The following is a 49,446-nucleotide window of genomic DNA, read 5'->3' as shown; positions in this document are numbered from 1 at the left end:
CTCACCCCCCCCCGTTCTCCATGTTCCTTCACGGCCACCTTGAGGGAATCTGATTCCCTCAAGGAGCCCTTCACGGACCTTCGCGGGTCACTCCTGGTCGGCGTCGGGGAACGCGGGCGGCGCCTGCAGGTCGTGGGCGCGGAACAGGACCGCGTGCTCGACGCCCATGTCCTTGCCGCTCATCGCCGCGAACTGCGGGATGAAGTCGCGCGGCGCGGGGTGATCCGGCAGCGCGGCCAGGTACGCGGCATGGGCTTCAAGCGAGGCGATGCCGCGCCGCAGCGGCTCGCCCGTGACGTCGACGCCGTGGGTCGCGCCGGAGCCGGCGAGCCCGGGGACGAGGTACCAGCGCGCTGAATGCGGTGCCAGGTCCTCGTCGTCGATCTGCTCCGGGAAGACCCACCGGTTGCCCGCGTCGCGGATCGCGTCGAGCGTTGCGAGCCCGGCGGCGCGGTGGTCGGCCTGGTCGAAGCCGTAGGGCGTCTCGACGTCAAACCCGCAGCCGAGCACGACGTCGGGCTTGAACCGGCGAATCTCGCGGCAGATGTCGCGGCGCAGGTCGAGACCGTAGACGAGCACGCCGTCCGGATGTTCGAGGACGGTCATCCGCTCGACGCCGACGGCCGCGCAGGCGTTGCGCTGCTCGGCGACGCGCAGCCGGGCCGTCTCCTCGGGCGGGTTCGGCATGCCTGCCTCGCCGCGGGTGAGCAGGAGGTACCCGACCTCGATGCCGCGCGCGGTCCAGCGGGCGACGGCCGCGGACGTGCCGTACTCCATGTCGTCGGGGTGCGCGACGACGCAGAGCACGCGCTGGAAGGACTCCTCGGGCAAGGCAGGCAGGCTCATACCGGACATCTTCGCGCGCGAATGACGCGCTGTCTGGCGTTATCCGGCCTCATTCCGGTCAAGTCCGGCGACCGGGCCGAACACAATCACGGCGGGCGGGCGCACGCCCGCGGCCGCCGCTTCGTCGGCCACCGTGGCCAGCGTCGAGCGCAGCACGCGCTGGGTCCGCATCGTCCCGTCCTCGATCACCGCGACCGGCGTGTCGCCCGGACGGCCGCCTTCAAGCAGGGCGGCGGCGAACTTCGGCAGCCGTTCGACGCCCATCATCAGCACGATCGTGCCGCGCATCCGGGCGAGCAGCGACCAGTCCACCAGCGACCGCTCGTCGCCCGGCGCGACGTGCCCGGACACGACGACCACCTCGTGCGCGACGCCGCGGTGCGTCACCGGGACGTCCGCCACCGCGGGCACCGCGAACGCCGAGGTGATGCCCGGAACCATGGTCACCGGAACGCCCGCTTCGGCGCACGCTTGGACCTCTTCGAACCCGCGCCCGAACAGGTACGGGTCGCCGCCCTTGAGCCGGACGACGAACTTGCCTTCCTTGGCTTTCTCGATGAGCGTCCGGTTGATCACGTCCTGGCTCGCCGCGCGGCCGTACGGGATCTTCGCCGCGTCGACGACCTCGACCTCCGGCGCGAGCTCGTCCAGCAGATCGCGCGGGCCGAGCCGGTCGACCACCACGACGTCGGCGCGCGACAGCAGCCGCCGGGCGCGCACGGTGATCAGGTCCGGGTCGCCGGGCCCGCCGCCGACCAGCGCGACGCCGGGCAGCGTGCCTTCCGGATGCGGCTGACGGCCGTCCTCGATCGTGCCCGCGTGCAGGCCGTCCAGCATCGAATCGCGGACCGCGGCCGAACGGAGCGGCTCGCCGCCGGACAGGACGCCGAACAGGAGGCCGCCGTGCCGTCCGGTCGCCGGGGTCACCGCCGAACCGGACTCGCCCTCGTCGGCGCGGACGCAGAAGACGCGTTCCCGCTCCGCCTCGGCGCAGATCTCGGCGTTGGTCTCCGGGCTGTTCGTGCAAGCCAGCGCGTACCAGGCGTCCCGCAGGTCGCCCTCGGTGTAGCGGCGCCGGTGCCAGACCAGCTCCCCCGCGTCCGCCATCCCCTGCACCGACGGCGTCGTGTGCGGCGACACCAGTTCGACGCGGGCGCCCGCGCTGATCAGCCGGGGCAGCCGGCGCTGGGCAACAGAACCGCCGCCGAAGACCACGACGCGGCGGCCGGTCAGGTTCAGGCCGGAAAGGTAGTGCGGGTCGTCCATGCGCGGAAGCATATGGGCGGGGGGCGGTCTCGCACGCCGGGCGTGGGTCATGCCACGCCGCTAGGCCGCCAGGGTTAACACGACGGCAAAAGTACGTCGGCTGTCCGCAGGCAAATCCGGCGCCACGGGAGTAATTCCGCGCGCGGGTCGTACCACTGCCGCGTCGGGAAACGACTGCTTGTCGCACAGTGCCAGATCAAACACTGCCGGATCGAACACCGCCGGATCAGATGGGGAGTCATGATGACCAGGAATGGTGCGACCAGACGAAGACGCGCGTGCTCGCTCGCCGCCGCCCTGCTCGTGTTCGCGGGCGCGACGACCGGGACCGCGCAGGCCGACCCCCTCGCGCCGACGGATCTCGCTCCGCTGCCCGGGGACGACCAGAGCTTGGCGCTGGCGGTCAACGAGGCGGGGACGGCGGTCGGCACCTCGTCGGCGGGCCGCGACCCGCGCGTCGACCACCCGGTCCGCTGGGACACCGCCGGGCACCCGACCGCGTTGCCGACGCCCGGTGCCGCCCAGGGGCAGGCGCGCGCCATCAACAGCCAGGGCGTCGCCGCCGGGTACGTGCTGACGCCGACCATCGCCATCCCCGCGCGCTGGGACGCCGCGGGCCAGGCGACCTTGATGTCGCTTCCGCCCGGCTACCACAACGCGATGGGCGAGAAGATCAGCGACACCGGTGTGGTCGTCGGGGAATGGCAGACGCCGGACGGCCTGCAGCACCCGTTCCGCTGGGACCCGGACGGCCAGGTCACCGACCTCGGCACGCTGCCCGGCGACACGTGGGCCATCGCCACCGGCATCTCTGCCGACGGCACCATCGTCTCGGGCCAGGACTCCAATCCGACGAAGGCGCACTCCGTGCGGTGGGTGAACGGCGGTCCGATCACGGACCTCGCGCCGACGGCGTGGTCCAGCGCGAACAACGTCATGAACCGGAACGGGACGATCGCCGGGCACCTGACCGACGTCGAGCACGGCAACTCCGCACCGGTGGCCTGGGACCGCGACGGGGTCGTGCGGCGCCTGCAATGGCCGAGCCCGCATCCGGTCTGGCTCAATCAGGTCAGCCCCACCGGGTACGTGACCGGCAGCGGCTATCTCTACCCGCCGGACCGGGATTCGGTGCTGTGGGATCCGGACGGAAACGTGTATCTCATCGACGGGGACGTCGCCGGGGTCGACTCGAACGGGAACGCGGTGGGGGCTTCGCAGAACCGCGCGACTGTTTGGTACGACAACGGGAACATCGTGCGGTTCGGGCTCCTGCCGGGCGGCAGCTACAGCAAGGGCGAGTGGATCACCGACAGCGGGTATGTGGTCGGGAATGCGGACACCACTGGCTACAAGATGCACGCGGTGGCTTGGAAACTCGGGTAGCGGCTGGTGGTTCCCAGCGGCGCGGGTGCATTATCGCGCCGCTGGGAACGGCCGGTTTCTTTGGACCGAGAAGACGGTTACACCGAACGCCGAACGGTCACCGTGTCGTCGTTCACCACGATCGCGTCCGCCCGACCGTCGCCGGTCACATCGGCGAAGAACGTGCCCCGCGAGCCGTAATAGGGGCCGCCGGTCCAATCCTCGTTGGGACTGAACGACGAACCCGTCGAGCGCCGCACCGTGACTGTGTCGTCATTCACCACGATCGCGTCCGCCCGGCCGTCACCGGTGACGTCGGCGAAGAACGTGCCTCGCGAGCCGTAGTATGCGCCGAAGGTCCAGTCTTCGTTGGGGCCGAACGAAGAGCCATTCGAACGGCGGACTGTCACGGTGTCGTCATTCACCACGATCGCGTCCGCCCGGCCATCGCCGGTGACGTCCGCGAAGAACGTGCCCCGCGAGCCGTAATAGGGGCCGCCGGTCCAATCTTCGTTCGGGCCGAACGAAGAGCCATTCGAGCGGCGCACCGTGACCCTGTCGTCGTTCACTACGATCGCGTCTGCTCGGCCATCGCCAGTTACGTCGGCGAAGAACGTGCCGCGAGAACCGTAATAAGCACCGCCGGTCCAATCTTCATTCGGCGTAAATGCCGAACCGTTCGAGCGGCGGACCGTGACTGTGTCATCGTTGACCACGATCGCATCCGCCCGGCCGTCACCCGTCACATCCGCGAAGAACGTGCCGCGAGAACCATAATAAGGTCCGCCGGTCCAATCCTCGTTGGGGCTGAACGACGAACCCGTCGAACGCCGGACCGTGAGCGTGTCGAAGTTGACGACAATCGCGTCCGCCCGGCCGTCGCCGGTCACGTCGGCGAAAAACGTGCCCAGCGAACCGTAATACGCACCGGACGTCCAATCCTCGTTCGGACCGAATCGTCCGGCGCCGATTCTTCGCGGGGCGGCCTGCGCAACCACCGTGCCCACCATTTCGGCGCTCACTGCCAGCAAGCCCGCCCCGGCCGCCGTGCGCAGAAAACGGCGGCGGGACACAGAATTCATCAAGGGTACGTTTTTCCCGTTGAGCGGCATTTCCACTCCCTTGCCTCGAAATCGCCGAGGAGATCGTCATGGGACACAGGGACGTGCACCGAACCGGAGAACTGCCTGCGAAGGCCTGGATCCATCCTCGACCCGCCGCACTCGCGCACGCAAGCGGCCACCTCACGCAGTGGCTTCAGCCGTTAGCGCGCAAGGCTTTTCATTCCACCCGGAAGACCGGACCGCGCGGCACGAACGGCAGCCGGGCGCCGCGCGGGACCAGGTACGCGTGCTCGCGAAGCGGGCGGACGTGGTCGCACTGCGCGTCGGTGATGATCAGGACCGGGCCGTCCGCCGGGAAATCCGGGGCGCGGCGCAGCAGGTCGACGCCGGGCTGCAGCCGCGTGCCCCCGCGGCCGCGGACCTTCACCCGGCCCGCGATGTCTTCCACCGCGAGGTATCCGGCGTCGTAGGCCGCCGCGTCGCAGAACACCACCCGGGCGGCCGGGACGTCGCGGGCCAGCGCGTACGACGCGATCGCGCCGAGCGCTTTCCCGAGCAGTTCCGCGTTCATCGAGCCGGACGTGTCCAGCACGACGCCGAAGGTCGCGCGGCGTTCGAGCTGCTCCGGAAAGACCCGGCCCGGGCGCGGGATGTCCGGCGTCGCCGATTGCCGGCGCGACGCCCGCACGTAGCTCCGCACCGGCTGCTCCGCCTGGACGTGCTCGTCGAACCACCGGGCGAGCTGCGCGTCCCAGGGCAGCGGCGGATGGTCCAGCGCGCGGATCTCCTGTTCCAGCCCGAGCGGCAGCAGACCGCGGCCCTGCGCGTGGTGGTAGACCAGCCCCTGGCTGAGCGCGCGGCGATAGAACTCGTCCAGATCGACGCCGCCGACCCGGTCGCCCTCGCGCCACGGCAGCGGCTTCGGTTCCGCCCGGCGCGAGGAGCGGCGGGCGGCGGCGTCCGGCTCGGACAGCCAGTCGCCCAGGACGTCGCCTGCCTCGCGACCGCCCAGCGTGCGCAGTTTGCGGGCGCGGCGAAGATCGGTGGTCAGCGTGTCGTACACCGATTCCGCGGACAGCGCGGCGAGCTGCGGATCGTGCAGGCCGTCGCTGGGCAGCTCGCCGACGCCGAGGGCGACCAGCCAGCCGTTGATCACGTAGTCGCACGCGACGTTCCACAGATACGGGTCGCGGCCGAGCGCGCGTCGGTCGTGCCGGAGCGCGGCGTGCAGCATCTCGTGGGCGAGCACGAACCGCCATTCCTCGGCGGTCAGCGAGGCGTTCGGGTTGACGTAGATCTCGCCGTGCTCGGCGTCGACCGCCGCGACCGAGATGTCCCAGGCGCGGACCACTTCGGGATCGACGACCAGGGTGAAACCGGCGGCCACCGCACCGAGCAGCGGGAACGACGACGCGAACCAGCCCAGCGCGCGGTCCCACTCCCCCGGGCTCCGATGGTGCCGGGTCTGGCCGCGCGCGTCGGCGGCCTGCTCCATCGCCTCGGCGGCCGACGCGATCAGGCCGCGCGCGAACCGCTCGGTCCACGGCTCGGATTTGCCGTAGTACTGCACGTCCCACCGGCTCGGCGGATCGGCGAGCGCCAGGCACGGCCGGTCGCCGCCGGTGCCCAGCGCACGGAAGACCTCCGGCACACCGGTTTCGCGCCACGCGCGGGCAAGGGAAAGCTCGTCGGTGCCCGGGAGTTCGGGCAGCAGCATCAGTGGAGCGCCGACCCGCACCGCCTCCGCGAACCGGTGCACCGCAACGCAACACGCCGCGCCGTAACTCGCCTCCACGCCCCGGTCGGCGGTGATCGCGTCCGCTTCGGCGAGCTGTTCCTCGTCCAGATGGCCGAGACCGAGATGCAGCAGCAGATGCGCGAATACCCACGCCCACTCGGCGGGTTCGGCGTCACGGGCGCGGTTCGCGGTGATCAGGCCGTTGTCGGCGACGACTGCCCAGGCCTCGGAGCCGGTCAGGCTGGTGCGGTCCAGGCCCGCGCCCTCCGCGAGCCGCTTCAGGACGGTGTTCGCGCGGACCAGCGCCCAGCCGGCGTCGATGGCCTTGTTCCGGCGTTCGCGAAGGCGCGCGTCGGTACGTGCCCCACTCATGCGCGAGCCGCCACAAGACGCGGCAGGTCACGCGCCGCCTCGACCAGGAACCAGGACGGCAGGCGCGGGTTGCCCGCCTCGTCGTCCGCGATCACTAGCTGCGCCATCTCCAGCGAGATCTCCGCCAGTTCGACCAGCAGGCTCTTCGCGCGGAAAGCGAACTGCCGCACCGCCGCCGACGCGTGCCGTTTGTCCGCGGGCAGGTCGCGGGCCAGCCGGACGCGGAACGTCTCGGCGAGGAAGTAGAGCAGGTCGCGTTCGTCCGGCTCGGCGGGCCAGCGCGCGTCGCCCTTGAGGATCGCTTCCAGGTCGAACGCGTGCCGGGCGACCTTCAGGTACGACCGGAACGCGCCGGCGTGCTGCGGGGTGAGCGTGGCGTACGCGAGCAGCCCGACGGTCTCGTCGTCGAGCGGATCGCCCGCCGAGTGCAGCAGGTCGGACAGCATGTGCCAGGACCGCGGCGTGGAGAACGGCTCCTCGGTCTTCGGCGGCTGGCTCCACAGGTGGTCCGGGCGCTGGGCCAGGTACTCGACCACCGCCGGGTGGATGCCGTTGCCCGCCGCCCAGGCGAGCCAGTCGCCCGCCGACGCGCGCAGGTGCAGGTGGACCAGGCGGTTCACCAGCGCCGAGGCCATCGGCCGGGCGAGCGCCTGGTCGGTGGCGCGGTTGCCGGCGCCGATCACCACCGAACCGGGCGGCAGCTCGTACGAGCCGATCCGGCGGTCGAGGATCAGCGAATAGAACGCCTTCTGCACGTCCGGCGACGCGGCGTTCAGTTCGTCCAGGAACAGGCAGTACGGCTCGTCTCGGGCGATCTGCTCGGGCGGGCAGAACCGGCTGCGGCCGTCGGCGATCTGCGGAACGCCGATGAGGTCCTCCGGCGCGAGCTGGGTGCCGAGCAGCGAGACGCACTCCAGGCCGAGCGCCGCCGCGAATTCCCGGACCAGCGAAGACTTCCCGATTCCGGGCGCGCCCCAGAGGAAGACCGGCCGGACGACGGCGGTCGTGAGCAGGATGTCGGGCAGCTGGGCAGGCGTGACAGTGAGCTGGGCGTGCAAGGCGTGGACCCCTCCGGTGCCGGGACATCCTGGTGCGACGCCCGTTTCGTACCGCTATGGTCGCGTGCCGTGCCCGCTGCCCGCATCCGGTTTTTCAGCTCCGCGCCGCCGCCGGGTACGGCAGCAGCGCCATCTCCCGCGCGTTCTTGATCGCGGTCGCCACCTGTTTCTGTTGCTGCGGCGTCAATCCGGTGACCCGGCGGGCCCGGATCTTGCCGCGGTCGGAGATGAATTTCCGCAGCAGGTCGACGTCCTTCCAGTCCACCCTGGTGATTCCGGCCGCGTGGATGGGGTTCGGGCGGCGGCGCGGCGTCCGGTCCGGTTTAGGCATGGCGCTCACCAGCTCGACTTCGAGACGCCGGGCAGCTCCCCGTTGTGCGCCATTTGCCGCATGCGCACCCGGGACAGGCCGAACTTCCGCAGGTATCCGCGCGGACGGCCGTCGGCGGCGTCGCGGTTGCGGATGCGCGTGCGGCTGGCATCGCGCGGCATGCGTTGCAGCGCAACGACTGCGTCGGCCTTCTCCTCCGAAGATGCCGACGGCGACGCGATCACCGCCTTGAGCGCGCGCCGGCGTTCGACATACCGCGCGGCGATCACCTTCCGCTGCTCGTTCTTCGCGATTTTCGACTTCTTCGCCATCAGCGCTCTTCCTTGAATTCGACGTGCTTGCGCGCCACCGGGTCGTATTTGCGCAGTACCATCCGGTCCGGATTGTTGCGGCGGTTCTTCTTCGTCACGTACGTGTAGCCGGTCCCCGCGGTCGACCGCAGCTTGATGATCGGCCGGATGTCAGTGCTTTTCGCCATTTAGAGCTTCACTCCCTTCGCCACGAGGTCGGCGACGACGGCGTCGATGCCGCGTTTGTCGATCGTCTTCATGCCCTTCGCCGACACCTTGAGCCGCACCGCGCGGCCGAGGCTCGGCACGTAGTAGCGGCGCGTCTGCAGGTTCGGCTCCCAGCGCCGCGAGGTGCGGCGGTGCGAATGCGAGACCTGCTTGCCGTAGCCCGGCTTGCGGCCGGTGACCTGGCACACGGCTGACACGGACCCTCCTAAGTTGATAGTGACATTCATGTTCAACTACGCTCGTCACCGTACCCCGCCCCGTCGTCTGGAGATCCAGTGCCCCCACGTCCGCGTGTCCCGCTCGTGCTCTGCAGCGGGATCGCCCGCACCGGCGACCTCGCCGCGCTCCTGCTCCGCGCCAGCCCCGGCACCGCCGTCGTCCACCACGACCTGCGCGACATCGGTTCCGGTGTCGTCCGCCGCCGGATCCGCCTGCGCGGCCGCGACGAGCTGACGCCGCTCGAACTCGCGCACGGCTGCGTCAACTGCACCCTGCGCGAGGACCTGCTTCCGCTGCTGCGCCGGCTGGCCCGGATGCCTCAGGTCGACCGCATCGTCGTGCGGCTCGACGAGGCGATGGAGCCGGAACCGGTGAGCTGGGCGATCCGCAACGTCCTGGTCGGCGACCGCCCGGTGAGCGACGACGTCGAACTCGAAGCGGTCTTCACCGTGCTCGACTGCGCGACCTGGCTCGCCGACGTCACCGGCGACGACCTGCTCGCCGAACGCGGCCTGCAGGGCAGCCCGGAAGACGAGCGGACAGTCGCGCAGGTCGCACTGTCCCAAGTGGAATCGGCGGACGTGCTCGTGCTCGCCGGAGCCGCGCCGGACGCCTGGTGCGCGGCCAAATCCTCAGCGGTGCTGGACCGGGTCGCGCCGTCCGTGCCCCGCGTCGAGCTGGCCCGCAGCGACGCCGCCGGGCTGTTCGCCGCGATCCCCGCCGACGCGCGCCGCGGCGAGGTCACCGACCTGCACGGCGCGTTGCTGCGCGGCGCCCCGCCGCTGCACCCGGACTGCGGCATCGAGTTGCTGCGGTTCACCGCGCAGCGCCCGTTCCATCCGGAACGGCTGCACGAGGCGATCGACCTGCTGCTCGACGGCGTGGTCCGCACCCGAGGCCGGGCCTGGGTCGCGAGCCAGCCGGACGTCGCGTTCTGGATCGAATCGGCGGGCGGCGGGCTCGGCATCGGGCACGCCGGGCCGTGGCTCGCCTCGCCGGACGGACCGGACTGGGCCGACGTCTCCCCCGAACGCCGCACGCTCGCCTCGCTGCGCTGGGACCCGGTGCACGGCGACCGCGCACAGGAACTGGTGATCGTCACCGATCAGGCCGCTCCGGCGGAGATCGAGAGCGCGTTGCAGGCAGCTCTGCTCACCGACGCCGAACTGGCCGAGGGCGAAGCGGCCTGGCGCGCGTACCCCGACCCGTTCGGGGACTGGCACGAAGACCCCTGCGAAGAAACCGAAGAACCCGACCGGCACGCGAACGCCGCCAACCAGAAGGACGAAACCCTGTGAAACCCGGCATCCACCCCGACTACCATCCGGTGGTCTTCAAGGACTCGTCGACCGGCGACGCGTTCCTGACCCGCTCCACCGCCATCTCGGACCGCACGATCGACTGGTCCGACGGGAACACCTACCCGCTCGTGGTGGTGGACATCAGCGCGTGGTCGCATCCGTTCTGGACCGGCACCCAGCGGATCCTCGATTCGGCCGGCCAAGTCGAGAAGTTCCACCGCCGCTACGGGCAGCGCCGGAGCGGGGGTGCGCGCTGATGGCCGTGCCGAAGCGGAAAATGTCGCGCAGCAACACCCGGTCCCGGCGCTCGCAGTGGAAGGCGGCGGCGCCGGACCTGGTGCCGATCGTCGTGGACGGCGAGCGGAAGCTGGTGCCGCGCAAGCTGATCAAGCACTTCCAGCGGTTTGAGCGGTGAGCGTCCCGGTCACTGTCCTTTCCGGATTCCTCGGCGCCGGGAAAACCACGCTGCTCAACCAGATCCTGGCCAACCGCGAGGGCCTGCGCGTCGCGGTGATCGTGAACGACATGAGCGAGGTCAACATCGACGCCGCGCTCGTGCGGGACAGCGTGTCGCGGACCGACGAGCGGCTGGTCGAGATGACCAACGGGTGCATTTGCTGCACCCTGCGCGAGGATCTGCTCGAGGAGGTCGCGCGGCTGTGCGGTGACGGGCGGTTCGACCATCTGCTCATCGAGTCCAGCGGGATCTCCGAGCCGATGCCGGTGGCCGCGACGTTCTCCTTCCCCGCCGACGACGGCACTCCGGTGCTGTCGTCGGCGCGGCTGGACACGATGGTCACCGTGGTGGACGCGGCGAACTTCGCCCGCGAACTGGCCCGCGGCGACAGCCTGGTCGAGCGCGGGCTGGACCAGTACGACGGCGACGAGCGGACGGTCAGCGACCTGCTGATGGACCAGGTCGAGTTCGCGGATGTGCTGCTGCTGAACAAGGTCGACCTGGTCACACCGTCCGAAAAGGACCGCCTGCTCGCGTCCCTGCGCCGCCTCAACCCGGCTGCCGACGTCGTGTCCGCGGAGTTCGGCCGGGTGCCGCTGACGCGGGTCTTCGGCACCGGCCGGTACGACGCCGAACGCGCGCAGCAAGCGCCGGGCTGGGTGGCCGAACTGAACGGCGACCACGTGCCGGAGACCGAGGAGTACGGCATCTCCAGCGCCGTGTTCCGCTCCGCGCGGGCATTCGATCCGGTGCGGTTGTGGGAGTTCGTCACCTCGCGGCTTGACTCCGGCGAGTTCGGCACGGTGCTGCGGTCGAAGGGGTTCTTCAGCCTCAGCACCCGGCCGGGCACACTCGGGTTGTGGTCACAAGCGGGCAGCGTCGCACGATTCGAACCGCAAGGAGTCGCCGACGAACCACGGCAGGAACTGGTGTTCATCGGCGTCGGACTTCAGCACGCCGCGCTGCTCGACGCGCTCGAAACCTGTCTGTCCGACGCCGCCGCGGCCGCGGACCCGTTTCCCGCGTGGGAACCGGTCCACGTCCACTGAGGACAGTTCCGGCTCACGGCCGCAACACCGTGAGCCGGAACCGCCCGCCCGTCTCAGCCGCGTGCGTCACCGCCTCCCCTACCGCGGACAACGCGAACTCGTCCACCTCGAACTGCGTCAAATCCAGCAGCCCGCACCGCGCCAGCGCGATCAGTTTCGGCACCGCGTCGCGCGGGTACATCCATCGCCCGCTCACTGTCACGCTGTTCAGCATCAGCCACGGATACGGCAACGCCACGTCGTCCCCGATCCCGCCCATCAGCACCACGCGGCCGAACTCCCGCACCGTCATCGCCGCTGCGCGCGCCGCAGTGACCGGAGCGGACGGTGGCAGCAGGTCCAGCACGAGGTCCACCGGTCCCGCCGCGGCTGAGTGCATTGCCGCGCGGTCCTCGTCTTCGTTGCCGGACAACCTAACAGTCCGGACCCGGTGGCCGAAGCGTCGTGCCAGATCGGCGAGCGCCGCTCGGTTCCGGCCCGGCGCGATCACCCGGCCCGCGCCCATCGCGATCGCCACGGCGACCGCCGCGCCGCCGTACGTGCCGGTCGCGCCGCTGATCAGCACCGTCTCCCCTGGCTGCAGTCCGCCGTCGAGGAGACCGCCGTAGGGCACCAGGCAAATCCCGAGCGCCGCCCACTGACCGGCGTCGGCCTCGTCAAGGGAGCCCAGCGGGGCCGCATTCTCCGTCGGCACCATGATCTGCTCGGCGAACCCGCCGTGCCGGAAATGGCGCTGCAATGCCAACCCACCGTCGCCGCGTGCCGTCAGGCCCTGCAGGACGACGTCGGGCGTCACCGCGTCGTCGCGGGAGCGGACGGTCGGGTCGCAGCGAACCCAGTCGCCGGGCCGGAGTTTCGTCGCGTCCGGACCGACCGAGCGCACGCGGCCGACCGCGCCGGTCCCCAGAATCGCGGGCAGGTCGAGCAGATACCGCCGCGCACCGCTGACCACTTCGGCGGTGTAATGCAGCACGGGAGCCGCGACGACGTCCACCACCACTTCCCCGGTGCCGGGCACCGGATCCGCGACCTCCTCGACCGACAACGAGCTCCCGAATTCCCTGAGCACAGCAGCTTTCACCGAGTTCTCCTTCGTCCGCCCCCGATCCTCGGCGAAGCGGACGAACGCAACCAGGAGCCTGTCGCTACCAGGATGGTTCGTCCGGGATACCCGTTTCGCACCAGTTGAACAGGCTAGGTTTATCAGTCTAGGCTGTCGATCGTGGCGGACCGGACGAGCGCAACCCAGACGCGGCACAGCGGGCGGTACAAGTGGGTAGCGCTCTCCAACACCACGCTCGGCGTGCTGATGTCGGCGCTCGACGGCTCGATCGTGATCATCTCGCTGCCCGCGATCTTCCGCGGCATCGGCCTGGACCCGCTGGCCCCGGCCAACATCGGCTATCTGCTGTGGATGATCCTCGGCTACCTGCTGGTGTCCGCGGTCTTGGTGGTGACGCTCGGGCGGCTCGGCGACATGTTCGGCCGGGTCCGGATGTACAACGTCGGGTTCGTGATCTTCAGCGTCGCCTCGGTGGCGCTGTCGTTCGACCCGTTCCACGCTGGCGGCGGCGCGCTGTGGCTGATCGGCTGGCGGGTGGTGCAGGCCGTCGGCGGCGCGATGCTCACCGCGAACTCCGCGGCGATCCTCACCGACGCGTTCCCGCGCGAACAGCGGGGAATGGCGTTGGGCGTCAACCAGATCACCGCGCTGGCCGGCCAGTTCCTCGGCCTCGTCGCGGGCGGGCTGCTGGCCGAACTCGACTGGCGCGCGGTGTTCTGGGTGAGCGTGCCGTTCGGCATTTTCGGCACCGTCTGGTCGCTCCGCAGCCTCCGCGAGATCAGCCGTCCGCAACGATCGAGGATTGACTGGGGCGGCAACGTCACCTTCGCGCTCGGCACCGCGATCGTCCTCGCCTCGATCACCTACGGCATCCAGCCCTACGGCGGCGCGGCAACCGGCTGGGGCAACCCGTGGGTGCTCGGCGGGCTCGGTGCCGGGATCGCGCTGCTCGCGGCGTTCTGCGTGATCGAGACCAGGGTGCCGTCGCCGATGTTCCAGCTGTCGCTGTTCCGCATCCGCGCCTTCACCGCAGGGAACCTCGCCGCGCTGCTCACCGCGATCGCGCGCGGCGGAATGCAATTCATGCTGATCATCTGGCTGCAGGGAATCTGGCTTCCCTTGCACGGCTACGACTACGAGCAAACCCCGCTATGGGCCGGGATCTACCTGCTGCCGCTCACCGCCGGGTTCCTGATCGCCGGTCCGGTCTCCGGCTTCCTCTCCGACCGCTTCGGCGCGCGGCTCTTCTCGACCGGCGGCCTGTTGCTGGTCGCCGGGTCTTTCCTCGGGCTGCTCGCCCTGCCGGTGGATTTCAGCTACCCGGCGTTCGCGGCGCTGCTCGTGCTGAGCGGAATCGGGCAGGGCATGTTCTCCGCGCCCAACACCTCCGCGATCATGAGCAGCGTGCCGGACCACCAGCGCGGCGTCGCGTCCGGGATGCGCTCGACGTTCCAGAATTCCGGGACGTCGCTGTCCATCGGCGTGTTCTTCTCGCTGATGATCGCCGGTCTGGCCGGCTCGCTGCCGTCGACGCTCACCGGCGGGCTGCAGGCGCACGGCGTCCCGGCGGACGTCGCCGCGAACATCGCCCAGCTGCCGCCGGTGAGCACCCTCTTCGCCGCGTTCCTGGGCAGCAACCCGGTGGCGCACCTGGTCGGGCCCGGGGTGCTCGGCCGGCTCTCCCCCGCCGATTCCGCCGCGCTGACCGGCAAAGAGTTCTTCCCGACCCTCATTTCCGGGCCGTTCCACGACGGACTGGTCACGGTGTTCGTCGCGGCCGCGGCGATGGCTCTGGTCGCCGCGCTGGCGTCGGCGTCGCGGGGGAAGCGGTACTTCCACCAGGACTAGGTCAGTCCATCGTGAGCGCGATCTTGCCGTGGATGTTGCCTGCCTGATAGGTCCGCATCGCCTCGGCGGCTTCGGCGAGCGGGAAGGTCGCCATGATGCGGTGCGTCAGCTCGCCTTTCGCGTACAGCCCCGCCAGCCGGGCGAGGCGAGCCGCCGAGCGGTCGTTCACCGTGAGCCGGATGCCCAGCTCGCCGGCGCGGTCATGCTCGACCAGAGTAAGAATCCGGGACCGGTCTTTGATCAGCTCCAGCGTGTACTCCAGTGCGGCACCGCCGACCCCGTCGATGGCCGCCGTGACGCCGTGCGGAGCCACCCGTTCGACGAAATCCTCGCTGTAGACAAGGGGAATCGCGCCGAGCGCCCGTACCTGCTCGTGCCACTGGGGACGCGCCACGCCGAGCGCCTTCGCACCGCGCAGCTGCGACAGCTGCACCGCCATCGCCCCCACGGAACCCGCCGCACCGTGCACGAGCACCGTGTCGCCGGGGCCGACGTCGATCACCTCGACCGCGATGTCCGCGGTCTGCGCCGCCGCGGTGAACGCGCCCGCGACCTCCCACGGCATCTCCGGCGGCTTGGGCACAACCTGGTCCTGCCCGGCGACGACAAGTTCCTGATACGCGCCCAACCGGCCGAAGCCGAGCACCTCGTCGCCCGCCGCGAACCCTTCGACGCCTTCCCCGATTTCGTCGATCACCCCGGCGAACTCGTTGCCCGGCACGGTGAACGCGCCCGGTTCCGGCACCGGGATGAGCCCCGCAAGCACCGCGACGTCGAACGCCTGCAGCCCCGCGGCCTTCATCCGGATCCGCACCTCCCCCGGTCCGGCCTGTGGCTCCGGCACCTCCTCCAGCCGCAGCACTTCCGGCCCGCCCAGCTCGCGGAACCCCATCGCCTTGCTCATGCCTGCCTCCAGCGTTCGTGTCGATCACCACCAGTGTTCGACATCAAGCGGACTTGACGTCAAGCCGCGGCTCGACCAGTGCGGCCCGATGGGATACGTTGATCAGCGATGACTACCGGGACGGCTTCGCGCCACTCACGGATCGGCTACCCGGCGCTCTTCTGAGCGCCGCGCGGGCCCCGCCTCCTTCGTCGTGACCACATGCACCTCAACGACGACAGGAGACCTTCATGCCCGGCAAAACTCTGCGGATCCCCACCCCTGACGGCCAAGCCGACGCCTTCGCCGCGTTCCCCGACGACGGCGAGCGGCGCCCAGGCGTGCTCATGTACGCCGACGGTTTCGGCCTCCGGCCCGTACTGCGCGACCTGGCCCTCGAACTGGCTTCGCACGGGTACTACGTGCTCGTGCCCAACTACTTCTACCGGCACGGCCCCGCGCCGGTCCTCGAACTTCCGGAGTTCATCGGCGAAAACGAGCGACCCGCGGTCTTCGCTCAGGTGATGCCGTTGATCGAAGCGCACACCCCCGAACTGGTGCTGCGCGACGCCAGCGCATACCTCGAATTCCTGACCGCGCAGCCGGAAGTCAGCGCCGGACCGATCGGGGTCACCGGCTATTGCATCGGCGGGCTCCACGCAGTCCGCACCGCCGCAGCCCATCCGGATCGAGTGGCGGCGGTCGCCGGATTCCACGCGCCGGTGGGTGCGGCCGGGCCCGAGAATTTCGCTCAGCTCACCGCGCAGGCGCACTTCGGACACGCCGCTTCCGACCTGACGTCGGAAACTCTCGGCGAACTCAACCAAGCCCTTGATGCGGCAGGGGTGAGCTACACATCCGAGATCTACCCCGGCACGATCCACGGATTCACCATGGCCGACACGGATTCCTTCAACCCCGCCGGCTTGCGACGGCATTGGGAACGGCTGCTGCCGCTCCTCGGCCGGGCACTCTGAGGTCTGGGCCGTTTCGCAGCCAGTCCGATTGCGAAACGGCTACTCGACCCACCACCAGCCGTCGCCCAGTTCGACCGTCGGGCGGACGGCACAGCCCAGGCCGTCGAGGTAGTCGTACTGGTCGACGGGACGGCCGGGAAGGTACTTCTCCGGGGAACCGCTGAAGTGGGCGAACCCGGCGGCGCAGTCGGGAATCCCTGCCCAGGCGCGGACGAACCACACCGGCCGGTCCGGGTCGTTGTTGATCCGCGAAATCGCCGGCGGCGGCTTTTCGCCCTTCTTGAGCTCGCTCAGGGAGCGCAGCACGTCGGCATAGTCCGCTCGGTGCATCGAGTACCAGGTAGCGGCGTAGAAGTGCACCCAGTTGGTGCTGGCCATCAGCACCGCGCACGCCGCGGCGAGCACCGCGTATCCGGCGAGGCCCGGCCAGCGCAGCCCCCGCCACACCAGCCACGCGCTGATGCCCGTCGCCGTCGCCGCGGTCAGCCACGCTCCCGCAGTCAGCACGATGACCGGCACCGGGATCACGCCGCTGATCGGCACGACGAAGTAGCTCACGGCGGCGGCCAACAGCCAGCCGAGCAGGAACACGACTGCGGCCAGCACCAAACCCGGTCTTCGAGTTTTCTCGGAACTCCCCATGATCACTAGACGGGCGACCCGCCGGTCGGTTGCGCTAGTCCCGCGACGGCGTGTACAGCGCGCCCAGAAACTCCACCAGCAGCCGCTCCCGCAACGGTTCCGGCGCGACCGCCAGCAACGCGTTGACCGGGGCCATCCGTTCCGGCAGCCCGCCGGCGCCGGTCAGGCCCGCCGCGGCGAGGAGTCCGCCGAACTGTTCGGACGTCAGCGTCGCCGGGTCCAGCGCGGCCACGAACGCGGCCACGTCCGGATCGACCCGCACCGGGCCTTCCGTGCGCGCCGCCTCGACCGAAGCGGCCAGATCAGCCAGGAATTCCGGCTCGCTGCCGTGATTGGCCGCGGTGACGGTGAGGTGCAGATTCAGCGGAGAAGTCCCGTGCGCGAACTGCGGCTGGACATACCAGCCACGAGCCTTCATCTCGTCGGCGACGGTGAACAGGTCGAAGCCGTCCGACCCGGCGAACGCGACCAGCGTCGACACCGGGTCGCCCAGCACGCGCAAGCCCGGAATCGATGCCACGCCGGCGCGAATCCGGTCCACCGCTTCCCGGGTGCGCGAGGCCAGCTTCAGGTAGCCGTCCTCGCCGAGGTGGTGCACGACGGCCCACGCGGCGGCGAGCGGGCCGCCGGAGCGGGTGCTCTGCAGCGTCGGGTTGAGCATCGTGTAGCCGGGCCAGGCAGCGCTCGCGAAGAAATGCGGCCGGCGGAGTTCCGCGGAAGCGTGCAGCAGCACCGAGACGCCCTTGGCGCAGTAGGCGTATTTGTGCAGGTCCACCGAAATGCTGGTGACGCCCGGGACGCGGAAGTCGAACGGCGGCAGGTCCGCGCCGAGCTTCGCGAAGTACGGCAGCACCCAGCCGCCGATGCACGCGTCGACGTGCATGCGGACCCCGTGCGCCGAAGCCGCCGCCGCGATGTCCGTGATCGGGTCGACGACGCCGTGTGCGTACGAAGGCGCGCTCGCCACGACGAGCACGGTGGAGTCGTCGATCGCCGCCGTCATCGCCGCCGGGTCCGCGCGGAACGTCTCCGGATCGACCGACACCACGACCTTACGCACGCCGAACAGGTGCGCGGCCTTGTGGAACGCGGCGTGCGCGGTTTCCGGCAGGACGATCGAGGGCGCCTCGATGTCCGGCCGGGAGTCGCGGGCGGCGAGGACCGCCAGCAGGCACGATTCGGTGCCGCCGGACGTCACCGAGCCGACCGTGTCCGGCGTGCCGCCGAGCAGCCCGGCCGCGCGGGCGACCAGGTCGTTCTCCATCCGCAGCAGGCTGGGGAACGCGGTCGGGTCGAGTCCGTTGGCGGAACTGGCCAGCGCGTGCGCGGCGGCGGCGATTTCGTCCACTTCGGACAGTCCGCTGTCGTAGACGTAGGCCAGCGTGCGGCCGCCGTGCGTCGGCAGGTCGCCGGAGCGGAGTTCGCACAGCCGCGCGAGGACGTCGTTCACGGCTGTTTCTCCAGCACCGAACGGCGCAGCAGCGGGATGCCGAGCGCGATCAGCACCGCGGGCAGCACCGACGCGCCGATCACGATCGCGGTGATCGCCGACGGCGGCTGCGGGACGGCGGTCGCGCCGGTGCTCGACACGTAGCTCCCGGCCTGCAGCACGATGCCGAACAGTCCCGGCCCGAGCGCGAGCCCGAGCGTCTCGGACGCGGTCCACACGCCGGCCGTGACGCCCGCCCGGGTCTCGCCGGTCCTCTCCTCCTCGGCGCTGATCAGGTCCGGCAGGATCGCCAGCGGGAACACCGAAATGCCCGCGTAGCCGACGCCGGCCAGCGCGACGAACACCAGCGTCGCGGCGAACGGGAGCTTGTCGGCGAAGTACATCGCCACCAGGCCGACGAAGAACGACGTGGTGGCGATCCGGAATCCGGCGAGCTTGCCCCAGCGCGCGCCGAGGCGCGGCCACACCGGCATGGTGACGAGCGCGGGCCCGACGAAGCCGACGAACAGGTAGGTGCGGTAGCTCGGGTCGCCGAGCACGTGCTGCGCGAAGTACGGGATCGCGGCCAGCACGGTGCCGATGCCTAGCGCCTGGATGAAGTAGACGCCCAGCAGCCACCGGAACGAACGCCACTGCGCGATGGTGCGCGCCAATTCCTTGAGCCGCACCGTGTTGGGCCGCAGCGAGCCGACCGGCGCGCCCTTCAGGCCGAAGTAGACGCCGAGCGTGGCGGCCAGGATGATCACCGCCATCACCAGGCCCATCACCCGGTAGCCCGCCACGCCGGGCAGCAGGTCGGTGATCGCCGGGGCGCCGCCGCCGGACACCAGCACCGCGACCGCCAGCACGCCGATCCGGACGCTGGTGAGTTTCGTGCGTTCCTCGGCGGAATCGGTCAGCTCGGCCGGAAGCGCGTTGAACGGCACCTGGAAGAACGCGTACGCGGTGGCGCACAGGAAGAACATCGCCACGACGTACGCCGCGTCCCACACCGGCGTGCCGAAGCCGGGATGCGCGAACAGCGCGGCGAACAGGATCGCGACGCCGATCCCGCCGCGCAGCAGGAACCGCCGCCTGCTGCCGGTGCGCGCGAGGTCGGCGTCCGACAGCCGTCCGGCGACCGGGTTGAAGACCACGTCCCACGCCTTGGGCACGAACACGATCACCCCGGCCGCCGCCGCGGGCACGGCCATCGTGTCGGTGAGGTACGGCAGCAGGAGCAGCCCCGGCACCGTGCCGAACCCGCCGGTGACGAAGGAGCCGAGCGAGTAGCGGAATCTCGTGCGGCGGGACAGCGACGCCAAAGGTCCTCCTCGAAGGCGGAACGACGAACGCATGCCTAATGGATCTTCGCCGGTCCCCGGTAGTGGTCGGGAGGAATCGTGCCACCGTCGTGATGCACCGGCCGTACCGGGCCGATTACCGCCTTGCTTTCCGGACAGGCCTTTCACGGGTGCAGCTCAGGGTGTCCGGCGAGGAAGGCCCGGTAGCTGTCGAGCGTTCCGGTCCCGGAGTAGCCGAGGTCCTCCGGCGTGACCGCGGCGCCGCTCGACGCCGAGACGACCTGGATGCCGAGACTGACCTCGGGGTCCCCGTCGGCGGCCTTGACGATCGCCGGGAACGCCGCCGCGAGCACGGTCCTCCGCACCGCCTCGTCATCGGTGTCGGCATCGATCACCACGTTGCCGGTCCGGCCCATCCCGACATTCGTCCGGTAGTTGCTCTCGACACTGACCACGTGCGGCAGCGTCGCGACCGCCGCCTTGTACTTCGCCGCCCGCGCAGCGTCGACGGCTTCCACGCCTGCCGCGCAGCAAGCGGCCAGCAACGCGACGACCCCGGCGAGGAACAGAGCAGAGAGCTTGCGCATGGCCGCTTTGACGCACGCCGGGGGCTCGCGGTGCCGACGAAATACGCGGGGCCGCCCCGAGGGGTCGAGGGGTCAGGACAGCGCTTTCGCCGCCCTGGCCAACGACCCCGCGTCCCCGCGCAGCAGCAACGTCGTCACCACCGTCGACTCCCACGCGGACAATTCCTCCCGGATCTTCTCCGCGGGCCCGATCAGCGAAGTGTCCTCGACCAGCGAAGTCGGGATCGCCTTCACCGCCTCTTCCTTGCGCCCGGAGAGGTAAAGCTCCTGCACCTTGTCCGCCACATCCGCATACCCGAGCCGGGCGAAGACGTCGTGGTGGAAGTTCACGCTCTTCGCGCCCATCCCGCCGATGTACAACGCCAGCGCCGGTTTGATGAAGCTCGCCGCCTCCTCGACGTCGTCGTGCACGATCACCGGCACCGACGCGGCCACCTCGAAACCGTCCAGGCCGCTCCGCCGCGCGCCCGGGCGGGCGAAACCCTCCTCCAGCGCGGCCCGGTAGAAGCCGTCGGACTTGGGCGAGAAGAACAGCGGCAGCCAGCCGTCGCAGATTTCCGCGGCCAGCGCGACGTTCTTCGGGCCTTCGGCGGCGAGGTAGATCGGCAGGTCCGCGCGCAGCGGGTGTACGGTCGGCTTGAGCGGTTTGCCCAGTCCCGTCCCGCCTTTGAGCGGCAACTGGAAGAACTGCCCGTCGATGGTCACCGGTTCCTCGCGGGCCAGCACCTTGCGCACGATCTCGACGTATTCGCGCGTGCGCGCCAGCGGCTTCGGATACGGCTGGCCGTACCAGCCCTCCACCACCTGCGGCCCGGACGCGCCCAGCCCGAGCACGAACCGGCCGCCGGAGAGGTGGTCCATGGTCAGCGCGCTCATCGCGGTGGCGGTCGGGGTGCGCGCGGACATCTGCACGATGTTGGTGCCGAGCTTGATCCGGCTGGTCGCCGCGCCGACCCAGGCGAGCGGCGTGAACGCGTCCGACCCGTACGCCTCGGCCGACCACACCGAGTCGAACCCGAGCCGTTCGGCTTCGAGCACGGTCTCCTGCGCGCCCGGGATCGGCCCGCTCCCCCAGTACCCGAGGTGAAAGCCCAGCTTCATCAGCCCTCCTGATCTCGAAGGTCCGTGAAGGACTCCTTGAGGGAATCTGATTCCCTCAAGGAGTCCTTCACGGCACGTCCGGCGAGTAGTGCTCCGGTTTCCCGCGCTCGGCGAGCGGGGGAAGATTGCGGCGCGGGGTTTCGACCGGCGGCGTCCCCGGGGCCAGTGCGCCGCGGGCGCGCCGCCAGCCCGCCCGTGCCCGCGGATGGTAGCGGCGATCGTGCGGAAGCAGCGTGAACGCCGCGTTGATCAGCTTGCCCACGCGCCGATGCCGCCGGGCATCCCGCGCGGTCCAGCGAAAGCCGAGCAGGTCGCGCACTTCCGGGTCGTACAGGCCGACGGTCAGCCACACGAACTGTTTGGCGATGATCTTCGAGACCGGTGTCCACAGTGGATCCGGCAGCCACGGCAGGAACGGCGGCTTGGCGATCCCACGAAGGTCGAGGACGTCGCGCGTGGCTTTGTTGTCTTCCAGCACCTCGGCGCACATGTGCTTCCAGTACCGCTGGAAGTCCTCCCACGACTCCGGTACCGGCCGCATCGTCATGTCGTACATCCGCCACCAGCGCACGTGTTCGTCGAACAGCGTGCGTTTCTCCTCTTCGCCGATGCCGCCCATGAAATTGTCGGCGATCAGGATGGTGCTGACGAAGAACGTCGAATGCGCCCAGTAGTACGTGTCGGGGTCGAGCGCGTGATAGCGCCGGCCCTGCTTGTCCACGCCCTTGATCCGGTCGTGGTAGCCGCGCACTTCCAGCGCCGTGCGGTGCGCGAGCGGACCGTCGTAGACCACGCCGCCGATCGGGTACAGCGAACGGAAGAGCCGCTGCCACCGCTCCTCGAAAAACCGCGAATGCTCCTCGACGCCCGCGCCGAGCCCCGGGTGCATGTTCTGCATCGACCCGGCCCACAGCGCGATCAGCAGCCCGCGCCAGTCGCCGAAGTACTTCCAGGTCAGCGAGTCCGGTCCCAGCGGCTCGGGGGCTTCCCTGCTCATCGCGGCTCCTCGGCGGGTCGGCGAAGTGACTACAGCTGTTGTCAGGTTAGGATGTGACAACATCTGTGGTCAACTCGGGACGGGAGCGGGTATGCCGGGCCGCACGTGGGCGGGCACGACGCTGGACGACCGCAAGGCCCAGCGCCGCGCGCAGCTGCTGGCCGCCGGGCTCGACCTGCTCGGCGCGCACGGCAGCGCGGCGGTGAGCGTGCGCGCGGTGTGCCGGTCCGCGAAGCTGACCGAGCGGTACTTCTACGAAAGCTTCGCCGACCGGGAAAGCCTGGTCGCCGCTGTCTACGAGGACGTCGGAGACCAAGCCCGGCAGGCACTCGCCAACGCGGTGTCCGGCGAAGCCGATCCGAGCCGCCGTGCCGAACGCGCGGTCACGGCGTTCGTGGAGCTCGTGCTGGACGATCCGCGCAAGGGCCGCGTGCTGCTGCTCGCGCCGCTGACCGATCCCGCGCTGACCAGCCGCGGCCTGCACCTCCTCCCGGCGTTCACCACGCTCGTCGGGGAACAGCTGTCGCGCGGCGACGAGACCGGCCGCCAGCTCGTGGCGATCGGTCTCGTCGGCGCGCTCAGCAACGTGTTCATCGCCTACCTCGACGGCACGCTGAAGGTGAGCCGCGAGCGTCTCGTCGAGCACTGCGTGAAGCTCGTGCTCGGCGCGGACGCTTTCGACCCGGGGGCTCACTGAGCGGCTGCCCGCTCGTCGCGCAGCCGCAGCGCGATGTCGATGATCATGTCCTCCTGGCCGCCGACGTAGCGTTCTTCGCCGACCTTGTACAGGATTTCGTGTGCCGGGACGCCGTAGCGCTCGGCCGCGCGTTCGGCGTGCAGCAGGAAGCTGGAGTACACGCCGGCGTAGCCCTGGATGATCGACGACCGGTCCATCACCGGCAGCCGGGTCAGGTACTTCTTCACGACGTTCTCCGCGGCCTCCATCAGAACGTCTTTGTCCACCCCGGTTTTGATGCCGAGCCGCTCGAACGTCGCCGCCAGAACCTCAGTCGGCGAGTTGCCCGCGCCCGCGCCGAGCGCGGCGAGCGAACCGTCGATCTGCCGGGCTCCGGCACGGTAAGCGAGCACCGAGTTGGCGACGCCGAAGCTCAGGTTCTGGTGTCCGTGGTAGCCGACCTGGGCTTCGTCGCCGAGTTCCGCGACGAGAGCGGCGACGCGTTCGGAGGCGTCGTCCAGGATCAGCGCGCCCGCGGAGTCCACGACGTACACGCACTGACAGCCCGCGTCGACCATGATCCGGGCCTGCTTCGCCAGGTCCTCGGGCGTCGACATGTGCGACAGCATCAGGAATCCGACGGTTTCGAGGCCGAGATCGCGGGCCGCGCCGAAGTGCTGGATGGACACGTCGGCCTCGGTGCAGTGCGTCGCGATCCGCACCGCGCCGGCGCCGAGATCGGCCGCCGCACGCAGGTCGGTGACCGTGCCGAGACCGGGCAGCAGGAGCACGGCGATCTTCGCCTGCTTCGCCTCGTCGACCGCGGCGGCGATGAGCTTTCGCTCGTCCACCAAGGAAAAACCGTAGTTGAACGTGGAGCCGCCGAGGCCGTCGCCGTGGGTCACCTCGATCAGCGAGACGCCCGCGTCGTCGAGCGCGCGGACGGTATCGCGGACCTGCTTTTCGGTGAACTGGTGCGCCATGGCGTGGCTGCCGTCGCGCAGAGTGGTGTCGACCAGCCGGACGTCGGTGTTGTTCACGCGGCCACCTCCTGAGCGGCGAAGAGATCGCCGACGCGCGCGGCGGCGGCGGTCATGATGTCGAGGTTGCCCGCGTACTTGGGCAGGTAGTCGCCGTTGCCCGCGACCTCCAGGAAGACGCCCACGCGGGCCTTGCCGCTCCAGTCCGGGCGAGGCGGGTCGAACTGCGGGTCGGCCTTGAGCGTGTAGCCCGGCACGTACTGCTGGACGTCTTTCACCATGCGGTGCACGGATTCGCTGATCGCGTCGAAGTCGGCGTCCGGGTCGACCGCGCAGAACACCGTGTCGCGCATGATCATCGGCGGGTCCATCGGGTTGATGATGATGATCGCGCGGCCCTTCTCCGCGCCGCCGACCTTCTCGATCGCGTGCGAAGTGGTCTCGGTGAACTCGTCGATGTTCGCGCGCGTGCCGGGTCCCGCGGACCGCGAAGACACCGACGCGACGATCTCCGCGTACGACACCGGCGTCACCCGCGAAACCGCGTGCACGATCGGGATGGTCGCCTGGCCGCCGCAGGTGATCATGTTGACGTTGCGGTCGGTCAGCTGGTCGGGCGGGTTCACCGCCGGGCACGTCAGCGGGCCGATCGCGGCGGGCGTCAGGTCGATCGCGCGGATGCCGGCCTCGGCGTACCGCGGTGCGTTCGCTTTGTGGGCCTTCGCCGACGTCGACTCGAACACCAGCTGCGGCAGTTCCGCGCGCGCCAGCAGCCAGTCGACGCCCTCGGCGGACGTCTCGAGGCCGAGCTTCGCGGCGCGGGCGAGCCCGTCCGACGCCGGGTCGACGCCCACCATGTAGCGCACTTCCACGTGCTCGCTGCGCTGGAGTTTTGCCAGCAAATCCGTACCGATGTTGCCCGGGCCGACGATCGCGGCCGTCACCTTGCGTTCCGCCATGTCTGCACGGTGCTCGCCGGGATGGGGCACACTCAACCCATGCGTACCACTGGACGGAACGGCGACGGGCTCGTGACCGCGCGCGTCGCCGCCGTGCTGGAGGCCTTCCGCCCCGGCGACGACGCGCTGGGCGTCTCGGAACTGGCACGCCGGACCGGCCTCGCGAAGACGACCGTGCACCGGCTGGCCGGACACCTGGCCGACACCGGCCTGCTGGAACGCGACGGCACCTCGGTCCGGCTCGGGCTGCGGCTGTTCGAGATCGGTCAGCTCGCGGTGCGCCGCCGCGGCCTGGTGGAGGCGGCGCGGCCGTACCTGGCGGATCTGCGGGAGGCCACGCGGAACACGGTCCACCTCGCGGTGCTGGAGGGCACCGAGGTGGTCTACCTGGACGTGCTGCGCGGCCCGGACGCGCCGGATCTGCCTTCGCGGACCGGCGGGCGCTTTCCGGCGCACGCGACCGGGGTCGGGAAGGCGATCCTGTCCTGCTCCCCCGACGACGTCGTGACGCGCGTGATCGAGGCCGGACTCCCCCGGGTCAGCCCGCGGACGATCACCGCGCCCGGGTTGCTGCGGCGTCAGCTGGCGCGGATCCGGGAAGACGGGATTGCGTTCGAGCGCGAGGAATCCGGCGTAGGCGTGGTGTGTGCGGCGAGCCCGCTCGTCGACGCGAACGGACTCGCCGTGGCCGCGGTGTCGATCTCCGGATGGGCGACCCGGATGCGGACCGAACGGGTCGCGCCCGCGGTCCGGACAGTGGCGCTGGCGTTGTCCCGGACTGTCTCCGAAACCTGATCAAGGCTTCCCTTTGCCTATCCGCAGGATCAGCGCAAGGGCCTCCTCCGAGTAAGCCCCTGGAGTCAAGACCTCCTGCAAGAGCAGGCCGCGCATCGCGGCGACGGTTACAGCGGCCCTGGTCAGCGCTTCCTCGGCGGCGAGCCCTTCGCGTTGCGCGAGCGAGGCCAGCATCTTGGTCAGGTCGTCGAGCGAATCGATGAACTCGCGAAAGTCCTCCGGCCGGTACGCGGCCAGCCCGGTGACGTGAAAGAACCCGCGAACGCGCGACAGCTGCTCCGGGCGCGTGTAGGTCCGCCAGATCGCCACGACGAGATCGGCGAAAGTGCCCTGCCGGGCAGTCTTGAAAAGCTCCTCGTTGTCCCGGGATCGCTGCTCCCCGAGCATGGCCGCCAAGACGCCCGGGAGCGACCCGAAGTGGTAGCGGAGCAGGGCGTGGCTGGTCTCGGCCCTGGCGGCAACCTCCCGAAGCGACACCTCCGGCGACGGAAGCGTCCCGTCGAAGGCGTCGAGAAGCCGGGTCAGGAGACGCCCGCGGGCATCGCCTTTGCCTTCCGTGCTTGACAGGCTCACTCGCACAGTTTATCCATTGGAAAAGAACGCGGCAACGGCGAAGGGAACGGCTCGTGGGACGTCTGCAGATAGTCGGCGCGACAGTCCTCGACGGATCGGGCCGCGATCCCGCAGACGGCACCGTCGCCGTCGAGGACGGGCGGATCACCCAGCCTGACGGCTCCGGCGAACGCCTCGACGCGACCGGGCTGACCATGACGCCCGGCCTGATCGACGCCCACGTCCACCTGGGCCTCTCCAGCCCGATCCAGTCGCAGTTCTCGTATCAGCTGAGCGCCGCCGAGATCGCGGCGGACATCTTCGCCACCGCCAGCGCCACCCTCGACGCGGGCTTCACGACCGTCCGCGACACCGGCGGGATCGACGGCGGCGTCGTCACCACGATCGCCAAGGGCAAGGTCCGGGGACCGCGCGTGCTGTCGTGCGGACCGGTCCAGTGCCAGACCGGCGGGCACGGCTACTACGGAGCCGAATGGGAGCCCACCGAGCTGTGGAGCGGCCATCACATTCCCGGCCTGGCCGCCCTGTCGATGATGTCGGGCAACGCGAACGAGCTGCGCAGCAACGTCCGCGAGGCCTTCCGTCGCGGAGCCTCCTTCCTGAAGCTCTGCGTGACCGGCGGCGTGGTCAGCGCGCACGACAAGCTGACCGACACCCAGTTCACCGTGGAAGAAATCGCCGTCGCCGTCCAAGAAGCCGCGGCACGAGGCACTTACGTGACGGTGCACGCGCACAACAACGAAGGCATCCGGAACGCGGTCGAGGCCGGGGTGCGCTGTGTCGAGCACGGTACCGATATCGACGAGTCCACGGCCGCTCTGATGGCCGCGCACGACGTCGCCCTCGTGCCGACGTTCGCTGTCGTCGAGCACCTGCTGCGCGACACCGCCGAAGCCGGCCTGGGCGCGTCGATCCGCGATCGGGCGCTTGGTGTTCGCGAGCGGATGGCCGAGGCGCTCGCCGCGGCCAAGGAAGCCGAGGTGCGGATCGGGCTCGGATCTGATCTCATCGGTCCCGCTCAGGACCGCCGAGGAGAAGAGCTCGCATTGCGCGCAGACCTGGAGACGCCGATGGAAGCTCTCGTCGCGGCCACGAAGACCAACGCCGAGATCCTGGGCCTGTCCGGCGAGGTGGGGGTCATCGCGCCGGGCTTGCAGGCGGATCTCGTGCTGTGGAACGGAAATCCGCTCGAAAATCCGAACCTGTTCGCCGACCCCGCGAACGCCGTTGTCGTCGTCCAAGCCGGACGCGTCGTAAAGGACCTCCGATGAGCACTCTGTGGCAAGGCTGCCTCGCCGGCACCGACTACTTCGAAATGCGGTCCCGCAGCGGGCACACCTACGGCATCTGGGTCACCACGCCGCCGGGCTACGACCACACCAAGACGCGGGCGCCGGTCGTGTACGTGCTCGACGGCAACTGGGCCGTGGGCCTGACGGCTCCGCTCATCGTCACTCAGGCGGATCCGATGCAGCCGATCCAGCCTTATCTCCAGGTCAGCGTCGGTTACGCGGGCGAGGAAGCGCAGGATTGGGCGCGGCTGCGCAACCGGGATCTCGTGCCGCCCGGCGAGCCGATCGCCCAGGAGTTCGTCGATGCCGTGGAGATGGGAATCGAAACGGGCAGGATGACGCGCGAGGAGGCCGACGCCTACCTCGCCGAACTGCGCGACAGCCGCGCCGACGCGTTCCTGGCCTTCCTCGCCGAGGAACTGCACCCGCGGATCGAACGCGCCTACCACGCGGCCCCGAGCGGGCACGGTCTCTTCGGCTACTCCTACGGCGGGCTTTTCAGTCTCTACGCCTGGCTCAGCGGCTGCCCGCTCTTCGAAAGCATCGGAGCGGGCAGCCCTGGCGTCATCGGCGAGGACAGTCAGGTTTTCGCCCAGCTTGCCGAGCTCGGCGACAATTTGCCTGCCGCCAAGCTGCACGTGACGGTCAACGACCAGGAGCTGTTCGGAGATCTGGCCGTCTACCAAAGCCTCGCGAAGCACACGGCGACCTTCCTGCACCGCCTCAAGGCTCACGGCGGAAACGTCACCACCGCAGTCCTGCGCGAAACGCATGTGACTGGCCTGCAGTCGTCGTTCCTCAGCTACCTCCGGACCTGCCGGGCACAGTGAGTCACCCGGCGGCGTGCACCGAGGGCCGCCGGTCCGCCCACGGCATCGCCTCTTCCAGGAACGCCGCGACCCGCAGCAGCAACGACTCCGAACAGACCGGGCCGCCCAACTGAACCCCGATCGGCAAGCCCTGCGAGGACTGCCCGAGCGGAAGGCTGATCGCGGGCGCACCGGTCTGGTTGAACAACGGCGTGAACGTGCAGGCGTCGAAAAGCTGTCGGGTCCAGTCTGCCGCGGCCAGATCGGCGTTCGCGTCCAGGCGGCCCAGCGGCAGGGCCGGGGTGTTCATCGTCGGGGTCAGCAGCAGGTCGTATCCGGTGAAGAACCGGCCTGCCGCACGGGAAACGACGTTCATCGCACCCAAAGCCGCGGTCAGTTCCATCCCGCTGACCGAGCGGCCGTATTCGACGCACGCCCACGACGTGCGTTCGAGGTTCTCCGGGCCGGCCGCGACCCCGGTTATCTCTTCGATCCCGGCGACCGCACCGGCCAGGAATCCGCACCAGAGCACGTGATTCGCGTCCAGGAACGGCTCCCACTCAAAGACCGGCGTCGCGCGTTCGACGTGATGGCCCGCCGCTTCGAGCACCTCAGCGGTCGCCTCGACGGCGCGCGCCACCTCCGGGTCGACGTAGCTGCCCGCCCAGGATTCGGTGTGCACCGCGATCCTGAGCCGCCCCAGATCGGCACCGACTTCGTCCAGCCACGGGCGCGCGGGCGGCGCGAGGACGTACGGGTCGCCCGGATAGCTCACCGCCACCTCGTCCAGCAGCGCGGCGGTGTCCCGGACCGTCCGCGACACCGCGAGTTCGACGCCCATTCCGTACAGCGGATCGGCGAAGTCCGGCCCGGCGGGCACCCGGCCGCGCGTTGGCTTCAGCCCGACGAGGCCGTTGCAGGCGGCGGGCACCCGGATCGAGCCGCCGCCGTCGTTGGCGTGCGCGATCGGGAGCGCGCCGGCCGCGACTAGCGCCGCCGAACCGCCGCTGGATCCGCCGGCGCTGTGCCCGGTGTTCCACGGATTGCGGGTCGAACCGTAGGCCGGCGCTTCGGAGTTGCCGTTGAACCCCAGCTCCGGCGTGGTCGTGACGGCCAGCGTCGCCAGACCCGCCGCGCGGAACCGCTCCATCAGATGGGTGTCCTCCGGCGGCACGACGCCCTTGCCGAGCAGCCGCGTGCCCATCCGGGTCGGCACTCCGGCGGCGTGCAGGACGAGGTCCTTGATCGCGAACGGAACCCCGGCGAACCGGCCGTCGGGCGCGTAGTCCAGCGGGCGCTCGAACGGGCCGTCGGCGACCGCGTTCAGCTCCGGGTTCACCTTGCCGATGGCCTCGACCGCCAGCGCGGCGACCTCCTCGGCGGCGACCTCGCCGGAGGCGATGACCGCGGCGAGCGCGGTCGCGTCGAGGGCGGCGTATTCGTCGATGTTCATCGAATCTCCTTCAGCCGGGGATCCGGAACGCTACGAGCGGGTGCCTGCGGTCGCATCGGCCGAAAAGCCGTTCCGCCCGCGCCTCCGATGTGCGCCCCGTTGACATTCCGGACGGCGGGCGTTCATGCTCCGTCCGGCAGCGGAGGTTCGGAACATGGCCGCGGATGTGCAGTGGTGGGCTCGGCTCGCTCAGGAGGTGCGCGCGGCGGGCCGCGGCGAACTGCCTGTCGAAACTCCGCTCCGCGCGGTGCGGGACAAGCTCGGTTTCGCCTGCGTCGCGTTGGTGAGCGGCACCAAACAACGCACCGCGACGGTCAACCTCGGTTATCCGGCGGACATGCTCGGCTACATGACCACGACCTACCGGTGGAAATGCCCGATCCACTCGCGCGCGGCCCGGTTGGGTCTGCCGCTGCGTTTCGTTGACATCCCGGAGGTCCACGAGACAAGGACGTACCGAGAGGGCATTCAGCCCTACGGTTTCCGCGAGGGCGTCACGCTGCCGCTCGCGCCGGGTACTGGTCCGGAGCGGAGTTTCGTAGCGCTGAGTTCGACGCACGACCGCCCGCTGGACGACGGATCCGTCCTCGCGCTCACGATGTTGTCGCACGATTTCGCCGCGCTGGCCGACCCCGGCGCCGAACCGGGCGATTCCGCCGCCGACGCCGTACTGCTCGTCTCGCGGACTCAGATCGAAGTGCGCGCTGCCGCTGTGGATCAGCTGCCGCTCAGTGAGCGCGAGCTCCGGCTCGCCGCGCAGGGTGCGCTGACCGAGCGGACCGGATTCCACCACCGGGACGCGGACGGCGTCTGGTGGCGGGTGCTGGCGCGGGTGCGCCCTCCGGACGGCGTGCTGCTGCGGATTTCCCGCGTACCTGAGCCCGGGCCGTTGACCGGCCGGGAGCTGGACGTCGTCGGTCTCGTGGCCCGTGGTTGGTCGAACGAGCGGATCTCGGCCGCGCTCGGGATTGCCATCAGGACGGTGCGCAGCCACGTCGAATCGTCGCTGGTGAAGCTCGACTGCCCGAACCGGACCGCGCTGGCCCGGCACGCGCTCGAGCACGATCTCGACACTCTCGGCGCGTTGGAGGCCGCTCACCGCTGAGCAGATTGTGTCACAATCCTTGCGATCAAGCCGGAACCGTGCTTGACTCGCCCTGCCCATAAGTTCCGAAAATGGCGGCGCAGCAAGTCTTTTTCGGCTCGCACATTGTGTACCGATTTCCTCGGCGGCCAGGAGGCAGCGGATGACCACGTTCGAACCCGAGCACCTGCCCCGGCGGACGATCAAGCGGCGGCTGCCCCGGCCGTCGGAGATCCGGCCGCTGCTCAAGTTCCGGCAGCCGAGGTTCGACGTCCGCGAGCGCCGTCTCGCCGCCGCGCACACCATCGACGACCTGCGCACCATCGCGCGCCGCCGCACTCCCCGGCCCGTTTTCGACTACGTCGACGGCGCTGCCGAGCAGGAGATCAGCATCGGCCGGGCACGGCAGGCCTTCGAAAACGTCGAACTGCATCCGCGCGTGCTGCAGGACGTCACCGACGTAGACCCGTCGACGTCCGTCCTCGGTGGACAGTCGGCCTTGCCGCTCGTGCTCGCACCCACCGGTTTCACGCGCATGATGCACCACGAGGGCGAGATCGCCGTCGCCCGCGCGGCCGCTCGCGCCCGGATCCCGTACGTGCTCTCGACAATGGGCACCACCGATCTCGAAGACGTCCGGGCGTGTGCGCCATCCGCGCGGCAGTGGTTCCAGCTCTACCTCTGGAAAGACCGCGCCGCGAGCGAAGCGCTGGTCGAACGCGCGGCGCGAGCTGGGTACGAAGCGCTGGTCCTGACCGTCGACACCCCGATCGGCGGGGCGCGGATGCGCGACGTCCGGAATGGACTGACCATCCCGCCCACGCTGACCGTCCGCACGCTCGCCGGGATCGCCGTGCGGCCGTCCTGGTGGATGAACCTGCTGACCACCGAACCGCTGCAGTTCGCCGCGTTGAACAACTTCGACGGCACGGTCGAAGAGCTGATCGGCACGATGTTCGACCCGTCCCTGACCATCGAAGACCTGCGGTGGCTGCGCGAATTGTGGCCGGGAAAGCTGATCGTCAAAGGGATCCAGAGCGTCACGGACGCCGAGGTGATGGCCGGTTCCGGCGTCGACGCGCTCGTGCTCTCGAACCACGGCGGCCGCCAGCTCGACCGCGCGCCGACCCCGCTCGAACTGCTGCCGCGCGTCGTCGACGCGGTCGGAGACGACTGCGAGATCATCCTCGACACCGGCGTCCGGACCGGCGCCGACCTGGTCGCCGCTCGGGCACTGGGCGCGTCGGCGGCGATGGTGGGCCGGGCTTACCTGTACGGCCTGATGGCGGCCGGAGAGCAGGGCGTCGACCGCGCGATCGAGATCCTCCGCGCCGAGTACACGCGCACGTTGCGGCTTCTCGGCGTCGTGCGCACCGCCGAGATCAGCTCGGAACACGCCACCCTTCGGCTGCCCGCCCGAGGTTGACGGTGGGCTCGGCTAAGATCGGCAGTGGCTGTGGGAAGTTCTGCTGAAACGAGTGGCGAAGTGCGCGATCAGGCGGGTAGTACGCCGGGCGGCATCGCGCAAGCCCTCCGCGACGATCTCCTCGACGGCGTCCTCGAACCCGGAACGCGGCTCACCGAGGAGTCGCTGAGCGCGAGGTTCGGCGCCGGACGGCATTCGGTGCGGTCCGGGCTGCAGACGCTGGTGTCCGAGGGGCTTCTCGAACACCAGCGCAACAAGGGAATCGTCGTGCCCGCGGTGACCTCGGACCGCATCGACGCGATGTGCTCGTACCGGTCGATCCTGGAACTGGGCGCGCTGCGCCTGGCACTGCTCCAAGGCGCGGACTTCGACGCCGTCGACGAGGCGGTGCGGTGTTTGGAGGCGATGACCGCCGAAACCCCGTGGCGGCACGTGATCGAGGCGCACAGCGCGGTGCACGCGGAAATCGTGGCCGCCAGCGGAAACCCTCGTGTCGTCGCCGCGCACCGGGCCTGCGCGAACGAACTCAACTGCATGCTCGCGACGATCCGGGCCGAGTCCTCGGCGCAGCACCTGGCGACGACGCACCGGCATCTCGTCGGCCAGCTCCGCACCGGCGGGGAGACCGCGATGAAGGCACTGGAGGACGACCTCGAACTCGGCGGCCGCGCGATGATGCACCTCGCGCTGCGCCGCCGGAACGAGGTGCCCCACCTGCTCTCGTGAGTGTCTGCGCCGGTGAGAACCGGCATCGCCACTCACGATGCCCAGGTTGGCGCACCGCCGACGCTGTCACATCGGTCGGCACGAGCCCGAGCGCGCGGGAGCTCTTGAGTGTTTCTCCCGGACCTAACCGGCATCGCCACTCACGACCGTCCCTACTGCGCCGCCACCGCCTGCTCCCCCGGCACCGCCCGCAACACCGGCGCTTCCTCCAGCAACCCGCGCCGCGCCAGCTCCGGCCGCACCCCCTCGCCGAACCAGTACGCCTCCTCCAAATGCGGATACCCGGACAGCACGAACTCCGACACCCCGGCGTCGTGGTACTCCTCGATCAGATCCGCGATCTCCGCGTAACTGCCCACGAGCGCCGTCCCCGCACCGCCGCGGACCAGCCCGATCCCGGCCCACAGATGCGGATGGATCTCCAGATCCCGCGCAGTCGTCCCGGCTTTGCCGCCGTGCAGCGCGACCATCCGCCGCTGCCCCACCGACTCGCTCGCCGCCAGCTGCGCCTGCGCCTTGGCGATCTGCTCCGGGTTCAACGCGTCGAGCAGCTTCTGCGCCTCCGCCCAAGCCTCCGCCGAAGTGTCGCGCGCGATCGTGTGCAGCCGGACCCCGAACCGCACCGTGCGACCCTCCTGCTCCGCCAGTTCCCGCACCTTGCCGATCTTCTCCGCGACCTGCGCGGGCGGCTCGCCCCAGGTCAGGTACACATCGGCGTGCCGCGCGGCGACCGGAAGCGCCGCCGCCGAGGACCCGCCGAAGTACAGCGGCGGCACCGGATCCGGCGCGGCGAGCGTCGTGGCCCCTTCGACGCGCAGGTGGTCGCCGTCGAAGTCGAACGGCTTGCCCGACCACACGCCGCGGACGATCGACAGGAACTCGTCGGTCCGGGCGTAGCGGGCGTCGTGGTCGTGCCAGTCGCCGAAGCGGCGCTGTTCGATCGCGTCGCCGCCGGTCACGATGTTCAGCAGGACCCGGCCGCCGGACAGGCGCTGGAACGTGCCCGCCATCTGCGCGGCGAGCGTCGGCGAGATGACGCCCGGGCGGAACGCGACCAGGAACTTCAACCGGTTCGTCTCGCGGATCAGCGCGGCGGTGGTCAGCCAGGCGTCCTCGCACCAGGTCCCGGTCGGGGTCAGCACGCCCTCGAAGCCGAGCCGCTCGGCCGCGCGGGCGACCTGCGCGAGATAGTCCAGATCCGCCGGCCGTTGCGCGCTCGGACCCTGGGATTTGTTGGCGTGGAAGCGTTCCACGATCGTCCGGCCGTCCCCGGTGGTCGGCAGGAACCAGTGCAGTTTGACGCTCATCCGTTCCTCCTCGCGGCCTCGATGTCGGGCCCGTAACGGCGGTCGACGAACGCCGCGAAGTCGACCTTCCCGGGCAGCGTGCCTTCGTTCGTGAACGCGTCGGCGAGCTGCTGCTCGGACGCGACGACGGAATCGTCCAGCGGAATCGGCCGGTCCCGTCCGGCGGAAACGGCCTTCTTCGCCACCTCCGGCTTCAGCCCGGTTTCCGCCGCCCACGCGCGCGCCCATTCGTCCGGATGCGAATTGGCCCACAACTGGGCTTTCACCACGCGCTGCACGAAATCCTTGATCGCCGAGTTCTTGCCCGGATCGGCCAGCGCGGTGGTGCTGGCGGTCTCGAAGGCGAGCCCGTTGGACGCACCACGACCATCGGCGAGCACCCGGGCGTGCGCCTCGAGCTGGGCCTGCGCGGTGTACGGGTCCCAAATCGCCCAGGCGTCGATCTGGTGCTGGGTGAACGCGGCGAACGCCTCGGACGGCTGCAGGAACGAGATCTTGATGTCCTTTGTGGACAAACTGGCCTTCTTCAGCGTGTTGAGCAACTGCCCGTGCGCTGAACTCCCCTTCGCGACGCCGACCGTCTTGCCCCGCAAGGACGCGACATCGGTCAGCGGCGAATCCGGCGGCACCAGAATGGTTTCCCGCTCCACGTTGCTCTTCGCCACGCTCACCACGGAAATCTTCGCCTTCGACGCCGCCGCGAAAATCGGCGGCGTATTGCCCACCCGGCCGACGTCGATCGCGCCCGCCGAAGCCGCCTCCAGCAACGGCGGCCCGGAGGTGAAGGTCGACCATTCGACCCGGTACGGCGTACCGCTCAGCTGATTCGCCGCCGTGAGCAGGGATTTCACCCCGCCCTTCTGATCGCCCACGCGAAGCGTGACCTTCTTCAGGTCCGCCGGCGACACCGCCGCGGGCACCGGCGCACGACCGTCCGAAGTGGACGACGAGCAGGCGGTGAGCCCGGTCAGCAGAAGCGCCGCGGCCAGGACATTACGCAGGTGCACCTTCGGTCACTCCCAAATCGGCCAGGACGCGGCTGCGCACCTCGGCATGGTCGGCGGCCTTCCGCGGACGCGGCTGGTCGAGAACGTGTTCGGCGACGATGTGCCCTTCGCCCAGGACGAGGATCCGGTCGGCGAGCACGAGCGCTTCGTCGACGTCGTGCGTCACCAGCAGTACTGCGGGTTTATGCGTGCGCCACAGGTCTTCGACCAGACGGTGCATCGCCAGCCGGGTCAACGCGTCGAGGGCGCCGAAGGGTTCGTCCAGGAGCAGCAGATCCGGCTCGCGGACCAGCGCCCGCGCCAGCGAAACCCGTTGCGCCTCACCGCCGGAGAGCGTGAGCGGCCATTTGTCAGCGTGCTCCGCCAGCTGCACTTCCGCCAGCGCTTTTTCCGCGACGGCGCGGTCGTTGTCCTGACGCAGACCGAGCACGATGTTGCGCCAGACCTTGCGCCACGGCAGCAACCGCGGCTGCTGGAACGCGACGGAAACCGTCCCGTCCACGCTGGCGGTGCCCTCGATCTCCTGGTCCAGCCCGGCCAGCACCTTCAGCAGCGTCGACTTCCCGGACCCGCTGCGCCCGAGCAACGCGACGAACTCGCCGCGGCCGATGTCCAGGTTGAGTCTGTTGAGGACAGTCCGGTCGCCGAACTTCTTCGCGAGGTCACGGACCTCGACTACCGGGCTCGCCATCGCAGAGCCCTCCTTTCGAGCAGCCGGACGAGCGCGTCGGTGACGAGGCCCAGCACGGCGTAGACCACGAGCCCGACCACCACGACGTCGGTGCGCAGGAATTCGCGGGCATTGTTGATGAGGTAACCGATCCCGGCGTCCGCGTTCACCGTTTCGCCGACGATCAGCGCCAGCCACGCGACCCCGAGCGACTGCCGCAGCCCGACCAGCGCCTGCGGCAGCGCACCCGGCAGAACGACGTGCCACAACCGTTCGCCGCGGGTGAATCCCAGCGCCCGCGCGGCTTCCACGAGCTGCGGGTCGGCGGTGCGGATTCCCGAGTGGACATTCAGATACAACGGAAACGCCACGCCCAGCGCCACCAGCACGATTTTGGTCTCTTCGCCGATCCCGAACCACAGGATGAACAACGGGATCAATCCGAGGAACGGCAAGGTGCGCAGCATCTGCACCGGCGGGTCGACCAGCGCCTCGCCCCAGCGGGACAACCCCGAGACGGCCCCGAGGAGCAGTCCGACCAGCGCTCCTAGCGCGAACCCCGCGCCGACGCGGCCCAGCGAGACAACGAAGGCACTGCCGAGTTCGCCGCTGCGGGCGACGTCGACGCCTGCTTGCAGAACAGTCCACGGCGAACTGAGTTTGTCGGGCGGCAACGCGCCGGTCGAGCTGGCGATCTGCCACGCCGCGACCAGCACGACCGGGCTGATCCAGCGCCGCAGCGACGGCCATCGCCGCCGCTGCGCGCGCTTAGGCGCGGCCGTTTCGGCGCGCGGCAGCACGCCCGTGGTGGAAATCGACACGGATTTCTCCCGGGTGGGGTTTTCGGTTCAGGGAAACAGGATTCAGCGGCGGGACAGACAGACCGCGCTCGCCTGCTGCCGGAGGTCGACGTGCAGGCGGCACACGAGGAGGACGCCGCGCTTCATGCCCCCGAGCTTCGATCCCCGGACGGGTGAAGTCAATGTCGGCCCGGGCGGCTCTCACGCACTGGAACCGGCGCGCCGGTGTACGGGCTTTGTTCACCGGTCGGGTACGCGAATGCCCGGGATACGAGACGGGTTTCCCGGCTTGTCGCCGAACATGGGATGCCCTGCGGCGAGAGCATTACGGAGCTTCGGTCGTGATCACGCTCCGCACCGGAGCGCCGCTGGGCGGACACTCGATGCCCGAAATTGTCGGGGCCGTGCGGTACAAGATCACCATGTACCTTTTCGCGACACAGCAAGCGTTCTCCGCTCCGACCCCTGTCTCAGCCGCCGAACATCAGCCGCCACTCCTCCAGCGACCGAGGCCGGAACACGAAATTCGTCCCCTTCACCCGCGACAGCGACGCCGAAGACTCCGGCGAATACTGGTGTCCTGGATACACCACCGGATCGCCCGGAAGCGTCGCCAGCCATTGCAGGCTGCGGAAAATCGCGTCCGCGTCGCCGCCGGGGAAGTCGGTCCGGCCGCAGCCCTCCAGGAACAGCGTGTCCCCGGAAACCAGCCGATCGCCGACCAGGAAGCACTGGCTTCCCGGGGTGTGCCCGGGCGTGTGGAGCAGCCGGATGTCGATGGAGCCGACTGTCACGACGTCGTCGTGCTCGTGGGCGCGCAGGTCGGCGTCCGACACGCCGGTCACCCGGCGCACCCACTCGCTTTCCTGCGCGTTGACGTGGATCGGCACCGGCCGCAGCGCGAGCAGTTCGGCGATGCCCGGCAGCGAGAAGCCCATCATGTCGCCGCCGACGTGGTCGGGGTGGTGATGGGTGGCGAGCACGCCGGTCAGCCGCATCCCGTCGGACTCCAGCGTCTCGACCAGGTCGCCCACCGCGTACGCCGGGTCGACCAGCACCGCCTCGCCCGATTCGCGGTCCCCGATCAGGTAAGCGAAATTCACCATCTGGGTCGCGACGGGATCCCCGACGGCGAAGTCGCGGCCGGCGAGCAGTTGGCGGAAGTAGAGCTGGTCTGCCATGCCCCGCAGCCTAACGGTCGCCGCTCACTCCCCCACGGAGCCGTCGGCGAGCTCCCGCAGCGCGTCGAGATGCCCGACGTGCCGCGCGGTCTCCTGCACGACGTGCGCCAGCACCCAGCGGACGGTGAACTCCCCGGACCGCCGCGTCCGGTCCTCCGGCGTCAACCCCGCCAGCGCCGCCGCCGCTCGTTCCCGCTCCGCGCAATAGGCCGCGACGACCCCGGCGACGTCGTCTTCGGGTGTCAAATCCCAGCTCGGATCGGGCGACCCCGGCCACAGCGACGGCTCGTCGGCCCCGCCCGCCTCGATCACCAGCCACCACCGCTCGACCGCGGTCAGGTGCTTGAGCACGCCGAGCGCGCTGGTCCGGGGCGAACTCGGCAACGGCGTCGCGGCCGCCTGCTCCCGGGTCAGCCCGGCGACCTTCCGCACCGCGGTCGCCCGCAGGAAGTCCAGGAAGCGCGTTTGCACGGTCAACTCGTCGCCGTCGAGCGGATCCGGCCAGACGCGTTCTACCTCCGCCATGGCCCCGACCCTACTGGCGCCGGAGAGGAATACGCTCGGCGTCATGGTGTGGGGATTTCTGTGCGCGCTGCTGTCCGCGGTGGCCTACGGCGTCGCTTCGGTCATGCAAGCGGTGGCCGCGAAGGCCGCGCCCGACGAGGGCGGTGCCGGGGTCGACCCGCGCCTGCTGCTGCGAGTGCTGCGGCAGTGGAAGTTCGTCGTCGGCCTCCTGCTCGACGGTGTCGGCTTCGTCGCCCAGATCGCCGCCCTGCACGTCCTGCCGCTGTTTCTCGTGCAAGCCACGCAAGCCGCGAGCCTCGCGGTAACCGCCGTCGCAGTGCGGGTGTTTGGCGTCCGGCTCGGCGCACGGGAATGGACCGCTGTCGGCGTCGTCTGTGCCGGTCTCGCGCTGCTGGGTTCCTCGGCCGAAAGCGAGGGCTCGAGCGAAGTCGGCCTGGGCTTCCGCCTCACTCTCGCCGGTGCCGCCGTCGTACTCGGGATCGCCGGACTCCTCGTGGGACGCGCCGGCGACCGCGTCCGCACGGCTGGCCTCGGGCTGGTCGCCGGACTGTGCTTCGGCCTCGTCGCAGTGGCCGGACGGGTCATCCCCAGCCTCGCGCCCCTGGACCTGCTGCGCGATCCCGCCTTGTACGTCGTCGCCGTCGCGGGCGCGCTGGCCATGCTGTTCTTCGCCACCGCACTGCAACGCGGCAGCGTCACCACCGCCACCGCGATGATGGTGCTCGGCGAAACGGTCATGCCGTCGCTGATCGGCGTCGTCCTGCTGGGCGACCGGACCCGGCCTGGTTTCGCTGTCGTCGCACTGATCGGGTTCGTGCTCGCGGTGGCCGCAGCACTGGCGCTGGCCCGCTTCGGCGAGCCCGAACCAGCCGTGTCGGCTGAAGAACAGCCGCCGGAAGCAGAGCCCGCCGGTCGCGACGCCCACCGGTAGGCCCGGTTCTCGCCGGCCCGCGCCACGAAGGTTAGGCTAGCCTTCGCATCTGGCGGGACAAACGGGAGCAATCGGCGAACGGCCAGCCTCGCCCGCAGGAACGGAGGGGGCCGGTGACCACGACCGCACGCACGACCGGAGCGGACGCGCCACCCAGCGCGACCGGGCAACCGACCTCGGCCCTCGCCGCCAGCCGCCCGACCTCCGCCCGCCTCGCGCGGAGGCCCCGGTGACCGCCACCCCACCCACGACCGGCCGCGACGTCCTCCGCAACGCCGTCACCGGCCAACGGAAATCCGTCCTCGCCGCCTCCGTCCTCGCCGCGGGCCACCAGGGCGGCGAAGCGCTCGTCCCGGTGGTAGTCGGCGTCGTGCTGGACCGCGCCGTAAGCGACAGTTCCGCCCTCACCCTCCTGGGCTGGCTGGCCGTACTCGCGGTCGTCTTCCTCGTCCTCTCCTACAGCTACCGCTTCGGCGCACGAGCCGCCGAGCGCGCCTCCGAACGCGCCGCGCACGAGATCCGGCTCGCCGTCAGCCGCCGGGTCCTGCATCCTCGCGGCGGTGCGGAAACGGGGTCGCTGGCCGGGGAATTGGTGAGCGTCGGGACGTCGGACGCCCGCCGCGTCGGGATGATCAACGCGGTGCTCCCGTTCGGCATCGCGGCGCTCGCCGGACTGGTCGTGAGCGCGGTCGCGCTCCTCCGGATGTCGGTGCCGCTCGGGCTGCTCGTCCTCCTCGGCACCCCGCCGCTGCTCTTCCTCGCCCATCTCATCGGCAAACCCCTCGAGAAGCGCAGCGAACTGGAGCAGGAACGCGCCGCGCACGCCTCGGGCGTCGCCGCCGATCTCGTCAGCGGGCTGCGCGTGCTGAAGGGCATCGGCGCGGAATCGACGGCGACCGCGCGCTATCGGCGCACCAGCCGGAATTCCCTCCAGGCGACCATCCGCGCGGCCCGCGCCCAGGCCTGGCACAACGGCGCTCTGCTCGCGCTCACCGGAATCTTCATCGCGATCGTCGCACTAGCCGGCGGCTCGCTGGCGGCGAACGGCGAGATTTCGGTCGGCGACCTGGTCGCCGCAGTCGGACTGGCCCAGTTCCTGCAGACCCCGTTCACCATCTTCGCCTGGGTCAACGGCCAACTCGCCCAAGGCCGCGCCTCCGCCGGCCGAGTCGCCGCGGTACTCAGCGCGCCACCAGCCGTCCCGGACGGAACCGCCGGCCTGCCCGCCCCGGTGCGCGGCACCGTGACGTTTTCCTCCGTATCGCACGGAAAACTCCGCGAATTCACCCTCACCGTCCCACCCGGCGAGTTGCTCGGCATCGTCACCACCGACCCCGCGACGGCCACCGATCTCCTCGACTGCCTGGGCCGCTTCGCCGACCCCAGCACCGGCTCCGTCCGCATCGACGCGGCCGACCTGTCCACTGTGGACCCAGACCGGCTCCGCGACGTCGTCCTCGTCGCCGCGCACGACGCCGATCTGTTCGAGGGCACGGTCGAAGACAACGTCCGCGGCGGAATGCCCGCCATCCCCGACGGAGTGCTCACCGCCTCCGCCGCCGACGAGGTCGCCGCGACCCTCCCGTCCGGCACCGCCACCACGATCACCGAACGCGGCCGATCGCTGTCCGGCGGGCAGCGACAACGCGTCGCCCTCGCGCGCGCCCTCGCCGCGGAAGCGACAGTTTTGGTGCTGCACGATCCGACCACCGCCGTCGACACCGTCACCGAAGCCCGCATCGCCACCGGACTCGCGGACCTGCGCCGAACCCGCACCACCATCGTGATCACCACCAGCCCCGCTCTGCTCGCCGCGACCGACCGAGTAGCCCTGATCGAAGACGGCCGGATCGTCGCCGAAGGCAGCCACGCCGAACTGGTCCGCACCGAAGCGACCTACCGAGCGGCGGTGCTGTCGTGACCGAACACGAACCCCTCCCCGCCGAACGCAGCCACGCCAACCTCGCCCCCGCCAAAGCAGCCCGTCGAACGACGGCCCCCTCATGGCGGAACACGAACCCCATCACCGAACTCGCCCCCGCCGAGACGGCCCCACCGAACGGCGATCCTCGTATGACCGAACATGCGCCCCGCCCCGTCGCCAAACGCAGCCACGCACCCGCCAAGGCCGCCCACCGAACGGCAGCGCTCACGTGACCGAAAACGAACCCCTGCACCTCGCCGAAAGCGGCCACTCCAACCTCGTCCGCGCCGAACCGGCCCGCCAGCGACAGTCCTCCATGACCGAACGCGAACCCTTGCCCGTCGCCGACAGCCGCCACTCCAACCTCGTCCGCGCCGAAGCGAACTGCCGATCGGCGGTGACCGAACGCGAGCCCCTCGCCGAACCAATCCCCACCGAGACAGCCCACCGAACGACGGCCCCCTCATGGCCGAATACGAACCTCACCGCCGAACTTGCCCCCGCCGAGACAGCCCACCGAACCCCGATCCTCCCATGACCGAACGCGAACTCCTCCCCGTCGCCACCGGACCGCGCATCCGGGCCGTCCTCCTCGACCTCCTCCGGCAGGCGAAAGCCCGCGCCGCCGGGTCCTTCGCCTTCGTCGTCGGCGCGACCGCGATCGGCCTGCTCACCGCTCCTCTGCTCGGCCGCGTCGTCGACCTCGTCGCCACCCGGCAGCCCGCGTCCGCGCTCGCGTACCCGGTGGCCGGGCTTGTTCTGGTCGCCGTGACGTCCGCGGCCGCCACCGCCATCGGCGTCTCGATGCTCGCCCGGCTCGGCGAAACCATGCTCGCCGATCTGCGCGAACGCTTCATCGACCGCGCGCTCGGCCTCCCGCTCGAACAGGTCGAAAAGGCCGGTTCCGGCGACCTCACCACCCGCGTCACCAACGACGTCTCGGTCGTCGCCGAAGCAGTCCGCCAGGCGCTGCCCGCGCTGGCCCGTTCGGTGCTGACGATCGTCCTCACCCTGGTCGCGATGGCGATCCTCGACTGGCGTTTCCTCGCCGCGGCCCTGCTGGCTGTCCCGATCCAACTCCACACCGTCCGCTGGTACGTCCGCCGCGCGACCCCGCTGTACGCCGCTCAGCGAGCCGCCGTCGGCGCTCAGCAGCAACAGCTTCTCGACACCATCGGCGGCGCCAAGACGGTCCGCGCGTTCCGTCTCGCGGACGCGCACGTCGAGCGAGTCCGCGAACGGTCCAACGGCGCGGTGAAGCTGGCTCTGCGCGGAGTTCGCCTCGGCACCCGCTTCTACGGGCGGCTGAATCTCGCTGAATTCGTCGGCCTGTCGGCGGTGCTCGCGACTGGTTTTCTTTTGGTGGGCGCGAATCTCGCGACAGTCGGGGTCGCGACGGCCGCCGCATTGTACTTCCACAGCCTCTTCGGGCCGATCAACACCGCACTCGCGCTGGTAGACGACGCACAGGCGGCGACCGCGAGCCTGTCCCGGCTCATCGGGGTGGCAGATCTCCCTTCACCGGCCGAACCGGCCCGGGTGGGCCGTCCGGTCGACGCGTCAGTAAAAGCAGCCGGCCTTGGACACTCCTATGTGGACGACCATCCGGTACTGCGCGACGTCGATCTCGAAGTCGCCCCCGGCGAACGGGTCGCGCTGGTCGGCGCGAGCGGGGCCGGGAAGACGACGCTGGCCAAGCTGATCGCCGGAATCCACCAGGCCGGCACGGGCACGGTGTCGATCGGCGGCGTTCCGCTCGACCAGCTCGGCCCGGCCGCCACCCGTCGCGCGGTCGCGTTGATCAGCCAGGAAGTGCACGTCTTCAGCGGCCCGCTGGCGGACGATCTTCGCCTCGCCGCTCCCGAAGCCAGCGACGAGGATCTCCAAGCCGCGCTTGCCAAAGTCGGCGCGGCCGAGTGGGTCGAAGCGTTGCCGGAGGGACTCGCGACGGTCGTCGGCGAGGGCGGGCATCGGCTGACCGTCACGCAGGCTCAGCAGCTGGCATTGGTCCGCCTGGTGCTCGCCGACCCACCGGTGGCGATCCTCGACGAAGCGACGGCCGAGGCAGGCAGCGCGGGCGCGAAAACGCTCGAATCCGCCGCAGCCGCCGCGCTCGAAGGACGCACCGGCCTGATCGTGGCGCACCGCCTGACCCAGGCCGCCGCTTCAGACCGGATTGTCGTCCTGGACGCCGGTGCGGTCGTCGAATCGGGGACGCACGACGAACTGGTCGCGGCCGGCGGCCGGTACGCCACGCTCTGGACCGCCTGGGCCGGCCTGCGCAGCACGGGGTGATCCCGCGCGACCGGGGCTATGCGGCGTATCCGCCGTCGATCCTCAGCACCGCACCGGTGACGTACGAGGCCTGCGGGCTGGCAAGGAAGACGACGCCCGCGGCAATCTCCTCCGGCCTGCCGTACCGCCCCATCGCCGCAGTCGGAAGGAACATGGACGCCGCCGGACCGTCGGCGGGGTTTCCTTCGGTGTCAACAAACCCGGGCTGGACGACGTTGACCGTGATGCCCCGGTGCGCCAGATCGCGGGCCGCGCCCCGGCTGAAGCCTTCGAGCGCCGACTTCGTGCCCGTGTAATACGCCATCCCCTGGAAACCCGCCCGGGCGGCCACCCCCGAGCTGACGCTGACGATCCGCCCGCCCTCAGGCAGCAACGGCACCGCCGCCTGGATCCCGGCCACCACGCTGGTGTAGTTGACCGCGAGCTGCCGCTCGACGGCAGCCTCGTCGACAAGCTCGCTGCCGACGAGATCGCCGCCGCCCACCGCCGCGTTGTTGACCAGGATGTCCAGCTTTCCGAACCGCTCGACCACCCGCCCGATCAGGCCCGCTGCCTGCGCCGCGTCCGCCTGGTCGGCCCGGAAAGCCGCCGCGCGCACCCCCTTCGCCTCCAGGTCGGCGACCACGGCCTCGGCCCGATCCGCCGAGGACGAATAGCTGATCGCGACGTCGGCTCCCTCGTCGGCCAGCGCCAGCGCCGACGCCGCCCCGATCCCCCGCGACCCGCCGGTCACGATCGCCACCTTGTTGTCCAGCTTTCCCATGTGCTTCCCGCTTTCCCCTGGCCGCGACGTGCCGCGGAGTTCTTGACCGTGCGGTCCACCATAAGGATGGTGGACCGCACGGTCAAGAACCTTTACCCTGGTCGGCATGGCACGTCCGCGCACGTTCGACGAGAAACAGGTGCTCAACGCCGTCCGCGATCAGTTCTGGGATGCCGGTTACGCCGCGACCTCGCTGGAAGACCTGATGCGGGTCAGCGGATTGGGCAAAGGCAGCCTGTACGCAGCGTTCGGCGACAAGCGCCAGCTCTTCCTCCGGGCGCTGCGCAGCTACACCGACGACAAGCATGACGCCCTCCGGAAAGCCCTCTCCGAGACGCCGCGAGCCCTGGACGCACTGCGCCTGCTCCTCGAGGCGCCGATCGACGACCCGACCGGCACGCGGCGCGGCTGCCTCATGGCCAACAGCACCTGCGAACTCGGCAACGCCGATCCGGAAGTCCTCGCCCACGCCCACCGCACTTACGAGACGTCCACCGCGCTGATCGGCGACTGCGTCGCGCGTGCCCAACGCGAGGGCGACCTGCCGTTCGGAGCGGATCCGATCGCACTGGCGCGCGCCCTCCTGGCCGCGCAACAAGGGCTCGTGTTCATGAGCCGGACCGGACTGGACACGGCCACGCTCACCGCCACCGCGCACTCACTCGCGGCTCAACTCCTGCCGGACCGCACCGGCGCGCACTGAAGAAGAGCTGGAACATCCCGCGCCAGCGCCTCACACGGCAAGCAAAGTCCAGCTAACCGCAGACCTCGGCGGGGAACCCTGGATCCCCCGCCGAGGCTTCAAGATTCTTGCGACCTGATCAGCGACAGCGGGCGCAGGTCGGTCCAGTTCTGCTCGATGTGGTCCAGGCAGGCTTGCCGCGCCTCCGGGCCGAAGGCGGTCCGCCAGCCGTCCGGGACGGTCGCGAAGTCCGGCCACAGGCTGTGCTGACCCTCGTCGTTCACGAGCACCCGGTAGACACCGTCGGGGTTTTCGAACGGATTCGTCATAGCTCAGTCCTTCCCTGCTCGCTCAGCGAATCCCGCTTACCGCGTACTCCACCGGATCGGCCTCGGCAGCCCGCCGGTCCACAATGGACTGCAGGATCTCCCCGACCCGAACGGCGGTGTTCGACAGCAGCGACGACGTGATGCCGTGCGTGTGCTCCGTGCCGCCTTGCAGGTACAAGCCGCCGCGCACCGCGGGGTTGGTGGTGATCCGGTAGTCCCGTTCGACCTTCAACCGGCCGGCGTCGTCCCGGCGGCATTGGCCGGCCAGACCGCCGAGCAGCGGCGTCGGGTCCGCGGGCAGATAGCCGGTCGCGTAGATGACGGCGTCGGCGTCCAGCACCGAACGTTCGCCGGTCGCCAGTGATTCGACCGTCGCGCGCACATGCGTGGTCTGGTCGACAACCTCGACCGGACGCGAAACGTTGAACAGCCGCAACCGTTCCACGCCGAGCACCTTTTCCTGGTACCGCCGCCGATACAGCTCGTCGATGAGGTCCAGGTCGACCGCCGAGTAGTTCGTCGCGCCATGGTAGCCCATCAGGCGTTCCTTGACCGGTTCGCTTGCCGCGTAGAAGGAATCGACCGCCTCGGGATCGAAAATCCGGTTGGCGAACGCACTGTCGTCGGCGGGGCTGTAGCCGTAGCGGGCGAACACCGCGCACACCTCGGCGCGCGGGAATTCGTCGTGCAGCAAAGCGGCGACCTCGGCCGCGCTCTGGCCGGCGCCGATCACCACGAACCGGCGCGCGTCCGTGCCGCGCAACGATTCGACGCGGTGCAGCAGTTCGCTGTTGTGCCAGATCCGTTCCCCGGCAACGACGCCGTCGGGCAGTTTCGCCCGCAATCCGGTTCCCAGCACCAGGTTCCGCGCCCGGAGCTCGGTGATTTCGCCGTCCGCCTCGGCGCGCACGTCGAAGAACGCGATCTCGTCGCCGTCGCGCACCGGCTCCACCGAGACGACTTCGCTGCCATAGGACACCAGGTCGTCGACCTTCGCCGCGGCCCATTCGAAGTAGTCGTGGAACTCGACGCGCAGCGGGAACAGGGTCTTGTGGTTGATGAAATCGACCAGCCGCCCCTTCTCGTGCAGGTAGTTCAGGAAGGTGAACGCGCTCGCCGGGTTCCGCATCGTCACCAGGTCCTTGAGGAACGACACCTGCATGGTCGCGGTGTCGATCAGCATCCCGCGATGCCAGCCGAAGCGGGGCTGACGCTCCAGGAAGTGCGCCGTGACCGTCTCCCCCGAGCCCGCGTTGTGCTCGGCGAGGGCGATCGCGAGCGCGAGGTTGGACGGCCCGAACCCGACTCCGACCACGTCGTACACCGGCACCTGGCTGTCCTCGGCCCCTGCTCGTGACATGAAAGTCCCCTAGCGCGGCACTGCCGCATCACCGTTCCCGACTGACCAATGCTCAAGAAACCCTAACCTAACTTAGGTAAGCCTCAACTAGTACTGTCTGGGTGATGTTCGTCCCGACCACGAAAGGTGCACCGCCGATGCGCGTGGCCATGTTCGGCTACCAGACCTGGGGACACCGCACCCTGAAAGCCCTCCTCGACGCAGGCCAGGACGTGCGGCTGGTGGTCACCCACCCGCCGAGCGACCACGCCTACGAACGGATCTGGAGCGATTCGGTCGCCGAACTGGCCGAGCAGCACGGAATCCGCACCCTGCTGCGCACCCGCCCGGACGACGCCGAACTTCTCGACGAACTGAAGGCCGCGGGCCTGGACCTGATCGTCGCGAACAACTGGCGCACGTGGCTGCCGCCGGAGATCTTCGCCCTGCCGCGCAACGGCACGCTCAACGTGCACGATTCGCTGCTGCCCGCCTACGCCGGCTTCTCCCCCATCATCTGGGCGCTGATCAACGGCGAGCCGGAGGTGGGCGTCACCGCGCACATGATGAACGACGAACTCGACGCGGGCGACATCGTGGCCCAGCGCGCCGTCCCGGTCGGCCCGCGCGACACCGCCACGGATCTGTTCCACCGCACCGTGGACCTCATCGAACCGCTCGTCACGGAAGCACTGGGCCTGATCGGATCCGGCACGGTGGTCCCCATCGCGCAGGACCGGACGAAGGCGAGCTTCTTCCACAAGCGAGCGCCGCGCGACAGCCTCATCGACTGGACGTGGTCGGCCGAGGAACTGGACCGCTTGGTGCGCGCCCAATCCGACCCGTACCCCAACGCCTTCGCCTACCACCGCGGCGAACAACTGCGCATCGTGCGCGCGTCAGTTTCGGACGGTCACTACGGCGGAACCCCTGGCCGCATCTTCATCCGCGAAGGCGAGGGCGTAGTGATCGTCGCGGGCCCGGAAGCCCGGCGCGGTCAGTCGCCGGGGCTGCGGATCGAACGCGTCCGAACGGCTGACGACCGAGAGCTTTCGGCGGCGGAGTACTTCACGACTATGGGCGGGTATCTCACCGACCGTCCGTAGCCAGCTCGTGAGTGCCTATGCCGGTTCTCACCGCCCGTAGGCACTCACGAGGCCTGGTCAGCGCTCGGAAACCTTGCCCCCGTCCACTTCCAGCCGCCGGGTCACTGAAACCGCGTCCAGCATCCGCCGGTCGTGCGTCACCAGCAGCAGCGTCCCGGGGTAAGTGTCCAAAGCGGACTCGAGCTGTTCGATCGCGGGCAGGTCAAGGTGGTTGGTCGGCTCGTCCAGCACCAGCAGGTTCACCCCGCGCGCCTGCAGCAGCGCCAATGCGGCCCGGGTGCGCTCACCAGGCGAAAGCGTCGCAGCCGGACGCAGCACATGCGCGGCCTTGAGCCCGAATTTCGCCAGCAGAGTGCGGACGTCCGCGTCGGCGAGCGACGGGACCTCCTGCGCGAACGCGTCCGCCAGCGGAAGGTCGCCGAGGAACAACCGGCGGGCCTGGTCGACCTCGCCGACCACCACGCCCGGCCCGAGCGCGGCGTTGCCCTCGTCCAGCGGCACCCGGCCGAGCAAAGCCGCCAGCAGTGTGGACTTGCCCGCGCCGTTCGCGCCGGTGATGGCGACCTTGTCCGCCCAGTCGATCTGCAGATCCACCGGCCCGAGCGTGAACTCGCCGCGCCGCACCACCGCGCCCCGCAGCGTCGCGACCACCGCGCCCGCGCGCGGAGCGGCCGCGATCTCCATCCGCAGCTCCCACTCCTTGCGGGGCTCCTCGACGACCTCGAGCCGCTCGATCATCCGGTCCGTCTGGCGCGCCTTCGAAGCCTGCTTCTCAGTGGCCTCGCTGCGGAACTTGCGGCCGATCTTGTCGTTGTCGGTCGCCTTGCGGCGGGCGTTCTTGACGCCCTTCTCCATCCACGCGCGCTGCATGCCCGCCCGGGCCTCCAGCGACGCGCGGGTATTGGCATATTCCTCGTAGTCCTCGCGCGCGTGCCGCCGCGCGACCGCCCGTTCCTCCAAATAGGACTCGTACCCGCCGCCGTACGCCTTCACCTGCCGCTGCGCCAGATCCAGCTCCACGACGCGGTCGACCGTGCGGGCCAGGAACTCGCGGTCGTGGCTCACCAGCACGGTGCCCGCGCGCAGTCCGGTGACGAACCGCTCCAGGCGGGCGAGCCCGTCGAGGTCGAGGTCGTTCGTCGGCTCGTCGAGCAGGAAGATGTCGTACCGGCTGAGCAGCAGCGAAGCCAGGCTGGCGCGCGCGGCCTGCCCGCCGGAGAGCGAAACCATCGGCTGGTCGAGGTCGACGGCCAGCCCGAGGTCCGCGGCGACCTCGCCGGCGCGGTCGTCCAGGTCGGCTCCACCGAGCGCGAGCCAGCGGTCAAGCGCGGTGCCGTATGCGTCGTCGGCGCCGTCCATGCCCGCGGTAAGCGCGTCCGTCGCGGCGTCGAGCGCGGTT

The 49,446-nt window shown here is 70.1% G+C and carries 50 protein-coding genes (1 of these 50 cut by a window edge); 19 read left to right on the top strand and 31 right to left on the bottom strand.

The window, feature by feature from the left end:
- Positions 1–87: 87 nt before the first annotated feature.
- Together ACFXI3_RS02440 and cobA are read right to left on the bottom strand one after the other, a co-directional pair.
- On the bottom strand, positions 88–855 hold the full coding sequence (locus tag ACFXI3_RS02440; RefSeq protein ID WP_378397572.1) for a PIG-L deacetylase family protein: 768 nt from the start codon (positions 853–855) through the stop codon (positions 88–90).
- Positions 856–885: 30 nt separating this feature from the next.
- Positions 886–2,112 carry a uroporphyrinogen-III C-methyltransferase gene (gene cobA, locus ACFXI3_RS02435; protein ID WP_378397570.1) on the bottom strand — a complete coding sequence of 409 codons (1,227 nt, stop codon included), beginning with the start codon at positions 2,110–2,112 and terminating at the stop codon, positions 886–888.
- Between the two features lie 243 nt (positions 2,113–2,355).
- Here cobA and ACFXI3_RS02430 point away from each other — a divergent pair, with 243 nt between their 5' ends.
- Positions 2,356–3,498, top strand: coding sequence for an HAF repeat-containing protein (locus ACFXI3_RS02430; protein ID WP_378397569.1), 1,143 nt, complete (start codon positions 2,356–2,358; stop codon positions 3,496–3,498).
- Positions 3,499–3,575: 77 nt separating this feature from the next.
- Here ACFXI3_RS02430 and ACFXI3_RS02425 read toward each other — a convergent pair whose 3' ends face one another.
- From ACFXI3_RS02425 to rpmB, 7 genes are all read right to left on the bottom strand, one after another.
- Positions 3,576–4,589: an FG-GAP-like repeat-containing protein gene (locus ACFXI3_RS02425; protein ID WP_378397567.1), complete on the bottom strand. Its 1,014-nt coding sequence runs from the start codon at positions 4,587–4,589 to the stop codon at positions 3,576–3,578.
- A gap of 169 nt (positions 4,590–4,758) precedes the next feature.
- Positions 4,759–6,651: a hypothetical protein gene (locus ACFXI3_RS02420; protein WP_378397565.1), complete on the bottom strand. Its 1,893-nt coding sequence runs from the start codon at positions 6,649–6,651 to the stop codon at positions 4,759–4,761.
- The gene (locus ACFXI3_RS02415) at positions 6,648–7,709 is read right to left on the bottom strand and encodes an AAA family ATPase (RefSeq protein WP_378397563.1); all 1,062 of its coding nucleotides are present in this window, start codon (positions 7,707–7,709) and stop codon (positions 6,648–6,650) included. The genes ACFXI3_RS02420 and ACFXI3_RS02415 overlap by 4 nt, the downstream gene beginning before the upstream one ends.
- Before the next feature lie 94 nt (positions 7,710–7,803).
- Positions 7,804–8,049 carry a 30S ribosomal protein S18 gene (gene rpsR, locus ACFXI3_RS02410; RefSeq protein ID WP_378397562.1) on the bottom strand — a complete coding sequence of 82 codons (246 nt, stop codon included), beginning with the start codon at positions 8,047–8,049 and terminating at the stop codon, positions 7,804–7,806.
- Positions 8,046–8,351, bottom strand: coding sequence for a 30S ribosomal protein S14 (gene rpsN / locus ACFXI3_RS02405; RefSeq protein ID WP_378397561.1), 306 nt, complete (start codon positions 8,349–8,351; stop codon positions 8,046–8,048). The genes rpsR and rpsN overlap by 4 nt, the downstream gene beginning before the upstream one ends.
- Positions 8,351–8,518, bottom strand: coding sequence for a 50S ribosomal protein L33 (gene rpmG / locus ACFXI3_RS02400; protein ID WP_116205050.1), 168 nt, complete (start codon positions 8,516–8,518; stop codon positions 8,351–8,353). Before rpmG ends, rpsN begins: the two co-directional genes overlap by 1 nt.
- Positions 8,519–8,755, bottom strand: a complete 237-nt coding sequence (rpmB, locus tag ACFXI3_RS02395; protein WP_344275921.1) for a 50S ribosomal protein L28 — start codon at positions 8,753–8,755, stop codon at positions 8,519–8,521.
- 78 nt (positions 8,756–8,833) lie between these two features.
- On the opposite strand from rpmB, the gene mrf reads away from it, so the two are divergent.
- From mrf to ACFXI3_RS02375, 4 genes are read left to right on the top strand one after another with little or no spacing between them, the layout of a single operon-like run.
- Positions 8,834–10,075 carry a ribosome hibernation factor-recruiting GTPase MRF gene (mrf, locus tag ACFXI3_RS02390; protein ID WP_378397560.1) on the top strand — a complete coding sequence of 414 codons (1,242 nt, stop codon included), beginning with the start codon at positions 8,834–8,836 and terminating at the stop codon, positions 10,073–10,075.
- Positions 10,072–10,335, top strand: coding sequence for a type B 50S ribosomal protein L31 (locus ACFXI3_RS02385; protein ID WP_378397559.1), 264 nt, complete (start codon positions 10,072–10,074; stop codon positions 10,333–10,335). Before mrf ends, ACFXI3_RS02385 begins: the two co-directional genes overlap by 4 nt.
- Positions 10,335–10,493, top strand: coding sequence for a 50S ribosomal protein L32 (gene rpmF, locus ACFXI3_RS02380; protein WP_378397558.1), 159 nt, complete (start codon positions 10,335–10,337; stop codon positions 10,491–10,493). The genes ACFXI3_RS02385 and rpmF overlap by 1 nt, the downstream gene beginning before the upstream one ends.
- A complete protein-coding gene (locus ACFXI3_RS02375; protein WP_378397557.1) occupies positions 10,490–11,584 on the top strand; it encodes a GTP-binding protein in 1,095 nt (364 codons plus the stop codon). The genes rpmF and ACFXI3_RS02375 overlap by 4 nt, the downstream gene beginning before the upstream one ends.
- A 13-nt stretch (positions 11,585–11,597) precedes the next feature.
- Here ACFXI3_RS02375 and ACFXI3_RS02370 read toward each other — a convergent pair whose 3' ends face one another.
- Positions 11,598–12,665: a zinc-binding dehydrogenase gene (locus tag ACFXI3_RS02370; RefSeq protein ID WP_378397556.1), complete on the bottom strand. Its 1,068-nt coding sequence runs from the start codon at positions 12,663–12,665 to the stop codon at positions 11,598–11,600.
- A gap of 141 nt (positions 12,666–12,806) precedes the next feature.
- Here ACFXI3_RS02370 and ACFXI3_RS02365 point away from each other — a divergent pair, with 141 nt between their 5' ends.
- Positions 12,807–14,495, top strand: coding sequence for an MFS transporter (locus tag ACFXI3_RS02365; protein WP_378397555.1), 1,689 nt, complete (start codon positions 12,807–12,809; stop codon positions 14,493–14,495).
- A gap of 1 nt (position 14,496) precedes the next feature.
- Here the strand turns inward: ACFXI3_RS02365 and ACFXI3_RS02360 are convergent, their stop codons facing one another.
- Positions 14,497–15,399 carry an NADP-dependent oxidoreductase gene (locus ACFXI3_RS02360; RefSeq protein WP_378397553.1) on the bottom strand — a complete coding sequence of 301 codons (903 nt, stop codon included), beginning with the start codon at positions 15,397–15,399 and terminating at the stop codon, positions 14,497–14,499.
- A 230-nt stretch (positions 15,400–15,629) separates the two neighbouring features.
- Here ACFXI3_RS02360 and ACFXI3_RS02355 point away from each other — a divergent pair, with 230 nt between their 5' ends.
- Entirely contained in the window at positions 15,630–16,355 is a 726-nt protein-coding gene (locus tag ACFXI3_RS02355) for a dienelactone hydrolase family protein (protein WP_378397552.1), read from the top strand.
- A 39-nt stretch (positions 16,356–16,394) separates the two neighbouring features.
- On the opposite strand, the gene ACFXI3_RS02350 is transcribed toward ACFXI3_RS02355, so the two are convergent.
- The 6 genes from ACFXI3_RS02350 to ACFXI3_RS02325 all read right to left on the bottom strand — a co-directional run bounded on the left by ACFXI3_RS02350 (position 16,395) and on the right by ACFXI3_RS02325 (position 22,415).
- Complete coding sequence (locus tag ACFXI3_RS02350) at positions 16,395–16,961, bottom strand: hypothetical protein (protein WP_378397551.1); 567 nt, start codon at positions 16,959–16,961, stop codon at positions 16,395–16,397.
- A gap of 70 nt (positions 16,962–17,031) precedes the next feature.
- A complete protein-coding gene (locus tag ACFXI3_RS02345) occupies positions 17,032–18,447 on the bottom strand; it encodes a pyridoxal phosphate-dependent decarboxylase family protein (RefSeq protein ID WP_378397549.1) in 1,416 nt (471 codons plus the stop codon).
- Positions 18,444–19,751 carry an MFS transporter gene (locus ACFXI3_RS02340; RefSeq protein ID WP_378397548.1) on the bottom strand — a complete coding sequence of 436 codons (1,308 nt, stop codon included), beginning with the start codon at positions 19,749–19,751 and terminating at the stop codon, positions 18,444–18,446. The genes ACFXI3_RS02345 and ACFXI3_RS02340 overlap by 4 nt, the downstream gene beginning before the upstream one ends.
- Before the next feature lie 143 nt (positions 19,752–19,894).
- A complete protein-coding gene (locus ACFXI3_RS02335) occupies positions 19,895–20,317 on the bottom strand; it encodes a hypothetical protein (RefSeq protein ID WP_378397547.1) in 423 nt (140 codons plus the stop codon).
- A 72-nt stretch (positions 20,318–20,389) separates the two neighbouring features.
- Positions 20,390–21,418 (bottom strand): LLM class F420-dependent oxidoreductase, encoded by a 1,029-nt coding sequence (locus ACFXI3_RS02330; protein WP_378397545.1) that lies wholly within the window; start codon positions 21,416–21,418, stop codon positions 20,390–20,392.
- Between the two features lie 67 nt (positions 21,419–21,485).
- A complete protein-coding gene (locus ACFXI3_RS02325; RefSeq protein WP_378397544.1) occupies positions 21,486–22,415 on the bottom strand; it encodes an oxygenase MpaB family protein in 930 nt (309 codons plus the stop codon).
- Between the two features lie 91 nt (positions 22,416–22,506).
- On the opposite strand from ACFXI3_RS02325, the gene ACFXI3_RS02320 reads away from it, so the two are divergent.
- Entirely contained in the window at positions 22,507–23,112 is a 606-nt protein-coding gene (locus ACFXI3_RS02320) for a TetR/AcrR family transcriptional regulator (RefSeq protein ID WP_378397543.1), read from the top strand.
- On the opposite strand, the gene dmpG is transcribed toward ACFXI3_RS02320, so the two are convergent.
- Positions 23,106–24,131, bottom strand: coding sequence for a 4-hydroxy-2-oxovalerate aldolase (gene dmpG / locus ACFXI3_RS02315; protein ID WP_344275966.1), 1,026 nt, complete (start codon positions 24,129–24,131; stop codon positions 23,106–23,108). The genes ACFXI3_RS02320 and dmpG overlap by 7 nt on opposite strands.
- Complete coding sequence (locus ACFXI3_RS02310) at positions 24,128–25,030, bottom strand: acetaldehyde dehydrogenase (acetylating) (RefSeq protein ID WP_378397541.1); 903 nt, start codon at positions 25,028–25,030, stop codon at positions 24,128–24,130. Before ACFXI3_RS02310 ends, dmpG begins: the two co-directional genes overlap by 4 nt.
- A gap of 39 nt (positions 25,031–25,069) precedes the next feature.
- On the opposite strand from ACFXI3_RS02310, the gene ACFXI3_RS02305 reads away from it, so the two are divergent.
- Entirely contained in the window at positions 25,070–25,825 is a 756-nt protein-coding gene (locus tag ACFXI3_RS02305; protein WP_378397540.1) for an IclR family transcriptional regulator, read from the top strand.
- On the opposite strand, the gene ACFXI3_RS02300 is transcribed toward ACFXI3_RS02305, so the two are convergent.
- Positions 25,826–26,398 (bottom strand): TetR/AcrR family transcriptional regulator, encoded by a 573-nt coding sequence (locus ACFXI3_RS02300; protein ID WP_378397539.1) that lies wholly within the window; start codon positions 26,396–26,398, stop codon positions 25,826–25,828. It abuts the gene before it with no gap.
- 53 nt (positions 26,399–26,451) lie between these two features.
- Between ACFXI3_RS02300 and ACFXI3_RS02295 the strand changes: the two genes are divergently transcribed.
- Together ACFXI3_RS02295 and ACFXI3_RS02290 are read left to right on the top strand one after the other, a co-directional pair.
- Positions 26,452–27,669, top strand: coding sequence for an amidohydrolase family protein (locus ACFXI3_RS02295; protein ID WP_378397538.1), 1,218 nt, complete (start codon positions 26,452–26,454; stop codon positions 27,667–27,669).
- A complete protein-coding gene (locus ACFXI3_RS02290) occupies positions 27,666–28,520 on the top strand; it encodes an alpha/beta hydrolase (protein ID WP_378397537.1) in 855 nt (284 codons plus the stop codon). The genes ACFXI3_RS02295 and ACFXI3_RS02290 overlap by 4 nt, the downstream gene beginning before the upstream one ends.
- A gap of 1 nt (position 28,521) precedes the next feature.
- Here the strand turns inward: ACFXI3_RS02290 and ACFXI3_RS02285 are convergent, their stop codons facing one another.
- Entirely contained in the window at positions 28,522–29,952 is a 1,431-nt protein-coding gene (locus ACFXI3_RS02285) for an amidase (RefSeq protein ID WP_378397536.1), read from the bottom strand.
- A gap of 154 nt (positions 29,953–30,106) precedes the next feature.
- Here ACFXI3_RS02285 and ACFXI3_RS02280 point away from each other — a divergent pair, with 154 nt between their 5' ends.
- The 3 genes from ACFXI3_RS02280 (at position 30,107) to ACFXI3_RS02270 (ending at position 33,188) form a co-directional block, all read left to right on the top strand.
- Positions 30,107–31,057 carry a response regulator transcription factor gene (locus ACFXI3_RS02280; protein ID WP_378397534.1) on the top strand — a complete coding sequence of 317 codons (951 nt, stop codon included), beginning with the start codon at positions 30,107–30,109 and terminating at the stop codon, positions 31,055–31,057.
- 142 nt (positions 31,058–31,199) lie between these two features.
- Complete coding sequence (locus tag ACFXI3_RS02275) at positions 31,200–32,462, top strand: alpha-hydroxy-acid oxidizing protein (protein ID WP_378397533.1); 1,263 nt, start codon at positions 31,200–31,202, stop codon at positions 32,460–32,462.
- Positions 32,463–32,522: 60 nt separating this feature from the next.
- Positions 32,523–33,188, top strand: coding sequence for a GntR family transcriptional regulator (locus ACFXI3_RS02270; protein WP_378397531.1), 666 nt, complete (start codon positions 32,523–32,525; stop codon positions 33,186–33,188).
- Between the two features lie 152 nt (positions 33,189–33,340).
- On the opposite strand, the gene ACFXI3_RS02265 is transcribed toward ACFXI3_RS02270, so the two are convergent.
- The 6 genes from ACFXI3_RS02265 to ACFXI3_RS02240 form a co-directional block, all read right to left on the bottom strand.
- Positions 33,341–34,495 (bottom strand): LLM class flavin-dependent oxidoreductase, encoded by a 1,155-nt coding sequence (locus tag ACFXI3_RS02265; protein ID WP_378397530.1) that lies wholly within the window; start codon positions 34,493–34,495, stop codon positions 33,341–33,343.
- Positions 34,492–35,502: an ABC transporter substrate-binding protein gene (locus tag ACFXI3_RS02260; protein ID WP_378397528.1), complete on the bottom strand. Its 1,011-nt coding sequence runs from the start codon at positions 35,500–35,502 to the stop codon at positions 34,492–34,494. Before ACFXI3_RS02260 ends, ACFXI3_RS02265 begins: the two co-directional genes overlap by 4 nt.
- Positions 35,489–36,193: an ABC transporter ATP-binding protein gene (locus ACFXI3_RS02255; protein WP_378397527.1), complete on the bottom strand. Its 705-nt coding sequence runs from the start codon at positions 36,191–36,193 to the stop codon at positions 35,489–35,491. Before ACFXI3_RS02255 ends, ACFXI3_RS02260 begins: the two co-directional genes overlap by 14 nt.
- Positions 36,178–36,993, bottom strand: a complete 816-nt coding sequence (locus ACFXI3_RS02250) for an ABC transporter permease (protein ID WP_344276004.1) — start codon at positions 36,991–36,993, stop codon at positions 36,178–36,180. Before ACFXI3_RS02250 ends, ACFXI3_RS02255 begins: the two co-directional genes overlap by 16 nt.
- Positions 36,994–37,442: 449 nt before the next feature.
- Complete coding sequence (locus tag ACFXI3_RS02245; protein ID WP_378397525.1) at positions 37,443–38,153, bottom strand: MBL fold metallo-hydrolase; 711 nt, start codon at positions 38,151–38,153, stop codon at positions 37,443–37,445.
- A gap of 24 nt (positions 38,154–38,177) precedes the next feature.
- A complete protein-coding gene (locus ACFXI3_RS02240) occupies positions 38,178–38,678 on the bottom strand; it encodes a DUF664 domain-containing protein (RefSeq protein WP_378397524.1) in 501 nt (166 codons plus the stop codon).
- Between the two features lie 43 nt (positions 38,679–38,721).
- Here ACFXI3_RS02240 and ACFXI3_RS02235 point away from each other — a divergent pair, with 43 nt between their 5' ends.
- From ACFXI3_RS02235 to ACFXI3_RS02225, 3 genes are all read left to right on the top strand, one after another.
- Positions 38,722–39,609 carry a DMT family transporter gene (locus ACFXI3_RS02235; protein WP_378397523.1) on the top strand — a complete coding sequence of 296 codons (888 nt, stop codon included), beginning with the start codon at positions 38,722–38,724 and terminating at the stop codon, positions 39,607–39,609.
- A 229-nt stretch (positions 39,610–39,838) separates the two neighbouring features.
- Positions 39,839–41,530 (top strand): ABC transporter ATP-binding protein, encoded by a 1,692-nt coding sequence (locus ACFXI3_RS02230; RefSeq protein WP_378397522.1) that lies wholly within the window; start codon positions 39,839–39,841, stop codon positions 41,528–41,530.
- Between the two features lie 537 nt (positions 41,531–42,067).
- Positions 42,068–43,828 carry an ABC transporter ATP-binding protein gene (locus ACFXI3_RS02225; RefSeq protein ID WP_378397521.1) on the top strand — a complete coding sequence of 587 codons (1,761 nt, stop codon included), beginning with the start codon at positions 42,068–42,070 and terminating at the stop codon, positions 43,826–43,828.
- Between the two features lie 16 nt (positions 43,829–43,844).
- On the opposite strand, the gene ACFXI3_RS02220 is transcribed toward ACFXI3_RS02225, so the two are convergent.
- Positions 43,845–44,591 (bottom strand): SDR family NAD(P)-dependent oxidoreductase, encoded by a 747-nt coding sequence (locus ACFXI3_RS02220; protein WP_378397519.1) that lies wholly within the window; start codon positions 44,589–44,591, stop codon positions 43,845–43,847.
- Positions 44,592–44,697: 106 nt separating this feature from the next.
- Here ACFXI3_RS02220 and ACFXI3_RS02215 point away from each other — a divergent pair, with 106 nt between their 5' ends.
- Positions 44,698–45,294, top strand: a complete 597-nt coding sequence (locus tag ACFXI3_RS02215; RefSeq protein WP_378397517.1) for a TetR/AcrR family transcriptional regulator — start codon at positions 44,698–44,700, stop codon at positions 45,292–45,294.
- A 98-nt stretch (positions 45,295–45,392) separates the two neighbouring features.
- On the opposite strand, the gene ACFXI3_RS02210 is transcribed toward ACFXI3_RS02215, so the two are convergent.
- Positions 45,393–45,602 (bottom strand): MbtH family protein, encoded by a 210-nt coding sequence (locus ACFXI3_RS02210; protein ID WP_378397516.1) that lies wholly within the window; start codon positions 45,600–45,602, stop codon positions 45,393–45,395.
- Between the two features lie 22 nt (positions 45,603–45,624).
- A complete protein-coding gene (locus ACFXI3_RS02205; protein ID WP_378397515.1) occupies positions 45,625–46,962 on the bottom strand; it encodes a lysine N(6)-hydroxylase/L-ornithine N(5)-oxygenase family protein in 1,338 nt (445 codons plus the stop codon).
- A 137-nt stretch (positions 46,963–47,099) separates the two neighbouring features.
- Between ACFXI3_RS02205 and ACFXI3_RS02200 the strand changes: the two genes are divergently transcribed.
- A complete protein-coding gene (locus ACFXI3_RS02200) occupies positions 47,100–48,047 on the top strand; it encodes a methionyl-tRNA formyltransferase (protein ID WP_378397514.1) in 948 nt (315 codons plus the stop codon).
- A 57-nt stretch (positions 48,048–48,104) separates the two neighbouring features.
- Here the strand turns inward: ACFXI3_RS02200 and ACFXI3_RS02195 are convergent, their stop codons facing one another.
- Positions 48,105–49,446: the 3' portion of an ABC-F family ATP-binding cassette domain-containing protein gene (locus ACFXI3_RS02195; protein WP_378397512.1), read on the bottom strand. The gene runs 296 nt beyond the window's last position; the window shows 1,342 of its 1,638 coding nt (coding positions 297–1,638); its start codon lies off the right edge, out of view; its stop codon occupies positions 48,105–48,107.

The sequence above is a fragment of the Amycolatopsis sp. NPDC059235 genome, from assembly GCF_042754125.1.
GTDB lineage: Bacteria > Actinomycetota > Actinomycetes > Mycobacteriales > Pseudonocardiaceae > Amycolatopsis > Amycolatopsis albidoflava.
Note: the sequence above shows the minus strand (reverse complement) of the source record. Positions and strands in the feature narration are given on the sequence as shown.

What these genes read in the sequence shown, in the direction of transcription:
- ACFXI3_RS02440 (WP_378397572.1), bottom strand. Translation starts at nt 855, where the DNA reads ATGTCCGGTATGAGCCTGCCTGCCTTGCCCGAGGAGTCCTTCCAGCGC.
- cobA (WP_378397570.1), bottom strand. Translation starts at nt 2,112, where the DNA reads ATGGACGACCCGCACTACCTTTCCGGCCTGAACCTGACCGGCCGCCGC.
- ACFXI3_RS02430 (WP_378397569.1), top strand. Translation starts at nt 2,356, where the DNA reads ATGACCAGGAATGGTGCGACCAGACGAAGACGCGCGTGCTCGCTCGCC.
- ACFXI3_RS02425 (WP_378397567.1), bottom strand. Translation starts at nt 4,589, where the DNA reads ATGCCGCTCAACGGGAAAAACGTACCCTTGATGAATTCTGTGTCCCGC.
- ACFXI3_RS02420 (WP_378397565.1), bottom strand. Translation starts at nt 6,651, where the DNA reads ATGAGTGGGGCACGTACCGACGCGCGCCTTCGCGAACGCCGGAACAAG.
- rpsN (WP_378397561.1), bottom strand. Translation starts at nt 8,351, where the DNA reads ATGGCGAAGAAGTCGAAAATCGCGAAGAACGAGCAGCGGAAGGTGATC.
- rpmG (WP_116205050.1), bottom strand. Translation starts at nt 8,518, where the DNA reads ATGGCGAAAAGCACTGACATCCGGCCGATCATCAAGCTGCGGTCGACC.
- rpmF (WP_378397558.1), top strand. Translation starts at nt 10,335, where the DNA reads ATGGCCGTGCCGAAGCGGAAAATGTCGCGCAGCAACACCCGGTCCCGG.
- ACFXI3_RS02360 (WP_378397553.1), bottom strand. Translation starts at nt 15,399, where the DNA reads ATGAGCAAGGCGATGGGGTTCCGCGAGCTGGGCGGGCCGGAAGTGCTG.
- ACFXI3_RS02355 (WP_378397552.1), top strand. Translation starts at nt 15,630, where the DNA reads ATGCCCGGCAAAACTCTGCGGATCCCCACCCCTGACGGCCAAGCCGAC.
- ACFXI3_RS02335 (WP_378397547.1), bottom strand. Translation starts at nt 20,317, where the DNA reads ATGCGCAAGCTCTCTGCTCTGTTCCTCGCCGGGGTCGTCGCGTTGCTG.
- ACFXI3_RS02330 (WP_378397545.1), bottom strand. Translation starts at nt 21,418, where the DNA reads ATGAAGCTGGGCTTTCACCTCGGGTACTGGGGGAGCGGGCCGATCCCG.
- ACFXI3_RS02325 (WP_378397544.1), bottom strand. Translation starts at nt 22,415, where the DNA reads ATGAGCAGGGAAGCCCCCGAGCCGCTGGGACCGGACTCGCTGACCTGG.
- ACFXI3_RS02320 (WP_378397543.1), top strand. Translation starts at nt 22,507, where the DNA reads ATGCCGGGCCGCACGTGGGCGGGCACGACGCTGGACGACCGCAAGGCC.
- ACFXI3_RS02310 (WP_378397541.1), bottom strand. Translation starts at nt 25,030, where the DNA reads ATGGCGGAACGCAAGGTGACGGCCGCGATCGTCGGCCCGGGCAACATC.
- ACFXI3_RS02305 (WP_378397540.1), top strand. Translation starts at nt 25,070, where the DNA reads ATGCGTACCACTGGACGGAACGGCGACGGGCTCGTGACCGCGCGCGTC.
- ACFXI3_RS02290 (WP_378397537.1), top strand. Translation starts at nt 27,666, where the DNA reads ATGAGCACTCTGTGGCAAGGCTGCCTCGCCGGCACCGACTACTTCGAA.
- ACFXI3_RS02285 (WP_378397536.1), bottom strand. Translation starts at nt 29,952, where the DNA reads ATGAACATCGACGAATACGCCGCCCTCGACGCGACCGCGCTCGCCGCG.
- ACFXI3_RS02280 (WP_378397534.1), top strand. Translation starts at nt 30,107, where the DNA reads ATGGCCGCGGATGTGCAGTGGTGGGCTCGGCTCGCTCAGGAGGTGCGC.
- ACFXI3_RS02275 (WP_378397533.1), top strand. Translation starts at nt 31,200, where the DNA reads ATGACCACGTTCGAACCCGAGCACCTGCCCCGGCGGACGATCAAGCGG.
- ACFXI3_RS02265 (WP_378397530.1), bottom strand. Translation starts at nt 34,495, where the DNA reads ATGAGCGTCAAACTGCACTGGTTCCTGCCGACCACCGGGGACGGCCGG.
- ACFXI3_RS02255 (WP_378397527.1), bottom strand. Translation starts at nt 36,193, where the DNA reads ATGGCGAGCCCGGTAGTCGAGGTCCGTGACCTCGCGAAGAAGTTCGGC.
- ACFXI3_RS02245 (WP_378397525.1), bottom strand. Translation starts at nt 38,153, where the DNA reads ATGGCAGACCAGCTCTACTTCCGCCAACTGCTCGCCGGCCGCGACTTC.
- ACFXI3_RS02240 (WP_378397524.1), bottom strand. Translation starts at nt 38,678, where the DNA reads ATGGCGGAGGTAGAACGCGTCTGGCCGGATCCGCTCGACGGCGACGAG.
- ACFXI3_RS02235 (WP_378397523.1), top strand. Translation starts at nt 38,722, where the DNA reads ATGGTGTGGGGATTTCTGTGCGCGCTGCTGTCCGCGGTGGCCTACGGC.
- ACFXI3_RS02225 (WP_378397521.1), top strand. Translation starts at nt 42,068, where the DNA reads ATGACCGAACGCGAACTCCTCCCCGTCGCCACCGGACCGCGCATCCGG.
- ACFXI3_RS02220 (WP_378397519.1), bottom strand. Translation starts at nt 44,591, where the DNA reads ATGGGAAAGCTGGACAACAAGGTGGCGATCGTGACCGGCGGGTCGCGG.
- ACFXI3_RS02215 (WP_378397517.1), top strand. Translation starts at nt 44,698, where the DNA reads ATGGCACGTCCGCGCACGTTCGACGAGAAACAGGTGCTCAACGCCGTC.
- ACFXI3_RS02210 (WP_378397516.1), bottom strand. Translation starts at nt 45,602, where the DNA reads ATGACGAATCCGTTCGAAAACCCCGACGGTGTCTACCGGGTGCTCGTG.
- ACFXI3_RS02205 (WP_378397515.1), bottom strand. Translation starts at nt 46,962, where the DNA reads ATGTCACGAGCAGGGGCCGAGGACAGCCAGGTGCCGGTGTACGACGTG.
- ACFXI3_RS02200 (WP_378397514.1), top strand. Translation starts at nt 47,100, where the DNA reads ATGCGCGTGGCCATGTTCGGCTACCAGACCTGGGGACACCGCACCCTG.